The following is a 46,455-nucleotide window of genomic DNA, read 5'->3' as shown; positions in this document are numbered from 1 at the left end:
TCTTGATTGCCGGCCTCTCTCCTTTGGTTCATTAACGACCCGGAACCGGACTGACAAGCATCTGTTGGCATCAATGCACGGCAAGAGGCTAGCCACATGTTCCTGTCCGGTGGTTAAAATCCGGATTGCGCGGCCAGACAGCCCGCATGCCCGCGCTCAAGAACGAGAATGCAACCGTGCCGCCCTTTCAGCATTTTGGATAAACCCCAAACGTCGGCTTGACACGAGGCGCCAAGTGATTGATACAGCGCGTCTCACGGCCTCTTGGCGGAGTGGTGACGCAGCGGATTGCAAATCCGTGTACGCCGGTTCGATTCCGGCAGAGGCCTCCAACACCCTTTTTCATCTTTTTTAAGACAAAAAGTGTCCCGCCGCGATTGTGCGAAAAGTGGGAAAATTTTCGTGCCCGGACAACCTGTCACCATCTCTTAGGTTTTAATTTCCAAATACAAATACCTATAAACGTAACCTCCTTAAAAACTTGAACAGTTTTCTACCAATGACTGACAAAACCCAGGCCTAAAGCCCCTAATTGTAACTGACGAACTTAACTCTCAATCGAACGAGGCCAGGGGTTGGTCGGCGGCTATTTGGGCGGAGGGCGGACGGTTGCTGCACTGGAGGCTGTTGGCGGCAATGCGGACAAACTCGCCCTTCAACACTTCCCGTTGAACGTCTACCTTCAAATCTCACAAGTTAGACAGATCAAGCAACGGCGCCCAAGATGACTGAAATCAGCAAAAAGGAAATCACCGCGGCAAACCGGGGCTGCGTGGAATGCATCTGCTCCGTTGCACGGAAAAGGAGATCATTGGGAGCAGCTTCTTGCGAGTGCGGCCCAACCAGGGTTCTCAGTGCTCGACCCTTTTCTGACCTCCATTTTAAATGGGCTTGGTCTCAAGGGAAAATCCGCTGTGCAGATCGGTTGCAACAATGCCCGCGAGTTGATTTCACTCGCGTCCCCTTGGCATCCGCGCCGAATTGGGGATCGATCAGTCCGAGCGGCTTCCTTGCTCAAGCAAAGCAACTCGGTGATGCCGCTGATCTCGATCTTCGCCTGCTTGAAGCAGATATCTACGACCTGCCTCCGGGTATCGGCCAGTTCGACCTCGCCCTCATTACCATCGGCGTTCTCAACTGGATGCCCGACCTGCCAGAGTTTTTCCGCGTCACTTCCGGACTGCTCGCACCTGGCGGGCGGCTGGTCATTTACGAAACGCATCCGTTTCTGGAAGTTTTCGACCCAGACAGCGTCACACCATTCGAGCCTTCTTTCAGTTATTTCGAGCGGCGCCCGCAGGAGGTCACCGAAGCGATCACCTATGACGGAAAAGACCACGGTGAAAGTGAGACGGGTTACTGGTTTATTCATCCGCTCGGCGAGATCATTACGGCCTGTGCTCAATCAGGGCTCGGTATCGTTGAGCTGAAGGAATACGGGCACACCATCCGTGAGCCGGAGTATGACATTTACGAGGGACGCGCCGCACAGATTCCAATGTGCTACTGCCTCGTGGCTCAAAAGGCGAAGAGTGCCTAAGGTCGATCGCTACCATTCGTACGCAGCGAAGCGTCAAGCACACCGGGCGCAATCGGGCCGTTCTCTGCAGTGACCACCAAGTTCGGATCGTATCTCAGCTTCATCCCGTTGTCGGCTGGCCGTTGGCGAGCGGTCCGGTGCTCCGGTATTCTGTCGGCGACTGATCATAAACGCGCTGGAACTCTCGATAAAAATTTGACCGCGTCATGAAACCGGATCTCTCCGCAATTCCTGCAACGCTTTCATTTCCACTCACAAGAAGATCTGCCGCGTAGGCAAGCCGAAATTCGTTTACGTACTGCGATACGTTCATGCCTTTCGCCTTATTGACTGCAGCGGACACCTTGCGGGGCGGGCAGATGAAGGCGCTTGGCAAGGCGTTGAACCGTAAGACCGGGGTCCAGAAAGAGCTGATCATTCAGCATGAGTTCCTCCAGTCGACCAACCGTCTCGCTATCCGTGATGTCCACTGTCTTTACCGGATACGCTTTCCTGTCAGCTTCGGACAGAATTGACGGCAATTTGACGAGGACCGCCAGCAGGATGACGATAAGCGGAGCAGTTCCGTACGAAATCAACACGGCTACATGGGCGCCCTGGTTCAGCACAAAATCGAGAGCGATCGTGGCATCCAAAGCCAGGATAAAGACCAGCAGTCCGATACCGCGCAGGATCCAGTTGGACAGGCTGCGTGCCACTTCCAGCCGGGCGTAGGTCAACACGTCGGGACCTTTTCGGCCAGAGAAGGAACAACGCAACGCTATAGAACAGATAGCTGGCACTGAATACCAAATCGAGCGCGCGCCGATCCTCAACAAAGAGCCAAAACACCGCCAGCACGATGATTGGTGCGGCCAGATGACAGGCCACGGTCTTACGGAATGTACGGACGTCAACGGCAAACGCTGCAAATCCCAGATACATCAAGGGACCCAGCAACAAAGGCAGCGTGCGTTGCACGGGTATCAGAGTTTCGATTCCATAGCCGAACCTCAAACCAACGAGGAGTGCTTCAACAGCGCACAGAGCGAACAAGGCAAAGAATGTTGCAGTGGCCCGCCTGACGCCCAATTCCAAACGCCACATCAGCGTGGCAATCACGCAGGACAAGAGCGCCAGTCAGCATCGGCAATGGAAGTTTGACGAGCGTAGGGTCGTCCATCTGTCCTCTTTCAATCCGAATCTGTCCTGCATCAGGATCAAGGACAGGTATAGCCAGCGCGAACCGTTGCTTCAATTTGGATAGACGCTCAGTTGTCGGGGCAACGACAACAATCCGCGGAGATTACGATGAAACGGTTTGCCCCTCATGTTTGCCGCAGCACTTGCTGCATACGTTGTACCGGCGTCAGCTCAGTCCTATCAGGCCGGCATGATCGAATTGAGTATCCCGGACCCAAAAGGCCAGCGTGACCTGAAGGGGCTTCTTTGGTTTCCGACAGAAGCCAAGGGGTCCACTGCACGACGACTTCAAAAGTGCTGTCTGGGTCGGAACTCCCGTGGTCAAGAATGCTCTTCCCATGGACGGGCAGTTTCCGCTCGTGGTGGTGTCCCACGGTATGTTCGGCAATGCCGACAATCAGGCATGGTTCGCGGCTGCGATGGCCAGGCGGGGTTATGTTGTCGCAGCGATCAATCATCCCGGCACGTCCACCTGGTCGCGCGATCCGGATCAACGCCGTCAGCTTTGGGAGCGGCCAAAGGACATTTCCCGCGTGATAGACTATGCGACGACATCACCAAAATTGTCGGATCTGGTCGATCCGGCCCGGGTCTTCGTGGCAGGTCACTCGCTGGGGGGATTTACCGTAGCGCTTTTGGCAGGAGCCCGGTATGACGCGTCGGGGTTGAAGCGCTTCTGCGACAAGAACCCGGACGAGTTGACCTGCAATATTCTTGCGGACTGGGACATTGCGCGCACAGCCGAAGACATCGTGCAGATGGAGGCCGATCTTTCCGATCCCCGGATCAAGGCGTTCGCGACATTTGACCTTGGCGGAACACAGAGTTTTTCCAAGGAGAGCTTGGGTCAAGTGCGCAAGCCCATGCTGGTATTCGGGGCGCCGCTGATGGATTCAGGTCTGAAACTCGACATCGAATCCCCTGCCTTGATCCAGGCTCTTCCGCCGAAGATCGCTCTGTACATAGAGCCCGAAACACTCTCCCATTTCGATTTCCTGGGACAGTGCAAGCCAGGTGGATTTGAGATCCTGAAACGGGAAGAACCCGGGGATGAGATCATCTGCAGGAATGGTGGTGCGCAACGCGCAGCAAAACATGACTTGATCATCGCAACAGTCGATGGATTCTTCTCACGGCGATAGGGTTTTGGGCGGGACGCGCGTACGGGCCCTTACAATTCTGTTTCCAGGTCGATCCGAAGGACGCCAATCCGGCTATGGAAAGCCGCGTCAAAGCCTTTGCATCATGCAGACCCATGGTTCCGCAGGCATTTTCTCGATTTGCATTACCGGATCGACGCCTGAAAGCAGAATTGTATGGACCCGTGCCCTAAGCGGGATCTCCGTATTTACCGTTCCCCCTTTGAATGATCCGCTGTATCGCCCCTCCTCCGATTTCATTCGTATGCGGACAAATTCATGCCGCAGCCGGATCTGTACTTCTGCCGGGCAAATCGACTAGATAACGCAACGCCTTGATATGAAACACAGAGACGAACAGATGCACCACGGCGGCGATCTGGCGCTTGCAATCGACCGCTACGGCGGAACGGAAGGGGACTGGCTCGACCTTTCGACCGGCATCAATCCCCATGCCTATCCGATACTGGAAAGCCTTGCCGCCGAGGTCTGGCAACGACTTCCGGGGCAAAACGCGCTCGACCGGCTGCTCGGCGCCGCCCGCAAGGCCTATGCGTGCCCGGAGCACTTCGGACTGGTTGCTGCACCTGGTACGCAAGCGCTGATCGCCCTGCTGCCCGACCTTTTTCCCGAAGGCGATGCGGCCGTTGTCGCGCCCACCTATTCCAGCCATGCGGCCGCCTGGGCCCGGTCAGGCCGAAAGCCGCTGGAGGTCGGTTATCTGGAGGCGATCGCGGACACCACACGCTATGCGGTCGTCGTCAATCCGAACAATCCGGACGGCCGGCTGACCTCAAGGGCGAGCCTGCAGGCTGCCGCAGGCACACTTGCCGCGCGCGATGGATTTCTCATCATCGACGAAGCCTTCGCCGATGCTGTACCCGGCGCCAGCATTCTGCCGTCGATCGGCACCGAAAACATCCTGGTTCTGCGATCCTTCGGAAAATTCTTCGGACTGGCCGGTCTGCGCCTCGGCTTTCTTGCCGGACCGCGACGGATCACCCAAATGCTTTCCGAACGACTCGACAGTTGGGCCGTCAGCGGCCCGGCCTTGGAAATCGGGCGCAAGGCACTCACCGACATGACGTGGCAGGAGGCCATGCGGCGCCAACTTGCCGATGAAATGGCCGACCTGACCCTGCTTTTGTCCGAACAGGGCCTCAGCGTCTTCGGTGGAACGCCGCTTTTCGCGCTCGCCGGTACGAAAAACGCCGCCGCCTTACACGAGGCTCTGGCTCGACAACGAATCTGGACGCGGGTCTTCGACTATGCGCCGACCTGGATGCGCATCGGCCTGCCTGGATCGGCTGAGAACATGGACCGGCTTCGGCAGGCGCTTGCCGAAGCGCTGAAAGAGCTCTAATCGGGAAAAATGCTGCTTTTTTCCGATGCGCTTTTTCTGCTGTTCGCCGCGCTCGTCGCCGATGCCCTGATCGGCGATCCGGACCTGCTATGGCGCCGCTGGCCCCACCCGGTCGTTCTGATCGGCAGGTTCATCGGTTTTCTGGACAGGACCCTGAACAGAGACGGGTTGCCACAAGAACGCCGGAAACGGCGCGGCGTGGTCGCTCTGGTGGCTCTGGTGGCCATCGGTTTCGGCCTCGGCTATGCAATCGAGCACGCCGCAAGGCTTTTGCCCTTTGGGCAAATCCTCACAGTTGCGGTCGCCGCCGTGTTCCTCGCCCAGAAAAGCCTTTATCAGCACATTGCCGCCGTCCGAGATGGCTTGCTAACCGACGGCCTTGCCGGCGGGCGCAAGGCAGTGGCAATGATCGTCGGCCGTGATCCGCAGACGCTCGATGAGGCCGGCGTCTCACGGGCGAGCATAGAATCCTGCGCGGAAAACTTCTCCGACGGGGTCGTCGCCCCGGCCTTCTGGTTCGCCGTCCTCGGCCTGCCCGGTCTGATCGCCTACAAGGCGGTGAACACGGCAGACAGCATGATCGGCCACAAGACGGAGCGGCATCAGGCCTTCGGCTGGGCCTCTGCGCGCTTTGACGACCTTGTCAATCTACCGGCCTCCCGCCTGTCCGGGCTGCTCATCGTCCTGGTCGCCCCCCTCGCCGGCGGATCGCCGTTGACCGCACTGAGAACGATCCTTCGGGATGCTCGCAAGCACCGCTCGCCCAATGCCGGCTGGCCGGAAGCGGCCATGGCGGGCGCCCTGGATATTGCGCTGGCGGGCCCCCGATCCTACCCTGGCTATACGGTCGAAGATCCCTTCCTGAACGCGAGCGGACGCACATCCGTGACCGCTCAGGATATTTCCCGTGCACTAAACTTGCTTAAAGGGTCTTGCTTATTGCTTGCATTATTTGTTCTGCTATTGGCAGCCGCCATCGCAGCAGTGAATGGTACGGCTGTGTTTTGACCTTGGAAAACCGATGCTTCCCTTCTCCGCAGCAGCTGAAAACAACAAGCGCCCAATCCTCGAAAAACTCCGCGACGCCTTCAAGGACGCAACCCGTGTCCTGGAAATCGCCAGCGGCACCGGCCAGCACGCCGTCTTTTTCGCCGAGAACCTGTCCCATCTGGACTGGCGGCCGAGCGACGTCGCCGAACATCTCCCGGCCATAGATCAGCGCATCGTCGAGGCCGATGCCAACCTCGACAATCTGCTGGCACCGATCGAACTGGATATCTCCGACCTGCCCTGGCCGGTTTCCGCCTTCGACTATGAAGATGCCTATGACGGCATTTTCTCCGCCAACTCACTGCACATCGTTTCCTGGCCGCTGGTCGAAGATTTCTTCGAAGGCGTCGGCGAAACCCTGGCGGAGGGCGGCGTTCTGTGCATCTACGGTCCGTTCAAATACGGCGGCAAGTTCACCACGCCGAGCAACGAAGCCTTCGACAAGACGCTGAAAGCCCGCGATCCTGAAAGCGGCATCAGGGACTTCGAGGCGGTCAACGACCTGGCTCAAAAATTCGGCCTGACCTTGCTCGCCGACCACGCCATGCCGGCCAACAACCAGCTTCTGGTGTGGAAACGGGGGTAGCCGATCCGGCCTGCTATAATCCGGATTACTCCGCGAACGCATAGACGAATTCAGCCTGCTCCGCGGTGTCCGGGATCGGGACGCCGCGGGCTTGGCTGACGTTTGCAATGGCGTGCTCCGCGGACAGTCCGAGCCGGGTCAGGACACAGGCGGTCAGCAACCCGGAACGGCCGATGCCGGCACGGCAATGAATTGCGACCGACTTTCCGTCTGTCAGATCCCGAACGATCCCATCGACCACCGGCACCAGTTCAGCCAATTCCGGAACGCCTCGATCCTCGATAGCGAACCGGGAGAAGGCGACACCGAGCCGGCCACAGATTTCCGGTTCTTCGGTCAGTCCGAGTTCCTCGTTTTCATCGCCTGTCAGCATGGAAACAACACAATCGACACCTTCCCCACGCAGGACGCTGATATCGTCCTCCAGCCAGTCTCCTGACGGCTTCGGCATGAGGAAAAGACGTCCGCTAGCCTTTACAGGGACGGAATAAAGAGACGGTTTCATCATATTCATCTTCTGGATTTTGACGGAAATGGCGCACGCCCTCGATCCGCGTTGCATCGCGTTTCCGGGGATTAGTCCGTTCATGAGGCAGGATCAGGAACGCGGCCGCCCGCTCACTCGCCGGCCGTTTCTCTGCTGGGTCTCGTCCCGATGGTCCGGAGCCAGGTGATTGCTTTCGACATACCGTTCGATCCGATCACTGCCAGAAGTCCCAGCACGAACTGGAACACATAGCTGACGAAGTCCGCCTTGGTCTGGGCAGACAAGCTCTCGATGCCCATGCCCAGATCGCGCATCTGCTCAACGGTCACCACGACGAAAACCAGATTTGCCAGGCTTTCAAGCACGAAATAGAGGCCGATCAAAGCTATCCCCGCCGATTGAAAATCGGAGATATGCGGGACTTCCTTACCCGGCTCGATCCGGACATTGAGCCCCAGCAGCACGACGCGCGGAAAGCAGAACAGCACGATTGAAATCAACAGATTGAGACCGAGGGTCAAAACACTCACCCGCAGGATTCCGTCGTACTGCTCGGAAAACACCGAATACATCGCAGTAGAAAAAAAGTTCAAACCATTCATGAAAAAATAAAGCGCAGCCAGGCGAACAATCACCATGAAAAAGAGTGTGCTCATTTCCGCCGCCCCAGCCATTACAATCGGGAATTGAATAACAAAACCAACCCGGTCGGTCCAGTTCGGCGAAATACCCTTACCGAACCAGCCCGATCTCCAGCATCCGCTCCACGTCCATCGTTGCTTCCAGGTGCGCGGCAAGGTCATCCAGCACGGTATCGATGGTCTGCTCATAGGCGAGCGCTGAGATGACGCCGAAGCCTTTCAGATAGGCCTTGCGGAAGGCATCCGATGAAAAAAGGCCGTGGAGATAGGTGCCGGCAACCCGGCCATCGGCAGATTGGGCACCGTCCAGCTTCGGTGTGCCGTCGGCCTCGCGGATATGGAGCAACGGCCGGGCGCAATCGGGACCTTCGGTACGGCCGATGTGGATCTCGTAGCCTGAGACCTCCGCACCGGAGGCGAGGTGCTTGCCCGTCGCCTCGATAAGGGACTTGTCCGCCGTCAGTTCCGTGTCGACATTCAGGAACCCCAGCCCCTCGACCGTGCCCGGTCTGCCCTCGATTCCTTCCGGATCGGAAATTGTCCTTCCCAGCATCTGGTAGCCGCCGCAGATCCCCAGGATATGCCCGCCGCGCCGGTGATGGGCCCTGAGATCCACGTCCCAGCCCTGCTTGCGAAAAAACTCCAGATCGCCGACCGTCGATTTCGATCCCGGCAGCAGAACGAGATCCGCATCGCCGGGCAGCGGATCGCCCGGCTGGACAAGCTCAAGCGTGACGCTCTCCTCCATGCGAAGCGGATCAAGATCGTCGAAGTTGGCAATCCTTGAAATGACCGGCACGACGATCTTGACCGGGCCGCGCCCCGCCCCGTCGCTCAGCCCGAGGGCGTCTTCCGCCGGCAGTTTCGAGGCTTGCGAAAACCACGTCACGACCCCGAGCGGCGCCCAGCCGGTGCGGCGCGCGATCTCGGCTACACCGTCGTCAAACAGACTCGGGTCCCCGCGGAAGCGGTTGATGAAGAAGCCTCTGATCCGTTGCCGCTCGGCGTCCTCCAGCACCGCATGGGTTCCGACCAGCGAGGCAATTACCCCGCCCCGGTCGATATCGCCGCAGAGCACGACAGGCAGATCGGCGGCCTCGGCAAAGCCCATGTTGGCGATATCGCCGGCCCGAAGATTGATCTCCGCCGGGCTTCCAGCCCCTTCCACCAGCACCAGATCCACACCGGACTCAATTTCTGAGAAACTTTCCAGAACCTTCGGAAGCAATTGCGCTTTCTGCTGCCCGTATTCGCGCGCGCGCAGGGTGCCGAAGCGCTTGCCCTGGACGATAACCTGCGCGCCGGTATCTGTCTCCGGCTTCAACAGGATCGGGTTCATATGCACCGATAGCGGCACGCGCGCACCTTGGGCTTGCAACGCCTGGGCCCGGCCGATCTCGCCGCCGTCGGCGGTCACCGCCGCATTGTTCGACATGTTCTGCGGCTTGAACGGCTTGACCTTCAGACCCCGGTTGGCAAACAGCCGGCACAGGCCGGCAACAATCAGGCTCTTGCCCACATTGGAGCCGGTGCCCTGGATCATCAGCGCCGGAGTGCGGCCGGAACGGCTGCTCACTTGGCGTCTCCGTCATCGGCGTCCGCGCCATAGGGACGGAATTCCTTCGGAACCGGCAGGCGCGCCAGATGCAATTCCAGCAGCAGCCGGATGGACGGCCGAACGGCAAACAGGATGGAGCCGATCAGGAACAACCAGGTTCCCAGGTAGATCAGGCTCTCATAGAAAAAGAAGATACTGCCGACGATGAAGGTGGCGGCTGCCAGAAACTCGACCACCGTCCGGCCGATCTCATAGCGCCGGACGATTTCCTCATGGGATCGGGAGGCTTCCCGAAGACCCTGGCTGAAAAGTTTCATGGAGCCGTCCCGTATTCCTGTTTTTTAAAACTCGATCCCTTCCTGCGGTTTTACCCCGGATCGGAAAGGATGCTTCACCTGGGTCATATCGGTAACCAGATCGGCGACCTCGATCAATTCATCCTTGGCATTGCGCCCGGTGATGACCACATGGACGTCCTCGGGCTTTTCGTTCTTCAGGAAATCGACGACCTCTTCGATCGGCAGATAATCGTAGCGCAGGACAATATTGAGTTCGTCGCAGAGCACCAGCCGGTAGTCTCCAGAGGTGATCATCTCCTTGGCCGCGTCCCAGGCCTGACGGGCCGCATCAATGTCGCGCTGCCGGTCCTGTGTCTCCCAGGTGAAGCCCTCGCCCATTCGCTTGATGGTCACCAGATCGGAAAACCGGTCGAGCGCCATGCGCTCGCCGGTCTCGATCCGTCCCTTGACGAACTGCACGACGCCGACCTTGTGCCCATGGCCGAGCGAGCGGAACACCATGCCGAAACCGGCAGTCGACTTGCCCTTGCCCTTGCCCGTATGGACGATCGTCAAGCCCTTCTCGATGGTCTTGGTCGCCATGATCTTGTCGCGCGCGGCCTTCTTCTTGCGCATCTTGTCCGCATGGCGGGCGTTCAGTTCTTCTTCGGTCAGGTCCTGATGCTTGTCGCTCACGGGTCGTTCTCCCTTACCCGGCCTGTCGGGTTCTTGATTGAATTTCGGAAAGTCTAGCATGGGTGCTGTTGCGCCGCGGTGTCCACAGCCCCCGGTCGATCGCTTCCTGGAACCGGGCGATCATCTCGCTCAAGCCCGCCGGATTGGCATCTTGAAGAAACGCCCGCACGTGGTCGTCTTCCAGGTAGGCTTCGAACAGCTGGTCGAAATGATGATCGCCGACCGCATGGGTGGTCGCGGCGAAGGCGAACAGATAGTCAAGCGTGGCGACCATTTCGAAAGCGCCCTTGTAGCCGTGGCGCATGACGCCCGCGATCCATTTCGGATTGGCCGCCCGCCCACGCACGACCCGGCCGATTTCTTCCGACAGGCTGCGCACCACCGGCCGCTCGGGGCGGGAATGGTCGTTGTGATAGACCTTCGGCGCCTCGCCCTTCAGCGTCTCGACAGTTGCCGCAAGCCCCCCCTCGAACTGGTAGTAGTCGTCGCTGTCGAGCAGGTCATGTTCCCGGTTGTCCTGATTGTGCAGCACCGCGTCGACGGAGCCAAGCCGGGTCTCCAGTTCGCCCCTGGCCGCGGTCCCTGCCGCGCCGCCGCCATAGGCGTAGCCGCCCCAGTCGAGGAAAGCGTCGGCGAAATCGCCACGCTCATCCCATATCCCTTCGTCGATCAGCGCCTGCAGACCAGCACCATAGGCACCCGGTTTGGAGCCGAACACCCGGAACCCGGACCGGCGATGTGACTCTTCGGCATCAAGGCCTTGAGCTTCGAACCTGATTCGATCTCTCAACACCCGGGCGGCCAGCGGATTAGCGTCTTCCGGCTCTTCCAAAGCCGCCACGGCGCGTACCGCGCTGTCAAACAGATCGATCTGATGGGGAAAGGCGTCGCGGAAGAACCCGGAGACCCGGAGCGTTACATCGATCCGCGGCCGCCCGAGGTCTGCGAGCGACAGGATTTCGAAACCCGTGACCCGGCCGGAGCCGGCCTCCCAGACCGGACGGGCGCCGATCAGCGCCAGTGCCTGGGCGATGTCATCACCGCCGGTACGCATGTTGGCCGTGCCCCAGCAGGTCAGCACCAGCGCCGTCGGCCACTCGCCCTCCTCCTGGAAATAGCGCTCAGCAACGAGGGAAGCCGATTGCTGACCGAGCCGCCACGCGGTCTCGGTCGGCACCGCCCGCACGTCGACGGAGTAGAAGTTCTTCCCCGTCGGTAACACGTCCGGCCGTCCCCGCGTCGGCGCACCGGAAGGCCCGGGAACGACGAAGCCGCCGGAGAGAGCGGTCAACACCGCCTGCGTTTCCGCCTTTCCGGACCCGGTGACGGCAGGTTTGAGGTGCATCTCTATTTCTTGCAGAACGGCCTGGGTCGCGGCCCAATTCTCTTCCGGGGCACGCTCTCCGCTCACCAGCTTCTGTGCCAGCAGTTCGATCCGCTCCACTGTATCCCCGGCGGACCTCCATGGATCGGCGGAAAGCTCTGCCAGAAACGCCGGCCTTGCACCCGCCCACGCAGCGGAAAAATCGCAGTCGAGCGGGTCGAAACCCTCGAAGCCCAAATCCCTTGCGAGCGCCCGCTGCAGGCTCTCCTGATTTGGTCCGCTTCCGCGCGGTACCCGCGCGAGCGCGACCAGCAGGTCGGTCAGCAATCCGCCGTCCGGGCTCTCGCCCAGAATATGAAGCCCGTCGCGGATCTGCAGCTCCTTCAGATCGCACAGATGGGCATCGAGGCGGGCAAGGCGGGTCGTCTCGTCCATGTCCGCGGTGAGGCCGATGTCCTTGTCGAGGCCGTGCCGGGCGGCGACGTCGAGAATATCGCGGGTCAACGCTTTCAGACGGCGTGGATCGACACCGGAGGCGAGATAATATTCGTCGAGCAGGGTTTCCAGCTCGCCGGAGACTCCGTGGCTTTCGGCGCGGGTCAGCGGCGGCGTCAGATGATCGACAATGACCGCCGACGTCCGGCGTTTGGCCTGCGCGCCCTCACCCGGATCGTTGACGATGAAGGGATAGATGTTGGGAACCGGCCCGAGCACGGCTTCCGGATAACAGCCTGCCGACAGGGCCAGCGCCTTGCCCGGCAGCCACTCCAGATTGCCGTGCTTGCCGAGATGAACCACCGCATCGGCGCCGAACAGCTCGCGCAGCCAGATGTAGAAGGCGAAATAATGGTGCGGCGGCACCAGGTCCGGATCGTGATAGGTGTCCTTCGGATCAATGTTGTAGCCGCGCGCCGGCTGAATCCCGACCACCTGATTGCCGAACCGATGCAGCGCCAGGCGGAAGGTGCCGTCGACCACATGCGGGTCGTCGCCCGGCGCACCCCAGCGCTCTGCGACCTGCTCGCGAAGCCGCTGAGGCAAACGTGAGAAGGCCGCCTCGTAGTCGTCCACACTGAGCCTTTGAAAAGCGGCCCGCTCTTCCCGACCTTCCAGGGCATTGGTCACCCCAGAAGTGAGCACGTCCATCAGCGCCTTGGAAGTCGCCGGAGCCTCGCCGACGTCGTACCCCGCCTGCCCCATCGCCTGCAGCAGGCCCGCGCAGGACGCCGGGGTATCGAGACCGACGCCGTTGGCGAGCCGCCCGTCCTTGTTCGGGTAATTGGCAAGGATCAGCGCGGCCTTCTTGTCTCCAGCCGGAATATGGGAAAGCTTCGCCCAGTTGGCGGCAAGCCCGGCAACGAAATCGATCCGGTCAGGCACTGGCGTGAAGCGCACGGGCGTCGACTGGGTCGCCTCGTCGTAGGTCCCTTCCTCCTTGAAGGAAACGGCACGGCTCAGGATCCGGCCGTCCACCTCCGGCAGGACCACGTGCATAGCGAGATCGCGGATCGACAGGCCCTGATCGCTCTCTTCCCAGCCTTCCTTCGAGGACGAGGAAAACACCACCTGCAGCACCGGCTTGCCCGGCGCATCGAGCGGCGTCGTTTCATGGGGAACGCCTGCCTTTGAAACGGCAAAGGCCGTGGCGTTGATCACCACATCGGGCTTGGCTTCGCCGGACAGGCTTTCCAGCACGGCCGCGGATTCGGCTTCCTTCAGGCTGGAAACGTAGACGGGCAAGGCATTGATCCCGGCCCTGTCGAGAGCGGCCACAAGCGCATCGACCGGCGCGGTCTGCGCGCCCTGCACCAGCGCCCGGTAAAAGGTGATCGCCGCCACAGGCCGGCCCGGATCGGTCCAGGTCTGTTTCAGAGTATCAAGGTCGGGTGCCGTATGGCCCGGCAGATAGATCCCCGCCCGCGGCAAAGGTACCGGCGGCAGAGGATCTTCCGCCTTGCCGGCGAGATATCCGAGGAATCGAAGCGCGTTCGCATAGTTGCCGCTACCGCCCTCGACGCAATAGCACCAGAAGCGGCGGGCTTCCTCCAGCGGCACGGTCGAACGCGACGCCAACGCCTCGTCCCACTTGTCGTCGCCGGGAACCAGGATCAGTTTCACGCCCGAGGAGCGCGCTTCTTCTTCCAGCCGCTCGACGCCGTAGCGCCAGTACTCAACACCACCGAGCAGGCGCACCGCCACCAGCTTCGAACCGGCAACCGTCTGCTCGGCATAAAGATCGACCGAATAGGGATGGCCGAGCGCCATAATGCTCGCCAGCCTGAGGCTCGCCCGGTCCGCACCCAGCCCGTGATGGGCGGCAGCAAAAGAGCCGAGTTCGGTATCGGCTGCCGACAGGAACAGGATATCGGCTGGAGACTGGCCGAGATCGACCGCATCACCCCCGTCATCGATCCTGCGGGTCTGGCTGGCAAGAATATGCATGGGGTCAGGCCGCAGCCTTTGCCGTATCGAGGATGGAACGTACCTGTTCCAGATCCAGCCCCTTCAACCCGATCACCACAAGCTTGCCGGCGCTCTCTGCGCCGGCGGCAAACCAGGTTTCCACCCGGGGGCCGACGGCCTGCACCATGGCGGGCGCAGCCTTGCCGTCGATGGCGACCGCACCCTTGATGCGCAGCACGCCTTTCAGCGCCATCGCCTCAAGCACCTTGGCCTCCACATCCTTCAGGCTGGCAAAGCCGGCAACCGGCAGCACATGGCTCTCGAAATCATCGTGGTGATGATGGTCATGGTGGTGGTGATCATGATCTTCGTGGTCGTCATGGTCATGATCGTCATCGTGATCATGATCGTCGTGATGATGGTGGTGCTCGTGGCGATTATGGATATCGTCCTCGGCCGCCGACTCCCGGCCCAGAAGCACCTCGATCGGCAACGTGCCCTTTTCCGAAGCGACGATGTGCACATTGGCACGCACATCCGCGCCGATCTTTTTCTGAATGTCCGCCAGCGCTTCTTCGGAAATCAGATCCGCCTTGTTGAGCACGACGAGATCCGCACAGGCGAGCTGATCGTGGAACAGCTCCTCCACCGGGCTGTCGTGATCGAGCGCCTCGTCGGCAGCGCGTTGCGCGGCTAGCGCCTCTTCGTCGAGCGCGATCCGCCCCTCGGCGAGCGCTGCCGCATCGAGCACCGTCACCACGCCGTCGACCGTCACCTTCGGCTTGACGCTCGGCCAGGAGAAGGCCCGAACCAGCGGCTGCGGCAGGGCCAGACCGGAGGTCTCGATGACGATATGCTCCGGCGGCTCGGCGCGGGAAAGCAGCATTTCCATCGTCGGCAGGAAATCGTCGGCGACCGTGCAGCAGATGCAGCCGTTGGTGAGCTCGACCACTTCTTCTGCGGCGCAATCCGGATCGGCACAGCCGTTGACCAGGGAGCCATCGAAGCCCATGTCGCCGAACTCGTTGACGATCAGGGCGATCTTCTTGCCCGCAGCGTTCTGCAGCAGATTGCGGATCAGGGTCGTCTTGCCGGCGCCGAGAAAGCCGGTAACGATGGTCGCGGGAATTTTCTGTCCGGTTTTCATAAGCTTATTTCCGGTTGTTGATTCGGTTTGAGAAGGAAAGGCTGGCCGGCGGCAACGAAAATCACCTTGCCGCAGACCGCCGCCATATCCTGATTGAGACGCCCCTGGGCATCGCGGAAGTCCCGAGACAGGCGGTTATCCGGGACAATGCCCATGCCCACTTCGTTGGAGACGAAGATGCACCGACCGGCAAGCATGGAAACCGCATCGCAAAGCCGTGCGCTTTCTGCCGCCAGATCCCTGTCCGCCATCATCAGATTGTTCAGCCACAGCGTCAGGCAGTCGACAAGCAGCACCGCGTCGGCTTTGCCCTCGCGCCGGAGCACCCCCGCAAGATCGGTCTGCTCCTCCACAGTGCGCCAACCCGCACCGCGCTGGGTCCGGTGTGCAGCAATCCGCTTTTCCATTTCGCCGTCGAAGGCGGTCCCGGTCGCGACATAGATCCGGCCAAGGCCAGACCGGAGCGCCAGGTCTTCGGCAAACCGGCTCTTGCCGGACCGGGCGCCGCCGAGGACAAGGGTGCCATATGCGCGTTGATCAGACACAGAACTCACCTATCGGCACGCTCGAAACGCGCCCCACGATCCAATACACGCCACCACAAAGGCGTTTCATCATTTGCCGCATGAATGAGAAAGGAACAGAGCCCATAAGGGCGAGCACCAGAGCCATAGCGCCTTCCGCGCAGGGACCCGGCCCCATGATCCGGCAGACCATCCGAATGACCCGGAAACGTCCGCCCGCTCAGAGGCGGCCGACCCTTGCAGGGGCAGATGCGCGATGGGTCGCGGGAGCGGACGCCGCTAATGTCGTGGAATTCATCATGCCCGTTCTCCTTGCCGTCCACCCGACGGCGTTTCGAGTAAAGTCCAGTTGTCCGGCCGGTTTCCTGGCTTGCGGGTCAACATTCTCACCGCGCCTTCCCGGAGGACCGAAGTCTGTCCAGTGGCTTTGATGCGACGGAATTCACCGCTAACAGTTGCGGGGGCAGCTAGGGATTTGGGACCTCTGGCTGAGTCGTCCCGCACCCTATTCCCGTTTGATCCCCTCGGGCTTTGCCCGACACGGGGAACCGTGACGTCCGGACTTTACCCTCTTGTTCCCCGGCAAACAAGAAGCAGCCGCGCGCGCCTCCGCCGGAAACGGAACATCATGCCGACGTTGGAAAAGCAGACCGGAACCTGGGCAGGATTGGCTCCGTATCCGGTGCTTCAAGCTCTCCCGGCTTAGCGGTTAGATCCTTGTAATGACGGAAGTTTTCCACATCGGATGGGATTGGTTCATGTTTTCGGCAAAAATATCTTCACAGAGGGCTTGGCAAATGCCCAAAGGCTTTGATATACGCATCCCCACTGACGCGGCGGACGAAAGTTCACCGCCCGGTGGTGATCCCCAGTAGCTCAGTTGGTAGAGCAAGCGACTGTTAATCGCTGGGTCGCTGGTTCGAGTCCGGCCTGGGGAGCCACCCGCCCTTCTGTCCGACCCGGAGACATGGGTAACAGTTTGTACCGGAGACATGGGTTACAACCTCGTGCCGAACGGGTTGTCGATTGTCTGTAGTGTTCTCTGCTCCAGGTCGATGTATCCCAGATCATAGCTCATGAAGCTGATCAGCCAAATTCCCTCGTCCACCTCCTTGATCCCGAGTTTCTGACCGGCCAGCACGGTGGAGACGTTGATCTTCTTTCGATACATGCAGATCCGCCCGCAGGCTGTCACAAGCGCATCCCGGTCGTGGAAGGGATAGTCCAGCTCCGGCAGGCCCCGGTACGGTCTGGGTGAGGGTTTGTAGACTTCATCGGGCATTTGCATGGACAGCGCCTCATGTGGCCGTTCCCCGTTGAACTCCTTGAGAAAAGCATCGAACTTGGCCTGCTGCTGAAGGCTGTTCATGCCCGGCGGGCGGGTTGCCTCCTTCTTCAGCGTCAGATGCATGCGTTCATGCCGACCGTTCTGCTGGGGATGTCCGGGTTTGATGCGTTCGACACCGATGCCCAGACGCAGCCACCACACGGACAGCTTCGAGAGATTGTAGAGCCCGTTGGGTGAGGCAAATGGCAGTCCGTTGTCGGTGCGGATCGCCCCTGGCAGGCCGCGCTCCTTGAACAGGCGCACGAAGGCCTCGATGACCGGTCTTTCCTTCGTGCTGTCAAAGGCTTCGCACATCAACAGATAGCGCGAGGCATGATCGCTGACCGTCAGGGGGTAACAGTATTGCCGGTTGCCCAGTTTGAACTCGCCCTTGAAGTCCGTGCACCACAGATCGTTGGGACGAACGCCTGCCGACAGGGCCGTGCCTTCGGCCTTATAGGCGCGCTGCCGCTTGCGGGCGCGCTTGACAAGGCCGTGACGGTCGAGCACCGCATGCACCGTGCTTTGGGCCGGAATACGCACATCGCCGGAAAGCTTCCTGACCAGGATCTCCCGGATCTTGCGTGCACCCCAGTGCGGCTTGTCCTTCTTCGCCGAAACAATCAGGCGCTCGACCTGGTCCGGCAGCTGGTTGGCATAGCGCACAGGGCGACGGGACCGATCACACAGGGCTTCCAGGCCGTCCTGCCGGTAGCGATCCCAGATCTTGTAGCCTGTCTTGCGCGAGATGCCGAACTCCCGGCACACCGAACTCATGCCTTCCCCATCCAAAAGACGGGCGACGAAGCGAAGATGTTCCTCCATGACGGACACCTCTTTCCACGGCATCGACACCTCCCGCTAAAGCGAAAAGTGTTACCTATGTGTCCGGAACGTTTTGTCACCTATGTCTCAGGTCGGGCATTCCTGAAAATCGCAGAATATCAACCGCTCCTCGCAAGAGCGCTTGTCCATGCCTTCATGCGCCTGTTTTGGGCAAGAAACCGGTTTTATACCCACCCAAACCCGGGTGTTGATGCGACCGCTAGCACCTGCCAAGCTGAGCAATCGGCACGGAAACCGGCACCTCTCCTAAAAACAGCTAGAAAATGCTGGGAAGCGGCGAAAGATGCGATTTCGCCGCCTCAGGGAGACGTCCAACCCGGTGCCCGTATTCTCAAAATGAGTCTCGAGGCACGGTAGGGACCGGTATGAGCTTCACCTACGCGTCCCCAGTTTGAGCGAGCGCAACGGCGCCGGTGTTCATTGCACACCGCCGGGCGGGACGAAGCTTTCGAATGTCGCCTTCAGGCGCTCCGGATCCGCCGGCCGGCCGGTCAGAAGCTCGAAGGACCGGGAAGCCTGGAAGATGGCCATTCCGGAGCCCGGCAGGACGCGGCATCCGATTTTGCGCGCATCCTTCAGAAGCTGCGTTTCGAGCGGAAAATAAACGATATCTGCGACCCACATGGCAGGGTCGAGCAAGTCCGCGGGGAACGGGGAGCCCGGCGCTTTCGCCATTCCGATCGGCGTCGCATTGACGACCCCGTCCACACCGGCGACCGACCCGCTGTCGAGACAGTCGATCACCGCGGTGGCCATGCCGGGCCGGTTTGTCTTCAGCTGCGTGGCAAGGCTCGACGCGCGGGTCCGGTCGGCATCGATAATCAGCAGGTTTTCCACGCCGCGATCGGCCAGTGCATGGGCGACGGCAACGCCGGCACCCCCGGCTCCGATCAGAAGAGCCTTGGTCCTGACGGCTCCTTCCATACCGTGCCGGAAACTTTCCGAAAAACCCCACAGATCGGTGTTGTGGCCGTAGCGGCGGCCATCGCGGAACACCACCGTATTGACCGATCCCACCGCCCTGGCATTCGCCGACAACGCATCAAGCAGCGGAACGACCTGGATCTTGAACGGATAGGTGACGTTGAGACCGTTGAAGCCGGTCATTTCCGCCGCACTCAGGATTTCGGCCAGATCCGGTTCACGTCCTGAAAAGACATCGAAATCGATGATCTGGTAAACGCTGCGCATTCCGTGGGCGGCCGCTTCGGCCATATGCATTTCCGGTGTTCGCGAGCGCTGGATGCCGCGCCCGACGAGCCCGGCCAGAAGCATATCCTGCGACGGCATCAGACATTTACGATCCAGGACATTGTCCTGTGTGAATTGCATATCGGCCTGCATGGTTCGATCGATTTTCCGCTTGTTGGCACATTTGAGACGCGCACCGGTCAAGCCCGGTGCGACAGGAATTGGAACCGCGTCGATCTGCGTCAGTCGGCGGGAACACCCGGAACGCGATAGAGGATGCTGTCGAGGAGCCCGCCGTCGACGACGAGCGACTGTCCGGTCACGTAAGAAGCCGCATCGCTCAAGAGGAACCAGACGGCCTCGGCAATGTCCTCCGGACGCCCGACCCGTCCCAGCGGGACGAAATTGGAGCGGGCCTCCAGCACGGCCTCGTTGGTGTAGATCTTTTCCGTCAGCGGTGTGCGGATCATGCCCGGAAGCACGGCATTGACGCGGATGCCGTCACAGGCCCATTCCTGGGCCAGGCTGCGGCAGAGCATGTTGAGCGCCTGCTTTGAAATGGAATAGGCACCATTGCCCTTGAGCGGAGCAAGGCCCGCCATGGAGGACGTCGCGACGATCGCGCCTCGGGCAGCGGTCAGCGCCGGCTTGAGGTTCTGCGCCAGCAGCAGGGTTGCACGCACGTTCTGGTCCATCTGGGACTGCCAGGTGTCGATGGAGATGTCGGCAAGCGGTGTCGGCGCCATCGCTCCGGCATTGGACACGAAGCCCTGCACCTGCCCTTCGCCGACTTCCATGGCCCTGGCGGCAATGTCACGGCATTTGTCCGGATCGGACAAATCGCCGGCGACATAGGTCACCTCCGCACCGAGATCCGTAAGGCCGTCGATCAGGGACTGCGGCGCCGGCTTGCGACCGGAGGTCGTCAGGACGAGCCTGACCGGGCCCTGTTCCGCCTCGGCGATTCTCCTGCAGACGGCACCGCCGATTCCCTCGCTCGCTCCCGTGACCAGATATGTCTTCATGCGACGTTCCTTTATTTTATGACTCAATTTCTTGAATGCTATTCCAATTTCGAAAAGCCTTCAATATTATCCAGAGAACCAAAATCGGAATCGGGAGAACCATCGGTCGTGCGTTTTCAGGACAAAGTCATTGTGATCACCGGCGGCGCCGGCGGCATCGGATCGGCGGTTGCGAAACGCGCAGAGGCCGAAGGCGCGCGGGTCGCAATCTGGGATCTCAGACCTTCGGAAAATGCGTCCTGCTTCTCTGCTGCATGTGACTTGCGCGACCCTTTCACCGTCAAACAGGCCTACAACCAGACCATCGACCAGTTCGGCAAGGTCGACATTCTGGTGACCTGCGCTGGCATCACCGGCCGCACGACGCCCATCGAAGGCCTGGAACCGGAGGAATGGCACCAGATCCTGGACATCAACCTCACCAGCGTGTTTCTGGCCTGCAAATACGTTGTGCCGGCCATGCGCGAGCAGGGACATGGACGCATCGTCAACATTGCCTCGGTGGCGGGCAAGGAAGGCAATGCCAATCAGGTCGCCTATTCCTCGGCCAAGGCGGGCGTGATCGCCCTGACCAAGGCACTGGCCAAGGAACTGGCGGAGACCGGAATTCTCGTCAATTGCGTCACGCCGGCAATCATCGAGACCGACCTGATCCATCAGATGACAGAAGAACAACTCCAAAGCCTCCTGGCGCGCATTCCAATGAAACGGGCCGGCAAGGCCGATGAAGTGGCGGAGATGGTTCTGTGGCTGGCGTCCGAGCAGTGCTCGTTTTCGACGGGCGCCACGTTCGACATGTCGGGCGGCCGGGCCACGTACTGATAAACGGGAGGGTGTTTCCATGAGTGAATGCAGGATTGCCGTGATCGGCGGCGGCGTGATCGGGCAACAGCACCTGGCGACCATCGCAAGGACGGCGGACAAGGCAAAGGCGGTCGCCCTCGTCGACCCGCTTCGCGCATCGGCGGCAACTGCCGAAAAAGCCGGCCTGCGCTGGTATCCGGACACGGCCAGCCTCCTGAAAGACGGCGGCTTTGACGCTGCCGTCGTGGCCTCCCCCAACGCGACCCACGTTCCGGTCGCCCTCGACCTAGTCGATGCAGGCATACCGGCGCTGGTCGAAAAACCGGTCGCCGAAACCGCGCGCGCGGCGATCCGGCTGGCGGAAGCAGCGGAGAAGAAGAACGTCCCCATCCTTGTCGGCCATCACCGCCGCCACAATCCGATCATCCAGGAAGCCCGGTCTCTGATCGCCGCAGGCAGGATCGGGAAGCCGGTCGTCGCCAATGTCATGGGCGCCATGTTCAAGAACGCCGGGTACCATGACGTCGAATGGCGGCGGCAACCGGGTAGCGGCGGGCCGATGCTCATCAACATGATCCACGAGGTCGATCTGCTGCGTTATATCTTCGGAGACATCACCGAGGTCGTGAGCCTGGCCTCCTCGGCCACGCGCAACCTCGAGGTCGAGGACAGCGCAGTGGCGTCCGTCCGCTTCGAATCCGGACTTCTTGCGAATTTCATGGTGACCGATGCCGCGGTCTCCCCTTGGGCCTGGGACCTGACAGCCGGCGAGGTTCCCAAGCGCTTCCCCGCCCTGCCCGCAAGTGCGCACTACTATTGCGGCACCGAAGGATCCATCTCGCTGCCGGACTTTCACATCTGGTCTTATCCGGGAGAAAAATCCTGGTACGAACCGATGACGCCTGAAAAGCACTCCGTACAGCCGGAAGATCCGTTTTCGGTCCAATTCAAGCATTTCCTGTCCGTCGTGGAGGGAAATGCAGAGCCGTTGGTAACCGTCCGGGATGCCATGCAAAGTCTTGCCTGTGTTGAGGCAATGCTGTTTTCTGCAAAAGGCAAATCGGGTCCGGTTTCACCGCAATCCATGCTGACCTAACTGGGGGATACACAATGAGTAGCGTGATCGAGAAAGCTCTCGGCATCCTGGAACTACTTACGGAAGACCCCGACGGATATACGGTGAGCGAAATTGCCGCGCAAACCGGCCAGCCGATGAGCGGAGTCCACCGCCAGCTGAACGAATTCGCCCGGCTCGGCTATGTTCGCCAGCACGAGGCGGGTGGCCGTTACAGCCTGAGCCTCAAACTGGCAGCCATGGGCCTCAACTACCTGACACGCTGCGGCATCAACGACTTTGCCCAGCCCGTGCTCGACAAACTGGCTCAGGCCAGCCACGAGCTGATCCGCCTATCGGTCGTCGACGGCGACAAGCTGATCTGGGTGGCCGTGGCCCAGGGCGCCACCACCGGACTGCGCTACGATCCGGGCCCGGAACAGGGGATGCAGATCCACCTGGCCTCGACGGCGGGCGGTCTCGCGTGGCTGTCCACCATGGACGACGACGCGGCGATCGCCCTGGTCAGCAAGCAGGGGCTACGTTCGGGATCCACGGCCGCCGGCCTCAGGGTCATTGAGAGCATAGCGGAATTGCAGAAGCTCCTCGCCACCTTCCGGGAGCAGGGCTACGCCTATTCCGCCAACACCTACACGGTCGGACTGGCGGCAATGGCCATGCCCGTTCGCAACACGCTTACGGGCAACGTGGTCGGCTGCGTGTCGATCGCAGGCCCCTACGCCCGCCTCAATGAAGACCGCGCCAGGGAGCTCAGCCCCACCTTGAAGCAGGCTGCGATCGAACTTGGGGCAGCCAGCTCCGCATCATCGTTCTTCACCCACAGCGCCGGACTGAAACAGGCCGGATAGCGCGGGAATCCGCAACCGTCTGACTGACCGGAATGAACCGTCACCCGTGGGCGCCGCGAGCGCCCGCGCAGGGAACGTGCGCCTTCTTCGCACCAAGCCGTCAACAAATTCATGAGGTTTATCAATGTCTCACACCCTGTCGCTCTCCTTCCTGACCCTGCACGACGTGGCGCCGACCGTTGCGATCCGGGCCGCAGCCGAAGCCGGGTTCCAGAAGCTCGGCTTGCGCCTGTTACCGGCCAATCCGCAGGCGGAAGCCCCCTACCCCCTGCTGACAGACGACGCCCTGTTAAGCGAAACCCTGTCCATTCTGTCGGACACCGGTATCCAGGTCGCCGACATCGAGATGGTGCGGCTCAACGCGACCACAACCCGCGACGACTACACGGCGCTGCTCGTTCGCGCCGCCGTTCTTGGCGCCAGCAACATTCTGGTCGTCGGTGACGATACGGATGAGGTCCGTCTGACCGAGAAATATGCCGCATTCGCCGAAGCCGCGGCCGGATACGAAATAAACGCAGCCCTCGAGTTCATGCCCTATACCGGCGTCCCCGATCTGGCTGCCGCGAGACGCATCGTCGACGCCGTCAGCACCCCGAATGCGACGATCATCATCGACGCCTTGCACGTGCACCGGTCAGGCACGACCAGCGACGAGATCGCGGCCCTGCCTGTTAACCAGATTGCATATGGCCAGTTGTGCGACGGTCCCGTGCCGTACGACCCGTCGAAGCAGGAACTCACCCGAATCGCGCGGACGGCCCGCAACTTCCCCGGCGAAGGAGGCATTGATCTTGTGGAGCTGGTCGAAGCTTTGCCGGACGATCTCCTGATCAGCGTCGAAGTGCCCGATGTGGAATTCGCCAGGACCGCCTCGCCCGCCGGAAGGGCAAAACGCGCTTTTGAAACGGCGACTTCCATCCTCGCCAAGGCAGGACATTCCTGGTCCTGACGATCAGCAACGACCGGCAAATCCAAATATGGAAACTGAAACAAAAAAAGAAAAGATTTTAAATCTTGAATTCAATTCCATTTTTTGCAAATGTCGCGATCAAGCTTCGCGATGAAGCTTGAACCTCAAGTGATTTTCCGACTGGGAGGAAGAAGATGAGAAAAATCACCCGCCGCACGGCGCTGGCGTTTGGCATTGCGGCCTGCACCCTGGCCGGAGCGACCGGCTCGTTCGCACAGGACAAGATGCGGATCCGCTTCTCGACCGTTTTTAACGAGCAGGACATTCGCGCCAACATCGTCAAGCAGTTCAGTGACGCGATCGCTGACGACTTCGATTTCGAAGCCTATTACAACGGCACCATGTTCAAGCAGGGCACAGAGATTATCGCCATTCAGCGCGGCAATCTGGAAATGAGCGACCTGCCGCCCCAGGACATCGCCAACCTCGTTCCCGAATGGTCCCTTCTGACCGCGGCCTATCTGTTCCGTGACGCCGACCACCTGACGCGCTTCTTCGAGAGCGACGCCGGTCAGGAAATGAAGGACATGGCCGAAGACAAGCTGAACATCAAGATCCTCGGCCCGATCTACAACGGCACCCGTCAGGTCGGCCTGCGCATCGACAAGGAAATCAAGACCCCGGCAGACATGAACGGCGTCAAGCTGCGCATGCCCGGCGGAGAATCCTGGCAGTTTCTCGGCCAGGCGCTCGGCGCAAACCCGACGCCGATGGCCTACGCCGAAGTCTACACCGGTCTCCAGATCGGCGCGATCGACGGCCAGGACAACCCTCTGAGCAACGTCCAGGCCATGAAGTTCTATGAAGTCATGTCCCAGATCGTGGAAACCAGCCATATCCTGGGCTACACGCTTCTTTCCGTGTCCAAGGACGCCTGGGACAAGATGACCCCGGAGCAGCAGCAGAAGTTCCAGGCGGCGGCCGATGCGGCCATCGCCGCCAACAACGAGCTGCAGCTTCAGAAGGAAGTCGAGCTCGTCGGCTTCATGAAAGAGCACGGCCTGAAGGTCTACAAGCCCGACGTCGAAGCTTTCCGCGTCTACGCACAGGACATGTACAAGAAGTCCGACATCGCGAAGAACTGGCCGGAAGGCATGCTTGAGCGGATCAACGCTCTCTAAGTCTCCCGTGTGCGGAAGGCCGTCGACCGCCAGGTTCGGCGGCCTTCCCTGCTCCGGGCGTTAAGTTTCAAGTATCGAAACGGATCATTCTCATGCTTGGATGGCTTCATCGGCGTGCCGAAAACGTCGCGGCCTTTCTGCTCGCCCTGGTCTTCGCGGCGTTCATTTTGCAGGTCGTCTTCCGCTATTTGCTCAATCTGCCGAGCGGCTGGGCATCCGAACTCACCGTGACCGCATGGCTCTGGCTCGTCCTTTGGGGGGCCGCCTTCGTTCTGCGCGAAAAAGAAGAAATCCGCTTCGATATCCTGACCACGAGTGTCGGCAAGCGGACCCGCGCCGTGATGGCCCTGGTAACTGCCGTGGTCCTGCTCGTGGTCTACGCCGCGTCGTTTCCGGCGGTCTACGATTTCGTCTCCTTCATGAAGATCCAGAAGACGACCTACCTGAAGATCCGCTACGACCATCTGTTTTCGATCTACCTGCTGTTTGTCGCCGCCATCCTCGTCAAATACGTGGTGATCAGTGTGCGTTCCTTCGGCAGCGTCATAGCGCGCGCGCCGAAAAAGGGAGACGCAAAGTGACCCTCACCGATCCGTTTACCGTCGCCATTATCTCGATCCTCGGTCTTTCGATCCTCGGCCTGCCGATCGGTCACGCCATGATCGTGTCGTCGACCATCTATCTGTTCCTGGCCGGGCTCGACATGGGCACCGCCGCCGAACAGGTTCTGAACGGCCTGCACACGAGTTATGTGCTGCTGGCGGTGCCCCTGTTCATCCTGGCAGCGGAACTGATGAACAACGGCTCGATGACGCTTCGCCTGCTGGAATTCTGCAACGCCATTGTCGGTCGGTTCCGCGGCGGGCTGGCCCTCGTCAACGTCCTGCAGAGCATCGTCTTTGCCGGCATGTCCGGATCGGCGATTGCCGACGCCGTCGGCACCGGCCGGATGATGCAGAAAATGATGACAGAGGGGAACCGCTATCCGGCCAGTTTCGCGGCAGGTCTGACGGCCGCTTCCGCCGTGATCGGGCCGATCATTCCGCCGTCCATTCCGATCGTGATCTACTCCCTGGTCTCCGATGCTTCCATCGGCTTCCTGTTCCTGGCCGGCGTTCTGCCCGGACTGGCCATGGGCCTCGTCCAGATGGCGCTCATCGTCTATATCGCCCGCAAGCGCGACTTTCCGGTCGAAGCTCCGGTGCCGATCAGGGACCTCCCCAGGATCACCGTGCGCGCCTTCCCTGCCCTCATGATGCCGGTGGTCCTGCTCGGCGGCATCTATGGCGGTATCACGACCCCAACGGAAGCCGCCGCGGTTGCCGCCCTCTACGCGCTGTTTATCTCGGTCTTCCTGTATCGCTCCGTGACCTGGAAGGGGACCTACAGTTCCGTCCTGTCCAGCGCGCGCATTTCGATCTCCGTCGGCATGCTGATCGCAGGCGCCCTCGCCTTCAACTATGTGGTGACGGTCGAGAACATTCCGAACGCGCTAAAGGCCTATATCGCCGGGTTCGATCTCTCCACGACAGGCTTCCTGCTGCTCGTGAATGCCATCCTGCTGGTGCTGGGCTGCCTTCTGGAAGGCACGACGATCCTGCTGATCGTGATCCCGGTTCTGGTCCCGACCGCCACCGGTCTCGGGGTCGACATGGTCCACTTCGGTATCGTGTGCGTCATCAACATCATGATCGGACTGATTACCCCGCCCTACGGGCTGCTGCTGTTCGTCATGTCCTCCATATCCGGGGCGAACCTGAACAGCATCGTCAAGGAGGTCCTGCCGTTCCTGCTGGCCATGCTGGTTCTGCTTCTCGTGATTACCCTAACACCCGACTTCGTCCTCTGGCTGCCAAGGCTGTTTGGCTACAAGGGCTAGCCTTATTTGACGGGAGACATTCAAATGAAACGCCATATTCTCATCCTGAACGGACCCAACCTGAACCGCCTGGGCAAGCGCGAGCCGGAAATCTACGGCACGACGACGCTGGCCGATGTGGAGGCCTTGTGCGTCGCCGCCGCGCGCGGCAACGAGATCACCTTCCGCCAGTCGAACAGGGAATACGAGATCATCGACTGGGTACATGAAGGCATCGACACGGCCGATGCTATCATTATCAACCCGGCCGCCTTCACCTTCTATTCGATCGCCATCGTCGACGCGCTGAAGATGTTCAAGGGACCGATCATCGAGCTGCACATCTCCAACGTGCATGCCCGCGAGGCGATGTATCACCATTCCCTGGTGTCGCCCTACGCCACCGCCGTCATAGCCGGCCTCGGCGCCAAGGGGTATCAGCGCGCCGTCGAAGCCGTGCTGGACATGCTCGATACCGGAGAAGAAACGGCCGGCCGATGATCTACGAACGCAGGGCCTATCTGCTGCGGCAGGGGGAAGAAGACGCCTTCTGGGAAGCCCAGGAAAAGTGGAATTCCGGCCCGCTCTTCCAACCACTGCTGCAGAGCAATCTCTTCTATCTCGTCTGCCCGGGTGAAGACGGGACGGAAATCCTGCACTTCTACCGCTATGACGACCTGAACCACTGGCGTGCGACCTACGACCGGTATTTCGCAGCACAGGACAGCGCTTTCTTTGCGACCGTGCGCGGCCTCATGCTGTCCCAGCAGACGGATTTTTTCGTCGAAAGTCCGTTTTATCCGGGCAACGGAGTGCGCACGTCTGAAGCGATCGGCGACGATCTCACGGTGGTCGAGACCATCGTCGATGCGCTGCCCGGCCAGTTACCGCGATACTGGGAGGGAGCGGATGACCAACCTTTGATTGCCGTTCAGTCCCTGACCGGCACCCTGCATCGTGCCCTGGAATATCGGGCTTTTCCGACCGAAGAGAACGCCAGGGCGTTTGCCGAAACCATGACGGAGACGCCCTGCCCGGCCGGCCTCCGCCATCGCCAGGTCCGCATCGGCCGAGCGCCTGCGCTTCCCGGACGTTTTTCCTATTTCGAAGGCGGCGCAAACTCGGCCAGCGACACGGCAACGAGCGAGAGGATGGACCCATGACAGACGCATCGACCACGATCTCCCGATTGCCGGAGAATGCAGAATTCGATGTCGCCGTTCTGGGCGCCGGCGCGGCGGGGATGGCTGCGGCCGTCTTCGCGGCCCTCAAGGGGGCATCGGTCATTCTCATCGAACGAACGGAATACCTCGGCGGAACGACGGCCTATTCGGCCGGATCCGCCTGGATTCCCAACACGCGCCATGCCGCTCCAGATGACAGCCCGGAAAAGGCGAAGAGATACCTGGACAAGGCCGTCGGCAACCGGTCGTCTGCGTCCATGCGCGACGTCTTCCTGCAAAACGGTCCGCTGGCGGTCGAAGAGCTTGAAACCCGTACGGACCTGAAATTCAGCGCCCGGTCGCTCCATCCCGACTATCTGTACGAGCTCGATGGATCCACCTCCCACGGCCGGGCGCTGGAGCCGCAGCCCTTCGACGCAGGTCCGCTTGGCAAGGATCTGAAACTCGTCCGCCCGCCGATCCCTGAATTTACGATCCTGGGCGGACTGATGGTCGATCGCGACGACATTTCCCACCTGCTAAACCTGACGAAATCCCTGAAGTCGTTCGGCTATGCGTTCCGGTTGCTCGGCTCGTATCTGTTTCAGAAAGTTCGCTATGGACGAGGGACCCGGCTTGTCATGGGCAATGCCATGATCGGCCGGCTGCTGAAGTCCGCGCTCGATCTCGGCGTCACCATTGCCACGCAGACAGAAACGGAGGCCCTCACCGGCGACGGCAACAGGATCGATGGCCTTGTGGTCCGCCAGGGAAACGTGGAACGCAAGCTGACGATCCGGGGCGGTGTCATTCTCGCTAGCGGTGGCTTCGGCCGGCACCCGGAACGACGCGCCAGGATGCTGCCCCAGCCCGTCCTGGACTACAGCCCCGCGCCCCCCGGCCATACCGGGGCCCTGCACGATCTCGCCTTCGCCAAGGGCGCAGGCTACGGCACGGGCGCGGAACAGAATGTCTTCTGGGCTCCCTGCTCGGTTCGACAACGGCCCGATGGCACGACGGCGGTCTTCCCCCATTTCGTCATGGACCGGTCGAAGCCCGGAACCATCTGCGTCGACAAGAACGGCAGGCGGTTCACCAACGAAAGCCGGTCCTACCACGAGTTCGGCGTTGCCATGTATGCCGCCAACGAAAACGGGTCGAGCATTCCGGCCTATCTCATTGCCGATGCCAAGGCACTCACCAAATACGGCCTCGGTATGGTGCGTCCGGGTGGAAGGGGTCTCGGGCCTTTCCTCGAAGACGGTTATCTCGTTCGGGCAAATACCCTCGAAGACCTGGCCGAAAAGCTCGGCATAGATGCCGCCACTCTGAAACAGAGCATCGAGCGCTTCAACGGTTTTGCCGAGACCGGTGTCGACGAGGATTTCCGTCGCGGCGAGACCGCCTACGAATGTGTCAATGGCGATGCGACCCACAAGCCCAACCCGACGCTCGGCAAGCTCGATAAGGCACCCTTTTACGCAGTCAGGCTGTGGCCTTGCGACATCGGCTCCGCAACCGGCCTGCAGACCGATGAGGATTGCCGGGTTCTGACGGAAACCGAGCAGCCGATTGAGGGTTTGTACGCCTGCGGCAACGACATGCAGTCCGTCATGGGCGGAGTCTATCCGGGCCCCGGCATCACGATCGGACCGGCAATCACCTTCGGCTATGTCGCCGCGAACCATGCCTGCGCGCGGGCGAAGGCGGCAAAAACTGATTGAGTTGAAAACAGAAAAGGCCGGGCGCCACGACCAGTCGAGCGCCAACGGCATATGGAAACAATGGGAGACGACTTATGGCACTGACCGGCAATGCATTTCTCGCCATGTGGCACGATATCGATCCTGCGGCGCAGAACAACTACATGGAGTGGCATACGCGGGAGCATATGCCGGAACGCCTCTCCATTCCCGGCTTCCTGATCGGCAAGCGGCTCATCAATCATGGGTTCGACCGCTATCGCTACGGCACGATCTACACCGGTGAAAACGTCGAAGTCTTTCGCTCACCGGCTTATCTCGAGCGCCTGAACAATCCGACGGACTGGAGCCTGGAAGTCCAACCCGCCTTCCGCAATTTCCTTCGTGTGGCCTGCGAGCGCATCGCCTCCGCCGGCCTTGGCAATGGCGGCGGGCTCGCGACTGTCCGGCTGAGCTATGTGGACGGCGGTAATGAGGAAAAGCTTCGTGCAGGCGCCCAGTCCCTTGCCGATACACTTCTGAAAATCACCGGTGTCTGCAACGCCCATGTCGGCGTGGCGCGGACCGAAGTCTCCGACGTCAAGACGAAGGAAACCGAACTCCGCCCGGAAATGAACGAGAGCGCCTTTGATGCGGTCGTGATCGCCGAAGGCAGCGGCCTGCCGGAACTGGAAGCCGTCGTTTCGGACATCGAAGCCACCGTCAACGCAAGTGATTGCGGCATCGGCGCGCCGAAAACGCTCGTCTACAACCTCGCTTATCAATTGACCGCAGAAGACATGCGCCAGGGCTAACTCTCCCCGGCCCCGAAAACGCGCAAAGGAAAAACAAGATGAAGGCAATCGCGAAACTCCGCCCGGAACCGGGCGCCATGGCGGTCATCGAGAAAGAAAAGCCGGTTCCCGCAGCCGACGAAGTGCTCATCAAGATCGGAGCCGGCGGTATTTGCGGAACCGATGTCGCCATCTGGAAATGGTACGAGGCGGTCGTCGGCCAATATGCCCCGACCTTCCCCGTCGTGGTTGGCCACGAATTTTCCGGCACGGTGGTCACGGCGCCGGAAAAAAGTTCGCTGAAACCAGGCGACGTCGTCGCGGTCAATCCCCAGAAAGGCTGCGGCAAATGCCGTTATTGCGACCTCGGCCGCCCGACGCTTTGCGACCAGCGCCGGATGATGGGCGGCCATGTCGATGGCGGCTGGACGGAATTCGTGGCCGTGCCGGTCAAGCAGGTTCATGCGCTTCCGGAAAACATCGACCCGGCTGTCGCCCCGTTGCTCGAGCCTTTGAACGTGGGCGTTCATGCGGTGTACGAGCGTGTTCCCGTCCGGGGCGGCGATGTCGTCGTGGTGATCGGCGCCGGGCCGATCGGCCTGTTGACCGGCCTGCTCGCGCGCCATGCAGGCGCCAGCGAAGTGATCATTACCGGCGTCAGTGCCGATGCGACCCGGCTCCGGCTCGCGGCGGACCTCGGCATGCTGCCGGTCAATGTGGAAACGACCGATCCGGTCGACTACCTGAAAAAGATCACGCCGGAGAACGCCGATATCGTTTACGAAACGAGCGGCAATGCGGCGGTCGTCCCGCAAATGCTGGACCTGATCGGCAAGGCAGGTCGCGCCGGGCTGATCGGCCTGTGCCACAGCCATTCAAATGCGATCACCACTCCTGTCGTGCTCAAGGAAATGGAGCTGATCGGCTCCCGCGGCTACAACGACACCACGTGGCGGCTGGCGATGCGGCTCTTGCCCGGCGTGGCAAAGGACCTGATGCGGCTGGTCACCCACGAATTCGGCTTCGATGAATTCGAGACGGCCCTGGCGCTGGTTGAAAAACGCGAGGGCATGAAAATCATTCTTCGGCCGTAGGACGTCGCGCAGTCAACGACGCCTCTGGCCGGGGAACCGCACGGGAATGCCGGTCAAGCAAAAAGCCGGGAGACAGGCTTGGCCTGATTATAAACTAACTAGTTCGTTCATTTTGATGGACCGGGAACGAAGTTCGGGTTATGGACGGAAGGATCAGCCTGCAAACCGTGAAACGGCTGCAGCCCGATCCGATGGGAGGAACAGCGAAATCTTAGAATTAAGTCGCTGATTTATAATGAAGAATGGTGACAGGGTGGAAGTGATCGCACGACCGGACATTGAATGTGTGGCGAATGTTTCGAACCAGCTGGGCGAAACGCCGCTCTGGTGCGAACGGGAGCAGAAACTGTGGTGGCTCGATATCGAACAGCCCACGCTTTTCGCGCTGACGCCGTCAACGGGCGAGCTGGAAAGATACGAGCGCGACTGCACATTCCTCGGCAGCCAGGCCCTGACCCGGTCCGGCCGACACCTGCTTGCCGAAGACCTTGCCCTGTGCCTGACAGACACGCCCGGCGGCACTGGCACCCCTCTGGCCGAAGTTGAGCCCGGCCTCGACAACCGGCTCAACGACGGCCGGGTCGACGCCCGCGGGCGGCTTTGGATCGGCACGATGGACAATCAGCTTCATCGTCCGAACGGCAATCTTTACAGGGTCGGTCCGGACGGCACGGTCGCCACGATCATGGACGGGGTCATCGTCGCCAACGGCATCGCCTTTTCCCCGGACGGCAAGCTCGTCTACTTCACCGACACCCGCCGGCATCTGTCCTACGTGCTGGCGATCGACCCGGACGACGGCGTCGTCACGGACACGAAGATCTTCGCCGACTATTCAGCAACCGGAGACCGCCCCGACGGCGCCTGTGTCGATGCGGACGGTTGCCTGTGGGCTGCCTTTTTCGCGGGCGGAAAAATCGTTCGATACGCGCCGGATGGCCGGATCGATCTGGAAATTCCCCTGCCCGCCACCAATCCGACCTGCCTGTGTTTCGGCGGACCGGATTTCAAGACGCTTTATGTCACCACGGCCTTCAAGTTCCTGGATGACGCCCAGCGCGCAGCCGAGCCCCTGGCCGGCGCGCTGCTGGCGATCCATGGCGTGGGCCAGGGTGTGCCAGAGAATCGCTTCGACGTCTGACGTCGCGATACCACCGATTTCGGGAGGAAACAGGAGGAGTTACCCGATGAATTGGAATACAGTGAAAACCCTTGCCCTGGCCGGCGCCTTTGCCGCCAGCCTCGGCTCTGCTGCCATGGCGAAAGACAAGATCGAACTGATCTTTCCGGATGTGAACCCGCCCAACGTGCCGCGTTCGGTCGCTTTGACCGATATCTTCGCCAAGGAAATCGGCGACGATTTCGACTTCAAGCCCTACTTCAGCGGCACCCTCGTCAAGCAGGGAACCGAGCTGGTCGCCATCCAGCGCGGCAATGCCCAGATGGCCCTGTTGCCGCCGTCCGACTTCGCCAAGCAGGTTCCGGAGTTCGACATTCTGGGCGCTGCCTACGTGATCCGCGATGCGGAGCATCTGCAGAAAGTCTTCGACAGCGAAGTCGGCGACACGTTCCGCAAACTCGCCCGCGAAAAGCTCGGCGTCGAGATCATCGGCGTGTCCTACTACGGCACCCGCCAGGTCAATCTCCGCGGTGACAAGGAGATCAAGACCCCGGCCGACATGGATGGCGTGAAGCTGCGCATGCCGGGTGGCGAAAGCTGGCAGTTCCTGGGCGCTTCGCTCGGTGCCAACCCGGTTCCGGTCGCCTATTCCGAAGTCTATGTCGCACTTCAGACCGGCGTGATCGACGGCCAGGACAACCCGCTACCCAACGACAAGGCGATGAAGTTCTACGAGGTGACCAACCAGATCGTGCTGACCAGCCATAACGTCGGCTTCGGCATCCTGGTCATGAGTGCCGAAGTCTTCGACAAACTCACCCCAGAGCAGCAGAAGACGGTCAAGGATGCAGCCCGCAAAGGCTTCGAGTGGAGCAACCAGCAGTACATCCAGCAGGAAGCCGATCTGGTCGACTTCTTCAAGGGTGAAGGCCTGAAGGTCTATACGCCCGACGTCAAGGCCTTCCAGGACTATGCCCAGGAGAAGTACAAGTCTTCTCCCCTCTCTGAATCCTGGCCGGCAGGCATGCTGGAAAAAATCAACGCGCTATAAGCAAGAAAATCCAGTAGTGAAAAGTACTTGAGGGGCCTGCGGGCCCCTCTTTTTCAGTGCCCGGATGCACCCGTCATGTCACAGGATGTGAAGCTTCACGGGAGCCGGAAAGCCATTGGATCGCGTTGTCCAAGGTACCATGCAACGAATTGCATAACTCCTTTGCCTCCAATCGGTCGGAGGTCGCGTAAAAGATGCGCCAGCGACCTCGAAAGATGGTGGACCCGGAACGGCAGGATTCGCAAAAAAACCGGCACAAAACAGCGAATTTTCGAAGTTTCCTAGAATCGGGATTTCTTGCGTATTTTGCTGCACATACTGCTGCACAAACTCCGACTAAACCCCGCAGATATTAACGATTTACAACTCCTATTCGAGTCCGGACTGGGTAGCCACCCGCCCTTCCTGAAAACTACAGAATTCCGACGCTCTCCGCGAGAGCGATCGACTGGGTGTTGGTTACGCGGCCAAAACGGCTGTACAAACCGGGGCCAACGACAATGCGCTTCTCGCGATCGCATGCGGCGTTTCCCCAGGCGGCTGCGAAACGCCATAAAAATGGAGCACCCTGCATTCGCCTGAACGCAGGATGCTCCAGCTGGTCCTGGGAGGTGGACACATCTTCTGTGCAGCCGTCAGGCCGCGAGGACGCCGCTCTGTTTAGCGACATGGGTCGCGATCGCATCCATCAGCGCGGGCGACAGGGCGTCGTAGGGCTGCAGACCGAGTTCCTTCAGCCTTGCGCGGATTTCCGGCATCTTGTCCGGGCTGACGCCGCTTTCAATGACCGACGACACGAAGGCCGCGAACTCGGGCGGCGACCAGCCATCCTGATCGCTCAGTTCGGTATGGACGAAATCGAGGCCGTAGAAGGGATGGCCCGTGTTTTCGATACGGCCGAACATATGCACGCCGCACTCTTTGCAGGCATGGCGCTGGATGGCCGCGTTGGGATCGACGACGTGGAGTTTTTCCTCGCCGGACGTGACCTTGACCTTGTTCCGGTCGACCACGGCGATCTGCGAGAAAATCGCGCCCGCCGGCTTCCAGCATTTGGTGCAGCCGCAGGCATGATTGTGCGCCGTCTGCGCGGCGACTTCCACGGTCACCGGGTTGGTCGCGCAATGGCATTTCAGCGTCCCACCGGCAAAGCCCGCCTTTGCTGGCGGAAAGCCATTATCAATGGCCGGATGCAATTTGATCATAGGGTTTCCTCCGCTTACATGACGATACGTCAGTACCATCTTTGCCCTGTTAGCATTGGGACAAACCCCGATTGAGGCAATACAGCGGAAAGTCTCGGTTTTCAGCCACTCACGGCCTTTATCAACCGCGCTTGCCGCGAAGCATCGTACGGGCTGGATCATAGCCCCACAGAGCGCCAAGCGCACAGATAACGAAAGCAACCGCAACCCATAAAAGTGCGAAGCCGTTGAACTGACCGTAGAGTGCGAAACGGATCAGTTCCACTGCGTGGGTGAACGGATTGAAGGCGCATATGTCGCGCAGGAGCTTGGAGCTTTCCTGCATCTTCCAAAGCGGATAAAGCGCGGAGGACAGGAAGAACATCGGGAAGATGACGAAGTTCATCACCCCGGCGAAATTTTCCAGTTGCCGGATCGTGGAGGAAATCAACAGCCCGAGCGCGCCCAGCATCAGGCCCGACACGATCAGCGCCGGCAGAACGTAGACGTAGCCCATCGCGGGCATTTCGATCCCGAAAAGGGCGGCCAGGCCCAGAAAGACATAGACCTGCAGGATCGAGACGGCCGTACCGGCCATAAGCTTGCAGAACAGCAGCCAGCTGCGCGGCAGCGGACTGGTGAGCAGCAGGCGCATCGACCCCATCTCCCGGTCGTAGACCAGAGACAGGGAAGACTGCATGGCATTGAAGAGCTGGATCATGCCGCACAGGCCCGGCACGATATAGACCTCATAGGTGATATAGGTCTGGTAGGGCGGAATGATCGAAAGCCCGAGGGCCGCGCGAAACCCGGCAGCAAAGACCACGAGCCAGACCATGGGGCGCACCAGCGAAGACAGAAAGCGGCTCCGCTGATTGAGGAACCGCCAGGCTTCCCGGACAACGATGGCCCTGAGCGCCACCAGATAGGCGGTCATATCGCCACCTCCCCCTCGCCCTCACGCGCCTTGTCCCGCGTCAGCGCGGTGAAGGCATCGACAAGGCTGCCGTCTCCGGCCAGAACACTTGCCCGTTCATGGGCCAGAACCTGACCCTTGTGCAGGACGACAACATCGTCGGCCGGCCGGATTTCATCGACCAGATGGGTCGCCCAGAAAATCAGGAGCCCGCTGTCCGCCAGGTCATGGGCATAGGCGGTAATCGCCGTCCGGCTGGGCGCATCGAGCCCGACGGTTGGCTCATCCAGCAACAGAACCTCCGGCTCGTGGATCAGCGCCCGGGCGATTTCCATGCGCCGCCTGTGGCCTCCATTCAGCGCGCGGACCTTTTCCGTCGCCCGCTCGCGCATATCCAGCCGGTCGAGAACAGAATCGATCCGCGTCGTCACCCGCGCGCCGGAAAGACCCTGGAGCGCCGCGAAGTAGGACAGGTTCCAGGCAACGGACATGTCGAGATCGAGCGTCGGCTGTTGAAACACGACACCGAGCCGGGCAAGCGCCTTGCGCGGCTCCTTCGCAAGATCGTATCCGGCGATCCGGATGCTGCCGTTGCGGGTCACAAACAGATGGGTCAGCAGGTTGAACAAGGTCGACTTGCCGGCGCCGTTCGGTCCCAGCAGGGCGCAAAACCGCCCTGCCTCCAGTTCGATTGTCACATCATCGAGCGCCTTTTTGGCACCGTAGCTGTAGCTGACATTCTGGACCGAAAAGACGTTCATGTGACCCCGGGTCTTAGACCTACTGGATGGTGATCTCGACACGCTGGCTTTCGCCGGTCGTCCCCGGTTGGCGCAGGAAATAGCGTCCCGGTTTGATCGCCAGAAACTCGATTTCCATGGTCCCGGCCTGGTCGAACTCGACGCTCTCCAGACCGAAGGGACGAACTTCCAGGCCGTTGATCACCACCTCGTTGACCCAGATTGCCCGAAAGAACCCCGGCCCTTCAAGACCGAGTTCGGCAGACCCGTCGGCGGTAATCTCGATCTCGTAGAGGGTGCCGGATTTGAGAACCAGCGGCCCCTCTGCAACCGGTTTTCCCGACGCAAGCGTCAGTTCCGGCAATTCCTCCTTGTTCGACTTGGACAGAAGGCCGGCAAAGCCGAGTTCATGCGCCTGAGCCGGCAAGATCAGAGCAATGGCCGTAAGGCCGAGTACGAAAAATTTTCTCATTTCACTTCCCCCTTGTGAAAAACCGGATGAACCACATTGGGAACGACGGTTGCCGGCGTTCCGGCAAGTTCCAGGGTCCGGTCGGCCAACTGCCGCGCCTCTTCCCTTTCGTGGGTCACGAACAGGGTTGCCGGGCCGACCTCGTTCATCAGGTCCCGTGTCAGGGCAACCATCTCGGCTGCCGTCTTTTCGTCCAGCGACACGAAAGGTTCGTCCAGGATCAGCAGCTCCGGCTTTCCGGCGAAGGCCCTTGCCAGCGCCAGCCGCCGCTGTTGGCCTAAGGACAATTGCCCCGGAAACTGGTCCGCCTTGTCCCAGAGCCCGACCTTGCGCAAGCTTTCGCGCGCCCCGACCTCCGACAGGTCGGGATGAACGAGCAGCAGATTGTCGAGCGCGCTGCGCCAGGGCAGAAGCGTCGGTTCCTGAAAGACGAAGGCCATGGCCTCCGGCCGCTGGACAGTGCCTTCGAAATCCGTATCGATACCGGCCACCAGACGCAGCAGCGTGGACTTGCCCACGCCGGATTTCCCCAGGATCGCAAGACATTCACCGGGCTTGAGCATGAAGGCGACATCCTTGAGGACCTGGGTCCTGCCGAAGGCCTTCGACTTGATATCGACCTGGATCACGCCAGCCTCCATGCCCGCACCCGCCGTTCGGCCGGCTGCAGCAACAGCCATTCCACCACCAGCATGAAACCGATGAAACTGAGCGAATAGACCAGCACCATGGCCACATCGAACAGCTGGAAATAGAGGTGGATCTGGAATCCGATCCCGTTAGACCGACCCAGGAACTCGACCACCAGCACGATCTTCCAGATGACGGCCATGCCGGACCGCGCAGCCCCGGTAATGAAGGGGGCAAGCTGCGGCAGGATCACGTGACGGAGATAGACCGGCCGGCGCATGCGGAACACCTGTGCCATGGCTTTCAGGTCCGGATCGAGCGCCCGGGCGCCTTCCCGAATGATCGTGGTGACGTTCGGGATCTTGTTGAGCGTCACGGCCATGATGGCCGCCGTCTCGTTCAGCCCGATCCAGAGATAGCAGAGCACGATCAGAACGAGAGCCGGCAGGTTGAGAAAGACCACCAGCCAGGGATCGAGCCACTGGTCGAGCTCCGGGTTCGTTCCCATGAGCAGCCCGAGAACGGTGCCGATGCTCATGGCCAGGCAAAAGGCCGCAATCACCCGGGCGACGGTGACGCCCAGGTGATAAAGCAGCTCTCCGGACGCCAGTTCCGACAGGAACGGCCGGACCAGATCGGCGGGCGACGGCAACACCGACGGATCCCCATTGATCCAGGCAGCGATCGTCCAAAACAGGACGAAGCCAAGCAGGGAAACCGTTCGGATGACAGAACGAGCCAAGGACCTTTACTCGACTTTCACGAAGAGACCCGGCGGCAACTCGCTTACATCGCCAACCAGCTTCTTGCCTCCAAGCCGGACCATCAACGCAAAGAATGTCGCCGCCCCGTCTTCGTTGACATTGCCCGGCGCCGGAATTCCAGCCCTGAAGTCATGCCGAAGGGTTTCGAACTGCGCGTCGGACTTGACGTTCATCTGGTCGCGCAGGGGCTCCCAGGCCGCATCGTCACTGGCCAGCAGGTCTTTTGCCGCACGGGATGCGCCGTAAAGCGCCTTGGCCATCTGCGGATTGTCCTTCAGATAGCTTTCCTTCACCACATATCCGAGCAGCGGAATATTGGGATCGAGGCCCAGTTCGCTGGATGCGGTCTCCACCGAGATCAGTTCGCGCATACCGGCCGCCTTCATCTTGGCGAGGAAGTGCCAGAAATTGATCGCGGCATCGGTTTCACCCGAGAGCCCTGCCTTGAAAACGAGCGGTGGCGCCCCGAAGACCTGTTCGGTTTCAGCGGCAAGATCGAAACCGTATTTTTCCTGGGCATAGGCGCGCAGGATCAGCCAGCTCTTGTCGACCGGCCCGCCGGCGATGCCGATTTTCTTGCCCTTCAGGTCCTCAAGGGTCTTTGCGGTGCTGTCCTTAGGCACCACCATGCCGCCGACAGCCTTCGAATAGGGAATGAAGACATAATCCTTGCCGGCTGCCCGTTGGCGCGCGACCCAGATCCAGTCGGCCACGGCCAAGTCCGCTTCGCCACCTTCCAGGGCGACACGGGTCGCACCGTTGTCCGCATAAGGCTTCATCTCAAGCTCGAACCCGTTCGCCGTGTCGAAGCCGTTCCGCTTGATGGTGTCCAGTTCCCAGTTGACGGTGCCGATCTTTAGAACCGCGGCCCGAAGCTTGGGTTGATCCGCAGCCTGGGCCTCATTTCCGCCGGACAAGGGGCTCAGGGCCGTCCCGAGACCGGCAATGGCAAGCCCAACAAACAGCCGTCGGCTGATCCGGCGCCATGAAGAGCGTCTCACTCCGTCTCGTCCAGTGTCTTCCGCAGTGTTCATGATTTCCTCCCGTACTTGCCTGTCTTTCTTGAGGTGCGCCCCCGTTTTCGCCAACCGCGATCAAGTTCCGCCGCATCGATGCTCAACCTTGACCGGGGGCTGCCTTTTTTCTTTTTCAGTTCGGTGCGACCACCACACGCCCCAGGGCTGCTGGCCAACCTGGATCGATTTGACAGCCTCTTGCTCCGCCACATCGATCACCGTCACATCGTTGGAATTTCCGTTGGTCGTGATCAGGTACTTTTCGTCCCGGTGTGAATTCCAGGTGCCACACACGCTGTCCGACCCAGGATATAGCGGACGACTTCATGGCTCTGCACATCGACGACTGCGACCCGGTTCGCGGGCCCCAGGGCAACGAACAGAAACTTGTTGTCGGAGGTGATCCGCATCCCCACTGGCTGTAGCCATTCCGGCTGGACCCCGGGCACCTCAAATCCGATCTTCGCTTCCAGTTCCGGCCCGTTCTCGCCAAGCATGTTGATGACGGACACCGTTCCGCCGATTTCGGAACTGACAAAAAGCTTCGTTCCGTCATTGGTGAAGCGGGCATAACGCGGCCGCTGATCGACCAGCACATTGTACTTGATCTTGTAATCGTCCGTGGCGATGAAATGCGCCATGTTGGTTGTCTCGGACGTATTGACCACGTATTTCAGGTCCGGGCTGACTGCCATTCCCTCCGGCTCGACGCCGACCGGGATTTCCGCCAGCACCCGCCTTTTTCGCAGTGTCGACGACCGTGACCAGGTTGTCGTCCTCGTTGGAAACGAAGAGTTCGCTGCCGTCCGGACTCAGCACGAAGAATTCCGGATCGGGGCCGGACGGCAATTGCCACAGAAAGTCGAGGGTTTCTACATCGAAAACCTTGATGGTGTCGTCATCGGACGCGCAGACATAAAGATGCTTGCCGTCCGGGCGTGATCCCGATCCCCCGGGGTCTGTTCCCGGCCGGAAACTCCGTGACCGGCTCCCAGGTCTTGCTGTCGATGACGGTGACCGTATTGCCTTTCTCGTTTGAAACGAAAACCTTATTCGCCCACGCCGGGCCGACCGCCGAAAAGCAGGCCACGGCCACGACCGGCAAGAAGCGCCCGCCGGAACCGCAAGCCGTTGCGGGAAATTTCTTGTTGCCGACCGGATCATGTCAGGGCCCTCAATTGTCGAACGCCTTGCAGGCGGATTCGGGTTTATCGATCCCCAGAGTGTCCAGAGGAGATCGCTGATGGAGAAAGCCTTCCTGCGGCGACACGCTGACCGTGATCTTGCTGTCTGTCAGGAGGATCGGCTGGCGCAGCTGGCCATTCCATGATCGGAAGGTGACCTTCTGCCCCTTGAACGCGGCCAGTTCGAACGCATCGCTGAGCATGTAGGTCTTGAGCACTTTCGGGTCCGCACTCCCCCGTGCGTGTCACAGCCTCCTCCGACCACGCGGACGGCCAGCCAGGTATTGTAGTCAATCGGGCTGCATGTAACGGCCGGCCAATTTTTCGAAGCGGCGCTGAAACTGGGTCGCGCCCCAGGCTTCGTGTGCCGCTTGAAAGCTGACCGGACGTAGCCCGGCGGATCCGGCGACCGGGCGCGGATCCCACGCGTGGAACGGCAGGTAGAGTGCGAAGACATCGCTTTCGTCCGCGGCGACGATAACGTCGTGGTCCGCCGCCGCCTGGGTGAAGACCGGAATCTGGCGTTGAACCAGCACATGTCCGCTGTCGGCCCGACGGGAGCCGCCGGTGTCTTCGAACACCCGCTCCTCGACGATCTTCGCGCCGAATTTGGCGGCCGAACGGCGATAGTCCACGCCAAGCTTCTTGTCGTCCGGGTGGGACCCTTCGATCAGGAACCACCGGTTCCATTTCTTCCAGATAAGGAACTGCGCCACCGCATCAGCCAGCATCGCCCGGCTCGGCGCCACATGAAACAGGTTCGCCCCGGCAATCGGCCGTCACGCAGACGCGTGTCCCGGAGCACTCGCGTTGAACGCCAGTACATCCGGTCCCCGCCGCATCGGCGACGCGCAGGACATCCTCGCCGTGACCGAGCACCACGAGATATCTGATCCCCTCTCCGGTCAGCTTCCGCGTTGCCGCTTCCACGTCCTCCGGCGGCGTCGCCACGGTCACCGTGGAATATTGATGGCCGAGAAAAGATCCCGTCGTCTGATTGTCCTCGTCCCCGAGCTTGCCGCCTGCAAAGCCCAGGTCATCCGGCTTGCGGTCATATCGGGATATCGGCACCAGCTCCGGATAGTCGACCCGGACGATACCGATCCTGACCTCCACCGCGGCTGCAGGTGTGACGATGCCTGCCAAAGCCATCCAGCCCGCGAAATACCCCGCGAGCAACGTGCAGAACACGCCAATGCGAACCAGCGCGCGTACTGTCATATAAGGCGTTTCCCATATCCTGCTTTTTCTTGAGTGTGCCAGACAAGCAAGTTGCAAAAAAAACCGATACTTTAGGATCCATTGCGGTACACCGGACGCGCTCCTAAGATGTGTCCATGAGACTGTTTCTGGCCTTCGCTGTGTTGCTTGTCCTGACCGTTTTTCGCAACGGCGGACGAATTTGTCCCCGGCAGCAAGGTCGCCTTTCTCGGACTGACATTTCTCGATACCTCGACCGAGGGCGCCTATAACGGCGTCAGGGCCGACGAGACCGAACGTCTCGCCCTGCTGGACAAGCTGATTGAAGACCGGTACCGCAAGGAAGGCATGGTTCTGATGGACCTGTCTCCCATCTCGGAGACCCTGGCAAAGACCGTCAATCCGGCCAACTGCTATGGCTGCGAGGTGCGCATGGCGAAACAGCTCGGTGCGGATTTCGTTCTGGTCGGCATCGTTCAGAAAGTCTCGAACCTGATCCTGTCCATGAACCTGGTCATGCGCGCGGTCGAAACCGGCAAGGTCGTGCGGGCCCGTGTCGTCGACATACGCTCAAAACACGGACCAGTCCTGGACCCGTGGCATGAATTACATCCTCAAAACCGCCTTCTTCAAGGAATGAATACGACATGCTGTTGAGACTGATCGCGGCCCTTTCCATGCTGCTCACATCCCTTTTTCTCGCCACTTCTTCGCAAGCGCATGGACCGACGCGCCAGAAGTTCGCGCTGACGACCGAAGTGCCGGCAGCACCCGCCGATGTCTGGGCGGTGATCGGCAACTTCCAGGACATGAGCTGGCACCCCCGCTGTCCATTCCACGACCGCGCGAAGGCGGCAATGCGAAAGACGCTACGCGGGTCCTGACACTGAACGAAGAAGGCGGTCCGACCATCTCGGAGGTGCTGTACAAAATACAGCGCCGAAAAGATGAGCTACTCCTACCGGATCACGGACGTGAAAGTGGAAGTCCTGCCGGTCACCAATTACTCCTCCCATTCTAACCGTCTAACCGGGAAAGGATGGAGGGTCCGTGATCGAATGGAAGGGCGCGTTCTATCGCGGCTACCCCAACAACGATCCACCTGAAAACCTCAACGACGAAGCCGCCATCGCGGCCGTTACCGCCGTTTACAAGGCCGGCCTCGATGCCCTTCACGCACGTTTTTTCCGGGAACTAGGCGGCTTCTGCTAGGCATCCTCCTCACCTCCCCCGCGAGCGGCACAGCGCTCGCGGGGGTCTTTTGCCTTCGTGACCAACCAGAACAGCTCCGATGTCAGCGTTCTGGATCTTGAAAGCCGCAAGGAAATCAGACGGGTACCTGTTCCCGGAAAGCCGGCCGGCATCGCGGTCAGTTCACCGTTAAAACGCCTTCTACACGGTCAGCCCGGCACAGCAAGACGGTCCGCCGGTTTTCCCTTTCCACATGCGAGATCCTGGCGAGCGCCGAACTGCCCGGTGGACCGATGGCCGTTGCCGCCGATCCCGGATCCGGTCTCGTTTTCGTATCGGACTGGTACAATGCCCGCATCTTTGTTCTGGATGCCGAAGATCTTACGCTCACCGGGGAACTGAAAACGCGGTGGAGCGCCGGCGGAGATGATTGTTGCCTGCGCAGACGGCAGCTGGCTCGCCTCCGCCGACCGGGATGCAAACCAGGTTTCGATCTTCAACCTTCCGGACATGACCTTGCGGGGCCGCATTCCGGCGGGCGAACGGCCCTTCGGTATCAGCGTCGATCCGCAAGGGCGGATTCATGCCGCGAATGTCGGATCGGATTCCGTCACCGTCATCGACCCGGAAACAGCATCGGTCGTTGCCACGGTGCCGGTGGGCGCCCGCCCCTACGGCGTGGCTTTCGCCGCCGGGCGCGCCTTTACGACCGACCAGTATGCGGACACCGTCAGCGTCTACCGGCTTTCCGACTTCCTGCCCGAGGACACACTGGACGTGGGCGAATATCCGGAAGGCATCGACGGCACACCGGACGGCAGGCTGATTGTCTCGGCCAACTGGTTTTCCAATACGGTCAGCCTGATCGATCCGGACACTGTCGAAGTTATCGGCGAAATAGAGACCGGTGACGGTCCGCGCGCCGATGGAAAATTCATCCTCGAAACTTCTGGAGGAGACGTTCCATGCCAACAAAACTGACACGCCGGACCATGAGCCGGACATTCATCGCCACCGCCCTCCTTCCCTTTCTCCTGTCGGGACCGATTGCCGCGAGCGAAGGAAGCTGGCCGGATCTGCGTTCGGAACTCTATGGCGAGCGTTTTCTCGGCGTCTCCGAGGAAGTGATCAGCATCGAGGTTCCCTACCGTACGACAAACGATGCCCGCACCGGCGTCACTGTCCGGCTGGCCGCACCCGAGGGGCACAGCATCAAGACGTTTCAGCTGATCCTCGATGAAAATCCGATGCCGGTGTCGGCGCAACTTGTCTTTGCCCGCCCCCCTCGCCGATTTCGAATTCGCCGCAACGATGCGTGTCAACGGTCCGACGCCGGTCCACGCGGTTGCGGAGCTGGAGAACGGCCAGCTCTTCATGGCGGAAAGCTTTATCAAGACCTCCGGTCAGGCGCCTGTGCGGCACCTCCAGGCACCGACCCGGTCCTGGCGCTTGAGACCCTGGGACAGATGGAACTCGTCATCCGGCCGCTAAACGATACGGCAAGCCTCGTCCGGAAATTGCGAAACGGCAGTACCAACGACCTCGCGCTCGATGTCGAAATCAGCCACCCGAGCCATTCGGGCATGCAGAGGGACCAGGTCTCCCTGCTCTACATTCCAGCCCGCTATGTCGAGACGCTGGAGATCGAGCTGAACGGCCGCCCCTTCGCCACCATGAGCGGAAGTATCTCCTTGAGTGAGAATCCGCAAGTTACCCTGTCGGTTCCGGCCGGCACCCGGCGTGTCAGGGCCAAGCTGACGGATTCGGACGGCACGGTTTCGGACGTAGAACGCGAACTGACCCGATTACTGAAACAGCCCGCTTGAATATCCCGGAGGGGCTGGAGCCTATTGCGGGCTCCGGTTCCGGCTCGACCCTTTCGACCGGGTAATCCTCGAAAGTCCAGCCGTCGGTCCCATCCGGATACCAGTAAACGGTCTCATAGCCGTATTCGAGCGCCCTCTTTGCGGCGTTCCAGGACATCCAGCACTCATCGAGACAGAAGAACAGCACCGCGTGTTTCCTGTCGCCTCCCGTTGCCTTAGCAAGGATGGTGCGGAAATAGTCTGCCGTCACCTCCGCGATCCTACCGTAACCGACATTGGGCAGCCACAGGCTTCCCGGGATCGAAAGCCGGGGCTTTTCGTGCCAGATCGTTCCCTTGGGGAGGTTCTTCGGCTTCGGCGCACGCGGCAGCACATCGATGAAGGCCGTTTGCCCGGCTTTCCAAAGCACGTGGGCGTCCGCAGTCGAGACGACCGTTGCCCCCTTGCAACGTCTCCGGGACCGGCCCGCGATAAGGATCTTCCCGGTAACCGGCCGGCTCCGGCACGGTTTGCGAGGAAGCAAGAGCCGGCCAGATCATCACGGTGGCTGCGAGCAGCAGGGTCAGGAGTAGCTTGTTTTTTCGCCGCCTTTCGGCGACGACGGGCAACATCACTTATCTTCTCCGTAAAGCGCCGTTCCCATATCATTCAGAAGCGGCACGCCGGCCTCGATGAGGATCGCATCGATCTCCTTCTGATTCCGCCGGATCAGGGAATTGAGCTTGCGCTGCCAGACCTTTTCCCCCTGCCGGACACCCATGGTGATGCGGTAGAACAGATTGGGCGGCAGGGTTTCCTTCATGAGCGGTATGACCTCCAGGTCCGGATAGCCCTGCTTCACCAGCGGTCCGCCGATCGGGCCCCAAAGGATTGCCGCATCGACATCGCCAGACGTCAGGTCCTTGAGCATGTCGACAGAGGGTGATTCATAGCGTCGGTCCACCACAAGGTTATAGGGCTTGGCTTTGCCGATAAGGCCGTTGCGCGCCATGTGGGTCGCAGGCGGCGACCCGGCAATGATGCCGATCCGTTTGCCCTTGAGGCCGGTCATCCGAAAGTGTCGTCACCGCAGCGAGGTCACCGTCCTTCGGCACGATCAGCGTGTAGACAGACGTCATGTAGTGATTGGTGTTCAGCACAAGTTCATGGCCCTGGGCATAGCCCATGACCACATCGCACCGGTTTGGCGCGCAGCGTATTGCGAATAAAGCCGGTCGCCATCGGATACCACGTATAGGTAACCGGCAATTCAAGCTTCGCTGCGAACAATTCCGCCAATCTGTTTTCGTAACCGGCACCGCTCTTGTCCGACACGGGCAGGTTCGCCGGAATCGGCGCACACCCGAAAGGCGTTGTGTGAGACCAGATCCGATGTCTGCGCACCAGCCGGTGTTTCGTGACCAAGCACGGCGCAGAAGCAGACGGCGGCGAACGCCATGGTC

43 protein-coding genes, 2 tRNA genes, 7 pseudogenes and 1 riboswitch are annotated in these 46,455 nt (G+C 60.7%); of the genes and pseudogenes, 28 read left to right on the top strand and 24 right to left on the bottom strand.

The genetic code is table 11. The features are described from left to right. Positions 1–258: 258 nt before the first annotated feature. Positions 259–332 (top strand) — tRNA-Cys (locus tag ABIN98_RS03020). Between the two features lie 392 nt (positions 333–724). Continuing rightward, a complete protein-coding gene (locus tag ABIN98_RS03015; RefSeq protein WP_346907286.1) occupies positions 725–1,540 on the top strand; it encodes a class I SAM-dependent methyltransferase in 816 nt (271 codons plus the stop codon). A gap of 100 nt (positions 1,541–1,640) precedes the next feature. On the opposite strand, the gene ABIN98_RS03010 is transcribed toward ABIN98_RS03015, so the two are convergent. Together ABIN98_RS03010 and ABIN98_RS03005 are read right to left on the bottom strand one after the other, a co-directional pair. Continuing rightward, positions 1,641–1,853, bottom strand: a complete 213-nt coding sequence (locus ABIN98_RS03010) for a helix-turn-helix domain-containing protein (RefSeq protein ID WP_394701413.1) — start codon at positions 1,851–1,853, stop codon at positions 1,641–1,643. A gap of 10 nt (positions 1,854–1,863) precedes the next feature. Continuing rightward, positions 1,864–2,262 carry a hypothetical protein gene (locus tag ABIN98_RS03005; RefSeq protein ID WP_346907284.1) on the bottom strand — a complete coding sequence of 133 codons (399 nt, stop codon included), beginning with the start codon at positions 2,260–2,262 and terminating at the stop codon, positions 1,864–1,866. Positions 2,263–3,039: 777 nt separating this feature from the next. Here ABIN98_RS03005 and ABIN98_RS03000 point away from each other — a divergent pair. From ABIN98_RS03000 to ABIN98_RS02985, 4 genes are all read left to right on the top strand, one after another. Further along, on the top strand, positions 3,040–3,864 hold the full coding sequence (locus tag ABIN98_RS03000) for an alpha/beta fold hydrolase (RefSeq protein ID WP_346907282.1): 825 nt from the start codon (positions 3,040–3,042) through the stop codon (positions 3,862–3,864). Between the two features lie 337 nt (positions 3,865–4,201). Then, entirely contained in the window at positions 4,202–5,224 is a 1,023-nt protein-coding gene (gene cobD, locus ABIN98_RS02995; RefSeq protein WP_346907280.1) for a threonine-phosphate decarboxylase CobD, read from the top strand. Positions 5,225–5,233: 9 nt separating this feature from the next. Further along, positions 5,234–6,232 (top strand): adenosylcobinamide-phosphate synthase CbiB, encoded by a 999-nt coding sequence (cbiB, locus tag ABIN98_RS02990; protein ID WP_346907278.1) that lies wholly within the window; start codon positions 5,234–5,236, stop codon positions 6,230–6,232. A gap of 13 nt (positions 6,233–6,245) precedes the next feature. Continuing rightward, positions 6,246–6,860 carry a DUF938 domain-containing protein gene (locus ABIN98_RS02985; protein WP_346907276.1) on the top strand — a complete coding sequence of 205 codons (615 nt, stop codon included), beginning with the start codon at positions 6,246–6,248 and terminating at the stop codon, positions 6,858–6,860. 25 nt (positions 6,861–6,885) lie between these two features. Here the strand turns inward: ABIN98_RS02985 and ABIN98_RS02980 are convergent, their stop codons facing one another. The 8 genes from ABIN98_RS02980 to cobU form a co-directional block, all read right to left on the bottom strand. Continuing rightward, positions 6,886–7,311: a dual specificity protein phosphatase family protein gene (locus tag ABIN98_RS02980; protein WP_346907274.1), complete on the bottom strand. Its 426-nt coding sequence runs from the start codon at positions 7,309–7,311 to the stop codon at positions 6,886–6,888. Between the two features lie 167 nt (positions 7,312–7,478). After that, positions 7,479–8,150: a hypothetical protein gene (locus tag ABIN98_RS02975; RefSeq protein WP_346907272.1), complete on the bottom strand. Its 672-nt coding sequence runs from the start codon at positions 8,148–8,150 to the stop codon at positions 7,479–7,481. Then, positions 8,080–9,531 (bottom strand): cobyric acid synthase, encoded by a 1,452-nt coding sequence (locus ABIN98_RS02970; RefSeq protein WP_346907288.1) that lies wholly within the window; start codon positions 9,529–9,531, stop codon positions 8,080–8,082. The genes ABIN98_RS02975 and ABIN98_RS02970 overlap by 71 nt, the downstream gene beginning before the upstream one ends. A 29-nt stretch (positions 9,532–9,560) precedes the next feature. Continuing rightward, entirely contained in the window at positions 9,561–9,863 is a 303-nt protein-coding gene (locus ABIN98_RS02965) for a YrhK family protein (RefSeq protein ID WP_346907270.1), read from the bottom strand. A 24-nt stretch (positions 9,864–9,887) separates the two neighbouring features. Next, positions 9,888–10,499, bottom strand: a complete 612-nt coding sequence (gene cobO / locus ABIN98_RS02960; protein ID WP_394701416.1) for a cob(I)yrinic acid a,c-diamide adenosyltransferase — start codon at positions 10,497–10,499, stop codon at positions 9,888–9,890. A gap of 34 nt (positions 10,500–10,533) precedes the next feature. Continuing rightward, the gene (gene cobN / locus ABIN98_RS02955) at positions 10,534–14,286 is read right to left on the bottom strand and encodes a cobaltochelatase subunit CobN (RefSeq protein WP_346907266.1); all 3,753 of its coding nucleotides are present in this window, start codon (positions 14,284–14,286) and stop codon (positions 10,534–10,536) included. A gap of 4 nt (positions 14,287–14,290) precedes the next feature. Further along, positions 14,291–15,394, bottom strand: coding sequence for a cobalamin biosynthesis protein CobW (gene cobW / locus ABIN98_RS02950; protein ID WP_346907264.1), 1,104 nt, complete (start codon positions 15,392–15,394; stop codon positions 14,291–14,293). Then, entirely contained in the window at positions 15,391–15,939 is a 549-nt protein-coding gene (gene cobU, locus ABIN98_RS02945; protein WP_394701412.1) for a bifunctional adenosylcobinamide kinase/adenosylcobinamide-phosphate guanylyltransferase, read from the bottom strand. Before cobU ends, cobW begins: the two co-directional genes overlap by 4 nt. A 316-nt stretch (positions 15,940–16,255) precedes the next feature. Further along, positions 16,256–16,486, bottom strand: a riboswitch (cobalamin riboswitch). Between the two features lie 297 nt (positions 16,487–16,783). Between cobU and ABIN98_RS02940 the strand changes: the two genes are divergently transcribed. Beyond that, a tRNA-Asn gene (locus tag ABIN98_RS02940) sits at positions 16,784–16,859 on the top strand. A gap of 56 nt (positions 16,860–16,915) precedes the next feature. Here the strand turns inward: ABIN98_RS02940 and ABIN98_RS02935 are convergent. From ABIN98_RS02935 to ABIN98_RS02925, 3 genes are all read right to left on the bottom strand, one after another. Continuing rightward, entirely contained in the window at positions 16,916–18,094 is a 1,179-nt protein-coding gene (locus tag ABIN98_RS02935; protein ID WP_346907260.1) for an IS481 family transposase, read from the bottom strand. Between the two features lie 414 nt (positions 18,095–18,508). Further along, positions 18,509–19,381 carry a shikimate dehydrogenase gene (locus tag ABIN98_RS02930; RefSeq protein ID WP_346907259.1) on the bottom strand — a complete coding sequence of 291 codons (873 nt, stop codon included), beginning with the start codon at positions 19,379–19,381 and terminating at the stop codon, positions 18,509–18,511. Positions 19,382–19,524: 143 nt separating this feature from the next. After that, positions 19,525–20,307 (bottom strand): SDR family oxidoreductase, encoded by a 783-nt coding sequence (locus ABIN98_RS02925; protein WP_346907257.1) that lies wholly within the window; start codon positions 20,305–20,307, stop codon positions 19,525–19,527. 108 nt (positions 20,308–20,415) lie between these two features. On the opposite strand from ABIN98_RS02925, the gene ABIN98_RS02920 reads away from it, so the two are divergent. The 14 genes from ABIN98_RS02920 (at position 20,416) to ABIN98_RS02855 (ending at position 33,890) form a co-directional block, all read left to right on the top strand. Beyond that, on the top strand, positions 20,416–21,129 hold the full coding sequence (locus ABIN98_RS02920; protein ID WP_346907255.1) for an SDR family NAD(P)-dependent oxidoreductase: 714 nt from the start codon (positions 20,416–20,418) through the stop codon (positions 21,127–21,129). A 19-nt stretch (positions 21,130–21,148) separates the two neighbouring features. After that, entirely contained in the window at positions 21,149–22,207 is a 1,059-nt protein-coding gene (locus ABIN98_RS02915; protein WP_346907253.1) for a Gfo/Idh/MocA family oxidoreductase, read from the top strand. A gap of 14 nt (positions 22,208–22,221) precedes the next feature. After that, positions 22,222–23,034 carry an IclR family transcriptional regulator gene (locus tag ABIN98_RS02910; protein WP_346907251.1) on the top strand — a complete coding sequence of 271 codons (813 nt, stop codon included), beginning with the start codon at positions 22,222–22,224 and terminating at the stop codon, positions 23,032–23,034. A 124-nt stretch (positions 23,035–23,158) separates the two neighbouring features. Then, positions 23,159–23,986 (top strand): TIM barrel protein, encoded by an 828-nt coding sequence (locus tag ABIN98_RS02905; RefSeq protein ID WP_346907249.1) that lies wholly within the window; start codon positions 23,159–23,161, stop codon positions 23,984–23,986. 155 nt (positions 23,987–24,141) lie between these two features. Further along, on the top strand, positions 24,142–25,128 hold the full coding sequence (gene dctP, locus ABIN98_RS02900) for a TRAP transporter substrate-binding protein DctP (protein ID WP_346907247.1): 987 nt from the start codon (positions 24,142–24,144) through the stop codon (positions 25,126–25,128). A 92-nt stretch (positions 25,129–25,220) separates the two neighbouring features. Further along, positions 25,221–25,709 (top strand): TRAP transporter small permease subunit, encoded by a 489-nt coding sequence (locus ABIN98_RS02895; RefSeq protein ID WP_346907245.1) that lies wholly within the window; start codon positions 25,221–25,223, stop codon positions 25,707–25,709. Next, the gene (locus ABIN98_RS02890; RefSeq protein WP_346907243.1) at positions 25,706–27,007 is read left to right on the top strand and encodes a TRAP transporter large permease; all 1,302 of its coding nucleotides are present in this window, start codon (positions 25,706–25,708) and stop codon (positions 27,005–27,007) included. The genes ABIN98_RS02895 and ABIN98_RS02890 overlap by 4 nt, the downstream gene beginning before the upstream one ends. A 24-nt stretch (positions 27,008–27,031) precedes the next feature. Continuing rightward, positions 27,032–27,487: a type II 3-dehydroquinate dehydratase gene (locus tag ABIN98_RS02885; protein WP_346907241.1), complete on the top strand. Its 456-nt coding sequence runs from the start codon at positions 27,032–27,034 to the stop codon at positions 27,485–27,487. After that, complete coding sequence (locus tag ABIN98_RS02880) at positions 27,484–28,149, top strand: hypothetical protein (RefSeq protein ID WP_346907239.1); 666 nt, start codon at positions 27,484–27,486, stop codon at positions 28,147–28,149. The genes ABIN98_RS02885 and ABIN98_RS02880 overlap by 4 nt, the downstream gene beginning before the upstream one ends. Next, entirely contained in the window at positions 28,146–29,873 is a 1,728-nt protein-coding gene (locus ABIN98_RS02875) for an FAD-dependent oxidoreductase (RefSeq protein WP_346907237.1), read from the top strand. The genes ABIN98_RS02880 and ABIN98_RS02875 overlap by 4 nt, the downstream gene beginning before the upstream one ends. Positions 29,874–29,947: 74 nt before the next feature. After that, positions 29,948–30,646 (top strand): hypothetical protein, encoded by a 699-nt coding sequence (locus ABIN98_RS02870; protein WP_346907235.1) that lies wholly within the window; start codon positions 29,948–29,950, stop codon positions 30,644–30,646. Positions 30,647–30,684: 38 nt separating this feature from the next. Beyond that, entirely contained in the window at positions 30,685–31,719 is a 1,035-nt protein-coding gene (locus ABIN98_RS02865) for an alcohol dehydrogenase catalytic domain-containing protein (RefSeq protein WP_346907233.1), read from the top strand. Positions 31,720–32,005: 286 nt separating this feature from the next. Beyond that, positions 32,006–32,860, top strand: a complete 855-nt coding sequence (locus ABIN98_RS02860; RefSeq protein WP_346907231.1) for an SMP-30/gluconolactonase/LRE family protein — start codon at positions 32,006–32,008, stop codon at positions 32,858–32,860. Between the two features lie 46 nt (positions 32,861–32,906). Further along, complete coding sequence (locus tag ABIN98_RS02855) at positions 32,907–33,890, top strand: sialic acid TRAP transporter substrate-binding protein SiaP (RefSeq protein ID WP_346907229.1); 984 nt, start codon at positions 32,907–32,909, stop codon at positions 33,888–33,890. Positions 33,891–34,525: 635 nt separating this feature from the next. Here ABIN98_RS02855 and gfa read toward each other — a convergent pair. From gfa to ABIN98_RS02810, 9 genes and pseudogenes are all read right to left on the bottom strand, one after another. Continuing rightward, complete coding sequence (gfa, locus tag ABIN98_RS02850; RefSeq protein ID WP_346907227.1) at positions 34,526–35,095, bottom strand: S-(hydroxymethyl)glutathione synthase; 570 nt, start codon at positions 35,093–35,095, stop codon at positions 34,526–34,528. Positions 35,096–35,216: 121 nt separating this feature from the next. Then, positions 35,217–36,011 (bottom strand): ABC transporter permease, encoded by a 795-nt coding sequence (locus ABIN98_RS02845; protein ID WP_346907225.1) that lies wholly within the window; start codon positions 36,009–36,011, stop codon positions 35,217–35,219. Continuing rightward, positions 36,008–36,751, bottom strand: a complete 744-nt coding sequence (locus ABIN98_RS02840) for an ABC transporter ATP-binding protein (RefSeq protein ID WP_346907223.1) — start codon at positions 36,749–36,751, stop codon at positions 36,008–36,010. Before ABIN98_RS02840 ends, ABIN98_RS02845 begins: the two co-directional genes overlap by 4 nt. 19 nt (positions 36,752–36,770) lie before the next feature. After that, positions 36,771–37,202: a hypothetical protein gene (locus ABIN98_RS02835; RefSeq protein WP_346907221.1), complete on the bottom strand. Its 432-nt coding sequence runs from the start codon at positions 37,200–37,202 to the stop codon at positions 36,771–36,773. After that, the gene (locus ABIN98_RS02830; RefSeq protein WP_346907219.1) at positions 37,199–37,831 is read right to left on the bottom strand and encodes an ATP-binding cassette domain-containing protein; all 633 of its coding nucleotides are present in this window, start codon (positions 37,829–37,831) and stop codon (positions 37,199–37,201) included. Before ABIN98_RS02830 ends, ABIN98_RS02835 begins: the two co-directional genes overlap by 4 nt. After that, the gene (locus ABIN98_RS02825; RefSeq protein WP_346907217.1) at positions 37,828–38,574 is read right to left on the bottom strand and encodes an ABC transporter permease; all 747 of its coding nucleotides are present in this window, start codon (positions 38,572–38,574) and stop codon (positions 37,828–37,830) included. The genes ABIN98_RS02830 and ABIN98_RS02825 overlap by 4 nt, the downstream gene beginning before the upstream one ends. A gap of 6 nt (positions 38,575–38,580) precedes the next feature. Further along, positions 38,581–39,630 carry an ABC transporter substrate-binding protein gene (locus ABIN98_RS02820; protein ID WP_346907215.1) on the bottom strand — a complete coding sequence of 350 codons (1,050 nt, stop codon included), beginning with the start codon at positions 39,628–39,630 and terminating at the stop codon, positions 38,581–38,583. Positions 39,631–39,690: 60 nt separating this feature from the next. Continuing rightward, positions 39,691–40,717 (bottom strand): annotated as a pseudogene (locus ABIN98_RS02815) (PQQ-dependent catabolism-associated beta-propeller protein). 69 nt (positions 40,718–40,786) lie between these two features. Beyond that, positions 40,787–41,948: pseudogene (locus tag ABIN98_RS02810) on the bottom strand (ABC transporter substrate-binding protein). 282 nt (positions 41,949–42,230) lie between these two features. On the opposite strand from ABIN98_RS02810, the pseudogene ABIN98_RS02805 reads away from it, so the two are divergent. The 7 genes and pseudogenes from ABIN98_RS02805 to ABIN98_RS02775 all read left to right on the top strand — a co-directional run bounded on the left by ABIN98_RS02805 (position 42,231) and on the right by ABIN98_RS02775 (position 45,013). Beyond that, a pseudogene (locus tag ABIN98_RS02805) lies at positions 42,231–42,636 on the top strand (DUF3280 domain-containing protein). Positions 42,637–42,643: 7 nt separating this feature from the next. Beyond that, a pseudogene (locus ABIN98_RS02800) lies at positions 42,644–43,208 on the top strand (SRPBCC family protein). Positions 43,209–43,265: 57 nt separating this feature from the next. Beyond that, complete coding sequence (locus ABIN98_RS02795) at positions 43,266–43,589, top strand: YncE family protein (protein ID WP_394701411.1); 324 nt, start codon at positions 43,266–43,268, stop codon at positions 43,587–43,589. A 24-nt stretch (positions 43,590–43,613) separates the two neighbouring features. Further along, complete coding sequence (locus tag ABIN98_RS02790) at positions 43,614–44,168, top strand: hypothetical protein (protein WP_346907207.1); 555 nt, start codon at positions 43,614–43,616, stop codon at positions 44,166–44,168. Beyond that, positions 44,153–44,458, top strand: a pseudogene (locus ABIN98_RS02785) (thiosulfate oxidation carrier protein SoxY); the annotation flags it as partial. The gene ABIN98_RS02790 and the pseudogene ABIN98_RS02785, both read left to right, overlap by 16 nt. Continuing rightward, positions 44,424–44,678 carry a thiosulfate oxidation carrier protein SoxY gene (locus ABIN98_RS02780; protein WP_394701415.1) on the top strand — a complete coding sequence of 85 codons (255 nt, stop codon included), beginning with the start codon at positions 44,424–44,426 and terminating at the stop codon, positions 44,676–44,678. The pseudogene ABIN98_RS02785 and the gene ABIN98_RS02780, both read left to right, overlap by 35 nt. Continuing rightward, a complete protein-coding gene (locus tag ABIN98_RS02775) occupies positions 44,654–45,013 on the top strand; it encodes a thiosulfate oxidation carrier complex protein SoxZ (RefSeq protein WP_394701414.1) in 360 nt (119 codons plus the stop codon). The genes ABIN98_RS02780 and ABIN98_RS02775 overlap by 25 nt, the downstream gene beginning before the upstream one ends. A 34-nt stretch (positions 45,014–45,047) precedes the next feature. Here the strand turns inward: ABIN98_RS02775 and ABIN98_RS02770 are convergent. Both ABIN98_RS02770 and ABIN98_RS02765 read right to left on the bottom strand, forming a co-directional pair. After that, positions 45,048–45,624, bottom strand: a pseudogene (locus ABIN98_RS02770) (PQQ-dependent catabolism-associated CXXCW motif protein); the annotation flags it as partial. Beyond that, positions 45,624–46,451 (bottom strand): annotated as a pseudogene (locus ABIN98_RS02765) (substrate-binding domain-containing protein). The pseudogenes ABIN98_RS02765 and ABIN98_RS02770, both read right to left, overlap by 1 nt. Positions 46,452–46,455 lie beyond the last annotated feature (4 nt).

It is taken from the genome of uncultured Roseibium sp. (assembly GCF_963675095.2).
Taxonomy (GTDB): Bacteria; Pseudomonadota; Alphaproteobacteria; order Rhizobiales; family Stappiaceae; genus Roseibium.
The sequence above is the reverse complement of the archived record's forward strand: the minus strand, read 5'-3'. Positions and strand labels throughout refer to the sequence as shown.

What these genes read in the sequence shown, in the direction of transcription:
- ABIN98_RS03015 (WP_346907286.1), top strand. Translation starts at nt 725, where the DNA reads ATGACTGAAATCAGCAAAAAGGAAATCACCGCGGCAAACCGGGGCTGC.
- ABIN98_RS03010 (WP_394701413.1), bottom strand. Translation starts at nt 1,853, where the DNA reads ATGAACGTATCGCAGTACGTAAACGAATTTCGGCTTGCCTACGCGGCA.
- cobD (WP_346907280.1), top strand. Translation starts at nt 4,202, where the DNA reads ATGAAACACAGAGACGAACAGATGCACCACGGCGGCGATCTGGCGCTT.
- cbiB (WP_346907278.1), top strand. Translation starts at nt 5,234, where the DNA reads ATGCTGCTTTTTTCCGATGCGCTTTTTCTGCTGTTCGCCGCGCTCGTC.
- ABIN98_RS02985 (WP_346907276.1), top strand. Translation starts at nt 6,246, where the DNA reads ATGCTTCCCTTCTCCGCAGCAGCTGAAAACAACAAGCGCCCAATCCTC.
- ABIN98_RS02980 (WP_346907274.1), bottom strand. Translation starts at nt 7,311, where the DNA reads ATGCCGAAGCCGTCAGGAGACTGGCTGGAGGACGATATCAGCGTCCTG.
- ABIN98_RS02975 (WP_346907272.1), bottom strand. Translation starts at nt 8,150, where the DNA reads ATGACCTTGCCGCGCACCTGGAAGCAACGATGGACGTGGAGCGGATGC.
- ABIN98_RS02970 (WP_346907288.1), bottom strand. Translation starts at nt 9,531, where the DNA reads ATGATCCAGGGCACCGGCTCCAATGTGGGCAAGAGCCTGATTGTTGCC.
- ABIN98_RS02965 (WP_346907270.1), bottom strand. Translation starts at nt 9,863, where the DNA reads ATGAAACTTTTCAGCCAGGGTCTTCGGGAAGCCTCCCGATCCCATGAG.
- cobN (WP_346907266.1), bottom strand. Translation starts at nt 14,286, where the DNA reads ATGCATATTCTTGCCAGCCAGACCCGCAGGATCGATGACGGGGGTGAT.
- cobW (WP_346907264.1), bottom strand. Translation starts at nt 15,394, where the DNA reads ATGAAAACCGGACAGAAAATTCCCGCGACCATCGTTACCGGCTTTCTC.
- ABIN98_RS02935 (WP_346907260.1), bottom strand. Translation starts at nt 18,094, where the DNA reads ATGCCGTGGAAAGAGGTGTCCGTCATGGAGGAACATCTTCGCTTCGTC.
- ABIN98_RS02930 (WP_346907259.1), bottom strand. Translation starts at nt 19,381, where the DNA reads ATGCCGTCGCAGGATATGCTTCTGGCCGGGCTCGTCGGGCGCGGCATC.
- ABIN98_RS02925 (WP_346907257.1), bottom strand. Translation starts at nt 20,307, where the DNA reads ATGAAGACATATCTGGTCACGGGAGCGAGCGAGGGAATCGGCGGTGCC.
- ABIN98_RS02915 (WP_346907253.1), top strand. Translation starts at nt 21,149, where the DNA reads ATGAGTGAATGCAGGATTGCCGTGATCGGCGGCGGCGTGATCGGGCAA.
- ABIN98_RS02910 (WP_346907251.1), top strand. Translation starts at nt 22,222, where the DNA reads ATGAGTAGCGTGATCGAGAAAGCTCTCGGCATCCTGGAACTACTTACG.
- ABIN98_RS02905 (WP_346907249.1), top strand. Translation starts at nt 23,159, where the DNA reads ATGTCTCACACCCTGTCGCTCTCCTTCCTGACCCTGCACGACGTGGCG.
- dctP (WP_346907247.1), top strand. Translation starts at nt 24,142, where the DNA reads ATGAGAAAAATCACCCGCCGCACGGCGCTGGCGTTTGGCATTGCGGCC.
- ABIN98_RS02895 (WP_346907245.1), top strand. Translation starts at nt 25,221, where the DNA reads ATGCTTGGATGGCTTCATCGGCGTGCCGAAAACGTCGCGGCCTTTCTG.
- ABIN98_RS02885 (WP_346907241.1), top strand. Translation starts at nt 27,032, where the DNA reads ATGAAACGCCATATTCTCATCCTGAACGGACCCAACCTGAACCGCCTG.
- ABIN98_RS02880 (WP_346907239.1), top strand. Translation starts at nt 27,484, where the DNA reads ATGATCTACGAACGCAGGGCCTATCTGCTGCGGCAGGGGGAAGAAGAC.
- ABIN98_RS02875 (WP_346907237.1), top strand. Translation starts at nt 28,146, where the DNA reads ATGACAGACGCATCGACCACGATCTCCCGATTGCCGGAGAATGCAGAA.
- ABIN98_RS02870 (WP_346907235.1), top strand. Translation starts at nt 29,948, where the DNA reads ATGGCACTGACCGGCAATGCATTTCTCGCCATGTGGCACGATATCGAT.
- ABIN98_RS02865 (WP_346907233.1), top strand. Translation starts at nt 30,685, where the DNA reads ATGAAGGCAATCGCGAAACTCCGCCCGGAACCGGGCGCCATGGCGGTC.
- ABIN98_RS02855 (WP_346907229.1), top strand. Translation starts at nt 32,907, where the DNA reads ATGAATTGGAATACAGTGAAAACCCTTGCCCTGGCCGGCGCCTTTGCC.
- gfa (WP_346907227.1), bottom strand. Translation starts at nt 35,095, where the DNA reads ATGATCAAATTGCATCCGGCCATTGATAATGGCTTTCCGCCAGCAAAG.
- ABIN98_RS02845 (WP_346907225.1), bottom strand. Translation starts at nt 36,011, where the DNA reads ATGACCGCCTATCTGGTGGCGCTCAGGGCCATCGTTGTCCGGGAAGCC.
- ABIN98_RS02840 (WP_346907223.1), bottom strand. Translation starts at nt 36,751, where the DNA reads ATGAACGTCTTTTCGGTCCAGAATGTCAGCTACAGCTACGGTGCCAAA.
- ABIN98_RS02835 (WP_346907221.1), bottom strand. Translation starts at nt 37,202, where the DNA reads ATGAGAAAATTTTTCGTACTCGGCCTTACGGCCATTGCTCTGATCTTG.
- ABIN98_RS02820 (WP_346907215.1), bottom strand. Translation starts at nt 39,630, where the DNA reads ATGAACACTGCGGAAGACACTGGACGAGACGGAGTGAGACGCTCTTCA.
- ABIN98_RS02790 (WP_346907207.1), top strand. Translation starts at nt 43,614, where the DNA reads ATGATTGTTGCCTGCGCAGACGGCAGCTGGCTCGCCTCCGCCGACCGG.
- ABIN98_RS02780 (WP_394701415.1), top strand. Translation starts at nt 44,424, where the DNA reads ATGAAAATCCGATGCCGGTGTCGGCGCAACTTGTCTTTGCCCGCCCCC.
- ABIN98_RS02775 (WP_394701414.1), top strand. Translation starts at nt 44,654, where the DNA reads ATGGAACTCGTCATCCGGCCGCTAAACGATACGGCAAGCCTCGTCCGG.